This is a genomic window from Marmoricola sp. URHA0025 HA25 (assembly GCF_054059435.1).
This window is the reverse complement of record NZ_JBSSCD010000001.1, coordinates 2,585,574-2,642,052: the sequence shown is the minus strand read 5'-3', so window position 1 is coordinate 2,642,052 and position 56,479 is coordinate 2,585,574. Positions and strand designations below refer to the sequence as shown.

General features: G+C 71.6%; 53 protein-coding genes and 1 pseudogene (1 of these 54 running past the window's edge). 33 read left to right on the top strand and 21 right to left on the bottom strand.

Annotated features, from left to right (window positions below; genetic code table 11):
- Positions 1–269: 269 nt before the first annotated feature.
- The 3 genes from ACVW00_RS12960 to ACVW00_RS12950 all read left to right on the top strand — a co-directional run bounded on the left by ACVW00_RS12960 (position 270) and on the right by ACVW00_RS12950 (position 3,553).
- Positions 270–614: a VOC family protein gene (locus tag ACVW00_RS12960; RefSeq protein WP_457111313.1), complete on the top strand. Its 345-nt coding sequence runs from the start codon at positions 270–272 to the stop codon at positions 612–614.
- 366 nt (positions 615–980) lie between these two features.
- Positions 981–1,733, top strand: a complete 753-nt coding sequence (gene dapB, locus ACVW00_RS12955; protein WP_457111312.1) for a 4-hydroxy-tetrahydrodipicolinate reductase — start codon at positions 981–983, stop codon at positions 1,731–1,733.
- A 191-nt stretch (positions 1,734–1,924) separates the two neighbouring features.
- Positions 1,925–3,553, top strand: a complete 1,629-nt coding sequence (locus tag ACVW00_RS12950) for a M4 family metallopeptidase (RefSeq protein WP_457111311.1) — start codon at positions 1,925–1,927, stop codon at positions 3,551–3,553.
- Here ACVW00_RS12950 and ACVW00_RS12945 read toward each other — a convergent pair whose 3' ends face one another.
- Positions 3,554–4,093, bottom strand: coding sequence for an N-acetyltransferase family protein (locus tag ACVW00_RS12945; protein ID WP_457111310.1), 540 nt, complete (start codon positions 4,091–4,093; stop codon positions 3,554–3,556).
- Between the two features lie 84 nt (positions 4,094–4,177).
- On the opposite strand from ACVW00_RS12945, the gene ACVW00_RS12940 reads away from it, so the two are divergent.
- The 8 genes from ACVW00_RS12940 (at position 4,178) to ACVW00_RS12905 (ending at position 10,800) form a co-directional block, all read left to right on the top strand.
- Positions 4,178–5,407, top strand: coding sequence for an AGE family epimerase/isomerase (locus ACVW00_RS12940; RefSeq protein ID WP_457111309.1), 1,230 nt, complete (start codon positions 4,178–4,180; stop codon positions 5,405–5,407).
- Between the two features lie 65 nt (positions 5,408–5,472).
- Entirely contained in the window at positions 5,473–6,399 is a 927-nt protein-coding gene (gene paaA / locus ACVW00_RS12935) for a 1,2-phenylacetyl-CoA epoxidase subunit PaaA (protein WP_457111308.1), read from the top strand.
- Positions 6,399–6,689, top strand: a complete 291-nt coding sequence (gene paaB, locus ACVW00_RS12930) for a 1,2-phenylacetyl-CoA epoxidase subunit PaaB (RefSeq protein ID WP_457111307.1) — start codon at positions 6,399–6,401, stop codon at positions 6,687–6,689. Before paaA ends, paaB begins: the two co-directional genes overlap by 1 nt.
- Complete coding sequence (gene paaC, locus ACVW00_RS12925; RefSeq protein ID WP_457111306.1) at positions 6,673–7,446, top strand: 1,2-phenylacetyl-CoA epoxidase subunit PaaC; 774 nt, start codon at positions 6,673–6,675, stop codon at positions 7,444–7,446. Before paaB ends, paaC begins: the two co-directional genes overlap by 17 nt.
- A complete protein-coding gene (paaD, locus tag ACVW00_RS12920) occupies positions 7,443–7,940 on the top strand; it encodes a 1,2-phenylacetyl-CoA epoxidase subunit PaaD (protein WP_457111305.1) in 498 nt (165 codons plus the stop codon). Before paaC ends, paaD begins: the two co-directional genes overlap by 4 nt.
- Before the next feature lie 4 nt (positions 7,941–7,944).
- Positions 7,945–8,988 (top strand): 2Fe-2S iron-sulfur cluster-binding protein, encoded by a 1,044-nt coding sequence (locus ACVW00_RS12915; protein ID WP_457111304.1) that lies wholly within the window; start codon positions 7,945–7,947, stop codon positions 8,986–8,988.
- A 109-nt stretch (positions 8,989–9,097) separates the two neighbouring features.
- Positions 9,098–10,198, top strand: coding sequence for an S-(hydroxymethyl)mycothiol dehydrogenase (locus tag ACVW00_RS12910; RefSeq protein WP_457111303.1), 1,101 nt, complete (start codon positions 9,098–9,100; stop codon positions 10,196–10,198).
- The gene (locus tag ACVW00_RS12905) at positions 10,195–10,800 is read left to right on the top strand and encodes an MBL fold metallo-hydrolase (RefSeq protein ID WP_457111302.1); all 606 of its coding nucleotides are present in this window, start codon (positions 10,195–10,197) and stop codon (positions 10,798–10,800) included. The genes ACVW00_RS12910 and ACVW00_RS12905 overlap by 4 nt, the downstream gene beginning before the upstream one ends.
- 14 nt (positions 10,801–10,814) lie before the next feature.
- Here ACVW00_RS12905 and ACVW00_RS12900 read toward each other — a convergent pair whose 3' ends face one another.
- Positions 10,815–12,281 carry an aminotransferase class I/II-fold pyridoxal phosphate-dependent enzyme gene (locus ACVW00_RS12900; RefSeq protein ID WP_457111301.1) on the bottom strand — a complete coding sequence of 489 codons (1,467 nt, stop codon included), beginning with the start codon at positions 12,279–12,281 and terminating at the stop codon, positions 10,815–10,817.
- 59 nt (positions 12,282–12,340) lie between these two features.
- Here ACVW00_RS12900 and ACVW00_RS12895 point away from each other — a divergent pair, with 59 nt between their 5' ends.
- Complete coding sequence (locus ACVW00_RS12895; protein ID WP_457111300.1) at positions 12,341–12,532, top strand: hypothetical protein; 192 nt, start codon at positions 12,341–12,343, stop codon at positions 12,530–12,532.
- Between the two features lie 245 nt (positions 12,533–12,777).
- Here the strand turns inward: ACVW00_RS12895 and ACVW00_RS12890 are convergent, their stop codons facing one another.
- Complete coding sequence (locus ACVW00_RS12890; RefSeq protein WP_457111299.1) at positions 12,778–13,050, bottom strand: hypothetical protein; 273 nt, start codon at positions 13,048–13,050, stop codon at positions 12,778–12,780.
- Positions 13,051–13,200: 150 nt separating this feature from the next.
- Entirely contained in the window at positions 13,201–15,585 is a 2,385-nt protein-coding gene (locus ACVW00_RS12885; RefSeq protein ID WP_457111298.1) for a LuxR C-terminal-related transcriptional regulator, read from the bottom strand.
- 121 nt (positions 15,586–15,706) lie between these two features.
- Here ACVW00_RS12885 and ACVW00_RS12880 point away from each other — a divergent pair, with 121 nt between their 5' ends.
- The gene (locus tag ACVW00_RS12880; RefSeq protein ID WP_457111297.1) at positions 15,707–16,279 is read left to right on the top strand and encodes a TIGR03086 family metal-binding protein; all 573 of its coding nucleotides are present in this window, start codon (positions 15,707–15,709) and stop codon (positions 16,277–16,279) included.
- Between the two features lie 113 nt (positions 16,280–16,392).
- Here ACVW00_RS12880 and ACVW00_RS12875 read toward each other — a convergent pair whose 3' ends face one another.
- Positions 16,393–17,298, bottom strand: a complete 906-nt coding sequence (locus tag ACVW00_RS12875) for a haloalkane dehalogenase (RefSeq protein ID WP_457111296.1) — start codon at positions 17,296–17,298, stop codon at positions 16,393–16,395.
- 49 nt (positions 17,299–17,347) lie between these two features.
- The gene (locus tag ACVW00_RS12870; RefSeq protein WP_457111295.1) at positions 17,348–18,184 is read right to left on the bottom strand and encodes a hypothetical protein; all 837 of its coding nucleotides are present in this window, start codon (positions 18,182–18,184) and stop codon (positions 17,348–17,350) included.
- Positions 18,185–18,292: 108 nt separating this feature from the next.
- Here ACVW00_RS12870 and ACVW00_RS12865 point away from each other — a divergent pair, with 108 nt between their 5' ends.
- Both ACVW00_RS12865 and ACVW00_RS12860 read left to right on the top strand, forming a co-directional pair.
- Entirely contained in the window at positions 18,293–19,087 is a 795-nt protein-coding gene (locus ACVW00_RS12865) for a thymidylate synthase (RefSeq protein WP_457111294.1), read from the top strand.
- Positions 19,077–19,574, top strand: coding sequence for a dihydrofolate reductase (locus tag ACVW00_RS12860; RefSeq protein WP_457111293.1), 498 nt, complete (start codon positions 19,077–19,079; stop codon positions 19,572–19,574). Before ACVW00_RS12865 ends, ACVW00_RS12860 begins: the two co-directional genes overlap by 11 nt.
- A 2-nt stretch (positions 19,575–19,576) precedes the next feature.
- Here ACVW00_RS12860 and ACVW00_RS12855 read toward each other — a convergent pair whose 3' ends face one another.
- Entirely contained in the window at positions 19,577–20,248 is a 672-nt protein-coding gene (locus tag ACVW00_RS12855; protein ID WP_457111292.1) for a hypothetical protein, read from the bottom strand.
- A gap of 102 nt (positions 20,249–20,350) precedes the next feature.
- Between ACVW00_RS12855 and dapA the strand changes: the two genes are divergently transcribed.
- The 4 genes from dapA to ACVW00_RS12835 all read left to right on the top strand — a co-directional run bounded on the left by dapA (position 20,351) and on the right by ACVW00_RS12835 (position 25,594).
- Positions 20,351–21,244, top strand: coding sequence for a 4-hydroxy-tetrahydrodipicolinate synthase (dapA, locus tag ACVW00_RS12850; RefSeq protein WP_457111291.1), 894 nt, complete (start codon positions 20,351–20,353; stop codon positions 21,242–21,244).
- Positions 21,245–21,317: 73 nt separating this feature from the next.
- Complete coding sequence (locus ACVW00_RS12845) at positions 21,318–23,009, top strand: ribonuclease J (protein WP_457111290.1); 1,692 nt, start codon at positions 21,318–21,320, stop codon at positions 23,007–23,009.
- 1 nt (position 23,010) lies between these two features.
- A complete protein-coding gene (locus ACVW00_RS12840; protein WP_457111289.1) occupies positions 23,011–23,688 on the top strand; it encodes a hypothetical protein in 678 nt (225 codons plus the stop codon).
- 112 nt (positions 23,689–23,800) lie between these two features.
- Positions 23,801–25,594 (top strand): sensor histidine kinase, encoded by a 1,794-nt coding sequence (locus tag ACVW00_RS12835; protein WP_457111288.1) that lies wholly within the window; start codon positions 23,801–23,803, stop codon positions 25,592–25,594.
- On the opposite strand, the gene cydD is transcribed toward ACVW00_RS12835, so the two are convergent.
- The 4 genes and pseudogenes from cydD to ACVW00_RS12815 all read right to left on the bottom strand — a co-directional run.
- Positions 25,544–29,014, bottom strand: a complete 3,471-nt coding sequence (cydD, locus tag ACVW00_RS12830) for a thiol reductant ABC exporter subunit CydD (protein WP_457111287.1) — start codon at positions 29,012–29,014, stop codon at positions 25,544–25,546. The two genes, ACVW00_RS12835 and cydD, sit on opposite strands and share 51 nt — an antisense overlap.
- A 10-nt stretch (positions 29,015–29,024) precedes the next feature.
- Positions 29,025–30,053, bottom strand: a complete 1,029-nt coding sequence (gene cydB, locus ACVW00_RS12825) for a cytochrome d ubiquinol oxidase subunit II (RefSeq protein WP_457111286.1) — start codon at positions 30,051–30,053, stop codon at positions 29,025–29,027.
- A gap of 9 nt (positions 30,054–30,062) precedes the next feature.
- Positions 30,063–30,491, bottom strand: a complete 429-nt coding sequence (locus ACVW00_RS12820) for a cytochrome ubiquinol oxidase subunit I (RefSeq protein WP_457113110.1) — start codon at positions 30,489–30,491, stop codon at positions 30,063–30,065.
- Between the two features lie 133 nt (positions 30,492–30,624).
- Positions 30,625–31,512: pseudogene (locus tag ACVW00_RS12815) on the bottom strand (cytochrome ubiquinol oxidase subunit I); the annotation flags it as partial.
- A 111-nt stretch (positions 31,513–31,623) separates the two neighbouring features.
- On the opposite strand from ACVW00_RS12815, the gene ACVW00_RS12810 reads away from it, so the two are divergent.
- Complete coding sequence (locus tag ACVW00_RS12810) at positions 31,624–32,145, top strand: mycothiol transferase (RefSeq protein ID WP_457111285.1); 522 nt, start codon at positions 31,624–31,626, stop codon at positions 32,143–32,145.
- A gap of 40 nt (positions 32,146–32,185) precedes the next feature.
- On the opposite strand, the gene ACVW00_RS12805 is transcribed toward ACVW00_RS12810, so the two are convergent.
- Entirely contained in the window at positions 32,186–33,172 is a 987-nt protein-coding gene (locus tag ACVW00_RS12805; protein ID WP_457111284.1) for a TolB family protein, read from the bottom strand.
- Positions 33,173–33,372: 200 nt separating this feature from the next.
- Between ACVW00_RS12805 and ACVW00_RS12800 the strand changes: the two genes are divergently transcribed.
- The 4 genes from ACVW00_RS12800 (at position 33,373) to ACVW00_RS12785 (ending at position 38,949) form a co-directional block, all read left to right on the top strand.
- The gene (locus tag ACVW00_RS12800) at positions 33,373–33,768 is read left to right on the top strand and encodes a BlaI/MecI/CopY family transcriptional regulator (RefSeq protein ID WP_457111283.1); all 396 of its coding nucleotides are present in this window, start codon (positions 33,373–33,375) and stop codon (positions 33,766–33,768) included.
- Complete coding sequence (locus tag ACVW00_RS12795) at positions 33,765–34,637, top strand: M56 family metallopeptidase (RefSeq protein WP_457111282.1); 873 nt, start codon at positions 33,765–33,767, stop codon at positions 34,635–34,637. The genes ACVW00_RS12800 and ACVW00_RS12795 overlap by 4 nt, the downstream gene beginning before the upstream one ends.
- A gap of 86 nt (positions 34,638–34,723) precedes the next feature.
- Positions 34,724–37,234 carry a DNA translocase FtsK 4TM domain-containing protein gene (locus ACVW00_RS12790; protein ID WP_457111281.1) on the top strand — a complete coding sequence of 837 codons (2,511 nt, stop codon included), beginning with the start codon at positions 34,724–34,726 and terminating at the stop codon, positions 37,232–37,234.
- Positions 37,231–38,949 carry a RodZ domain-containing protein gene (locus ACVW00_RS12785; protein WP_457111280.1) on the top strand — a complete coding sequence of 573 codons (1,719 nt, stop codon included), beginning with the start codon at positions 37,231–37,233 and terminating at the stop codon, positions 38,947–38,949. The genes ACVW00_RS12790 and ACVW00_RS12785 overlap by 4 nt, the downstream gene beginning before the upstream one ends.
- 3 nt (positions 38,950–38,952) lie before the next feature.
- On the opposite strand, the gene ACVW00_RS12780 is transcribed toward ACVW00_RS12785, so the two are convergent.
- The 4 genes from ACVW00_RS12780 to ACVW00_RS12765 form a co-directional block, all read right to left on the bottom strand.
- Positions 38,953–39,993 carry a DNA polymerase IV gene (locus tag ACVW00_RS12780; RefSeq protein ID WP_457111279.1) on the bottom strand — a complete coding sequence of 347 codons (1,041 nt, stop codon included), beginning with the start codon at positions 39,991–39,993 and terminating at the stop codon, positions 38,953–38,955.
- A gap of 22 nt (positions 39,994–40,015) precedes the next feature.
- Positions 40,016–40,381, bottom strand: a complete 366-nt coding sequence (locus ACVW00_RS12775; RefSeq protein WP_457111278.1) for a YciI family protein — start codon at positions 40,379–40,381, stop codon at positions 40,016–40,018.
- A 100-nt stretch (positions 40,382–40,481) separates the two neighbouring features.
- The gene (locus ACVW00_RS12770) at positions 40,482–41,141 is read right to left on the bottom strand and encodes a response regulator (protein ID WP_457111277.1); all 660 of its coding nucleotides are present in this window, start codon (positions 41,139–41,141) and stop codon (positions 40,482–40,484) included.
- Positions 41,138–42,778: a sensor histidine kinase gene (locus ACVW00_RS12765; RefSeq protein WP_457111276.1), complete on the bottom strand. Its 1,641-nt coding sequence runs from the start codon at positions 42,776–42,778 to the stop codon at positions 41,138–41,140. Before ACVW00_RS12765 ends, ACVW00_RS12770 begins: the two co-directional genes overlap by 4 nt.
- A gap of 133 nt (positions 42,779–42,911) precedes the next feature.
- Between ACVW00_RS12765 and ACVW00_RS12760 the strand changes: the two genes are divergently transcribed.
- The 5 genes from ACVW00_RS12760 (at position 42,912) to pgsA (ending at position 47,895) form a co-directional block, all read left to right on the top strand.
- Entirely contained in the window at positions 42,912–43,727 is an 816-nt protein-coding gene (locus ACVW00_RS12760) for an ABC transporter ATP-binding protein (RefSeq protein ID WP_457111275.1), read from the top strand.
- Positions 43,717–44,601 carry an ABC transporter permease gene (locus tag ACVW00_RS12755; RefSeq protein WP_457111274.1) on the top strand — a complete coding sequence of 295 codons (885 nt, stop codon included), beginning with the start codon at positions 43,717–43,719 and terminating at the stop codon, positions 44,599–44,601. The genes ACVW00_RS12760 and ACVW00_RS12755 overlap by 11 nt, the downstream gene beginning before the upstream one ends.
- 59 nt (positions 44,602–44,660) lie before the next feature.
- Positions 44,661–45,713, top strand: a complete 1,053-nt coding sequence (locus ACVW00_RS12750) for an ABC transporter substrate-binding protein (protein ID WP_457111273.1) — start codon at positions 44,661–44,663, stop codon at positions 45,711–45,713.
- Between the two features lie 68 nt (positions 45,714–45,781).
- A complete protein-coding gene (rimO, locus tag ACVW00_RS12745; protein ID WP_457111272.1) occupies positions 45,782–47,257 on the top strand; it encodes a 30S ribosomal protein S12 methylthiotransferase RimO in 1,476 nt (491 codons plus the stop codon).
- A gap of 14 nt (positions 47,258–47,271) precedes the next feature.
- On the top strand, positions 47,272–47,895 hold the full coding sequence (pgsA, locus tag ACVW00_RS12740) for a CDP-diacylglycerol--glycerol-3-phosphate 3-phosphatidyltransferase (RefSeq protein WP_457111271.1): 624 nt from the start codon (positions 47,272–47,274) through the stop codon (positions 47,893–47,895).
- 13 nt (positions 47,896–47,908) lie between these two features.
- Here the strand turns inward: pgsA and ACVW00_RS12735 are convergent, their stop codons facing one another.
- Together ACVW00_RS12735 and ACVW00_RS12730 are read right to left on the bottom strand one after the other, a co-directional pair.
- Positions 47,909–48,592 (bottom strand): hypothetical protein, encoded by a 684-nt coding sequence (locus ACVW00_RS12735; protein ID WP_457111270.1) that lies wholly within the window; start codon positions 48,590–48,592, stop codon positions 47,909–47,911.
- A gap of 114 nt (positions 48,593–48,706) precedes the next feature.
- Complete coding sequence (locus ACVW00_RS12730; RefSeq protein WP_457111269.1) at positions 48,707–50,539, bottom strand: glycoside hydrolase family 15 protein; 1,833 nt, start codon at positions 50,537–50,539, stop codon at positions 48,707–48,709.
- Between the two features lie 25 nt (positions 50,540–50,564).
- Here ACVW00_RS12730 and ACVW00_RS12725 point away from each other — a divergent pair, with 25 nt between their 5' ends.
- Positions 50,565–51,026: a CinA family protein gene (locus ACVW00_RS12725; RefSeq protein WP_457111268.1), complete on the top strand. Its 462-nt coding sequence runs from the start codon at positions 50,565–50,567 to the stop codon at positions 51,024–51,026.
- Positions 51,027–51,203: 177 nt separating this feature from the next.
- Positions 51,204–51,917 carry a hypothetical protein gene (locus ACVW00_RS12720; RefSeq protein ID WP_457111267.1) on the top strand — a complete coding sequence of 238 codons (714 nt, stop codon included), beginning with the start codon at positions 51,204–51,206 and terminating at the stop codon, positions 51,915–51,917.
- Positions 51,918–52,188: 271 nt separating this feature from the next.
- Here ACVW00_RS12720 and glpK read toward each other — a convergent pair whose 3' ends face one another.
- Both glpK and ACVW00_RS12710 read right to left on the bottom strand, forming a co-directional pair.
- Positions 52,189–53,673, bottom strand: a complete 1,485-nt coding sequence (gene glpK / locus ACVW00_RS12715) for a glycerol kinase GlpK (protein ID WP_457111266.1) — start codon at positions 53,671–53,673, stop codon at positions 52,189–52,191.
- The gene (locus tag ACVW00_RS12710) at positions 53,670–54,503 is read right to left on the bottom strand and encodes a DUF1028 domain-containing protein (RefSeq protein WP_457111265.1); all 834 of its coding nucleotides are present in this window, start codon (positions 54,501–54,503) and stop codon (positions 53,670–53,672) included. The genes glpK and ACVW00_RS12710 overlap by 4 nt, the downstream gene beginning before the upstream one ends.
- A 68-nt stretch (positions 54,504–54,571) precedes the next feature.
- Here ACVW00_RS12710 and ACVW00_RS12705 point away from each other — a divergent pair, with 68 nt between their 5' ends.
- Entirely contained in the window at positions 54,572–55,600 is a 1,029-nt protein-coding gene (locus tag ACVW00_RS12705; RefSeq protein WP_457111264.1) for a 6-phosphofructokinase, read from the top strand.
- Between the two features lie 6 nt (positions 55,601–55,606).
- Here the strand turns inward: ACVW00_RS12705 and ACVW00_RS12700 are convergent, their stop codons facing one another.
- Positions 55,607–56,398, bottom strand: coding sequence for an endonuclease/exonuclease/phosphatase family protein (locus tag ACVW00_RS12700; RefSeq protein ID WP_457111263.1), 792 nt, complete (start codon positions 56,396–56,398; stop codon positions 55,607–55,609).
- 30 nt (positions 56,399–56,428) lie between these two features.
- Between ACVW00_RS12700 and ACVW00_RS12695 the strand changes: the two genes are divergently transcribed.
- Positions 56,429–56,479: the start of a nucleotidyltransferase family protein gene (locus ACVW00_RS12695; RefSeq protein ID WP_457111262.1), read on the top strand. It continues 510 nt past the right edge of the window; the window shows 51 of its 561 coding nt (coding positions 1–51); its start codon is at positions 56,429–56,431; the stop codon falls past the right edge of the window.

The window sequence follows — 56,479 nt, the reverse complement described above, 5'->3', positions numbered from 1 at the left end:
ATGTGTTCGTGCGTTCGCCTGGATCCTTGCGTCACCGGACCCCCGCGAGCGCGCAGCAACGAACCCCAGCCAGTGCTAGTGCGGTGCCGCATTTCCCTGGCTTACGAGGTGCGTCACATCGTCGCGTGCACGCGCACTCTCGTGCTGATGTGCGGACGAGCCGACGACCTTGACTGAGGTGAGGGCTCTGGGATTCCATCGGTCTCTAGTCGCGAGGAGACGGAGCGGACATGAGCTTGCGGGACGCAAGGGTCGAACCAGCAGTGCCGGTGTCTGACATGACCCAGGCAAGAGAGTTCTACGAGACCAAGCTCGGGCTCTCAGACGGCCGGCCGATCTTCGACGGCGGGATCACCTACCAATGCGGAGAGGGACGTGAGATCCACTATCCCTCGCCCGCCAGCGCCGGTAAGTCAGGCAGCACGGTCGCAGCCTGGGAGGTCGCTGACGTGGAGAGGACAGTGGACGAGCTGACCGCCAACGGCGTCACCTTCGAGCACTACGACACAGACCGGCTCAAGACGAACGAGAAGGGGATCGCCGAGTTGGGCGACGAACGGGTGGCATGGTTCAAGGACCCGGACGGGAACACTCACGGCATCGTCCAGCTCTGACGCCCAGGGGAGACCCCAGCCCTCACACGCGGCGGTGCGGTCGCTTGATCTCATCACCTAACCGCGCCTCCCTACGAGAATGCCCGCCGAAGCCGAAGCCGAAGCCGGCGCTTGGCCCGCAACGCACTCTCATTTGCCGCGATCCGCCTGTGCCCGGATGCGGACGATGGGCGCACCGTCCTCCAAACCCTCACCGAGCCCGAGGCCGCCCGCCTGCGTCGGCGCCCTTCACACGTCTAACGCTCGGAGACGAGGCGCGCCGGTGGTGCGGCTGGCCTTCCACGCATTCATGAGGACTGCTCGGCGCAGTCTTCGGGCCGATCGGCTGCGCATAGTGGTCCCGACCCACGCACTACGCTGACCCGCGTGAACGCTCTCAAGGTCGGTGTGCTCGGCGCCCGTGGCAAGGTCGGTCGCGTCGTCTGCGAGGCGGTCGCCGCCTCGGACGAGTTCGAGCTGGTCGCCGAGATCGACGAGGGCGACGACCTCGAGACGCTGGTCGCGACGGCGGCCGACGCGGTCGTCGACTTCACCCATCCGGACGCGGTGATGGGCAACCTGCAGTTCTGCATCGAGCACGGCATCGATGCGGTGGTCGGCACCACCGGGTTCGACGAGGCCCGTCTCGAGCAGGTGCGCGGCTGGCTCCACGGTCAGCCCGAGAACGGCGTGCTGATCGCCCCGAACTTCTCCATCGGCGCGATCCTGATGATGCGCTTCGCGACAGAGGCTGCGCGCTTCTTCGAGTCCGTCGAGATCATCGAGCTGCACCACCCGGACAAGGCAGATGCGCCGTCCGGCACGGCTCGTCGCACGGCGCAGCTCGTGGCGGCTGCGCGCCGCGACGCCGGGATGGGCGACCCCCCGGACGCGACCAGCAGCGGCCTCGACGGTGCGCGCGGGGCAGAGGTGGAGGGCATCCACGTCCATGGCTTGCGCGTGCGGGGCCTGGTCGCCCACCAGGAGGTCGTCCTGGGAGGACTGGGGGAGACGCTCACCATCCGCCACGACTCGATGGACCGGACCTCCTTCACGCCCGGCGTGCTCCTGGGCCTGCGCCGGATCGGTGGGGCTCCGGGCCTGACCGTCGGGCTGGAGTCCTTCCTGGATCTCGACTGAGCTCGATCACCGGGCGCTGAGCTCGATCACCGGGCGCTGAGCACGATCACTGGGACCTGAGTCGACCACCGGGTCGTGAGCGTGCTGCACTTTCGTGCGGCGCAGCGATCGGGTCTTCCCAACAGCGCGCTCAAGGGACAAGGTGACCTCAGAGGATCCCCTCCCAGTCCTCCATCTCGGAAGGAACCCGCATGCGCACCCGTGCACCCATCCCGTTCAAGACCGGCCTCGCCGCGGCGGCCGCTGCCGCCGCTCTTGCCGGAGTCACCGCCCTCACCCCCTCGGCATCGGCGAGCAGCGCAGTCCCCGGCGACAGGAACTCCGTCGTCGCCGCGGCGATCGCGTCGGCGAAGTCCCACCTCGCAGCCACCGCCTTCGGCGCCGACCAGGCGTTCACGGCGGTCGGCACCGTCCTGGACGCCAACGGCGCCTCCCACGTCCGGCTGCACCGCACCTACCACGGCCTCGAGGTGGTCGGCGGTGACCTGGTCGTCCACCAGACGAAGGCAGAGGCGTGGAAGGGGGCGAGCGAGACCCTCGACAACCCGCTGAGCCTGAGCACGTCGCCGTCGGTCAGCGCCGCAGCGGCCAAGGCAGCGGCCGTCGCCCTGAGCGCCGTCACCCGGACGATCAGGGGTGACCACGCCGAGACCGCGACGCTCGTCGTCGACGCCACCGGCGCCACGCCTCGGCTGACCTGGCGTGTCATCAGCGGCGGAGTCCAGGCGGACGGTACGCCGAGCCGGCTGGCGTCGTACGTCGACGCCCGCACCGGCGCGGTCCTCCGCACCGAGCAGCAGATCGAGACCGCCGACGGCTCCGGGCAGTCGCTCTACGGAGGCCTCGTGCCGCTGCAGCTGACGCTGTCCGGGTCGACGTACCAGCTCAAGGACCCGACCCGCGGCAACACCTACACCACCGACATGGGCAACGCCTCGGACGGGACGCTGTGCCAGCTGCTCGGCTGGGGCTGCCAGACCGGGACGCTGTTCACCAGCCCGGACAACAGCTTCGGCAACGGCGCGACCACCTCGCGGGAGTCTGCTGCCGTGGACGCGCAGTACGGCACGAACATGACGTGGGACTTCTACAAGAACACCTTCGGCCGCAACGGCATCTTCGGCAACGGCACCGGCTCGTACAACCGGGTCCACTACGGCTCGAACTACGTCAACGCCTTCTGGGACGGCACCAAGATGACCTACGGCGACGGTGACGGCACCAGCTACGGGCCGCTGACCTCGCTCGACGTGGCCGGCCACGAGATGTCGCACGGCGTCACCGAGCACACCGCTGGGCTGACCTACAGCGGTGAGTCCGGCGGCCTCAACGAGGCGACCTCAGACATCTTCGGCACGATGGTGGAGTTCTACGCCAACAACTCCCACGACCCGGGTGACTACCTGATCGGGGAGCAGTTCGACCTCAAGAAGCACCTCGGCTTCCGCAGGATGGACAACCCGGCCGCGGACGGCAGCTCGGCGAACTGCTGGACGAGCAGCACCGGGAACCTCGACGTGCACTACTCCTCGGGGGTGGGCAACCACTTCTTCTACCTCCTGTCCGAGGGCTCCGGCGCCAAGAGCATCAACGGCGTCTCGTACAACAGCCCGACCTGCAACGGCTCGACCGTGACGGGGATCGGCCATGACGCAGCCGCCGCGATCTGGTACCGCGCGCTCACCGTCTACATGACGTCGAGCACGAACTACTCCGGTGCCCGCACCGCCACGCTCAACGCGGCCCGTGACCTCTACGGCGCGGGCAGCACGCAGTACAACGCGGTCGCCGCGGCGTGGAGCGCGGTGAGCGTGGCCTGATCAGGCCAGGGCGGTGTGCAGCCGCACCTGCTTGACCTGGACGGAGCCGTCGCCGGTCAGGTCCAGGGTGCGGTGCGCACCGTCCGGGGCCCAGCCGGCGGCGGTCAGGAACCCTCGGGTCTCGTCGTCCTCGGACGGCAGCCAGGTCACCGCCCGGGTGAACCGGTCGGCCTTGAGGGTGTCCACCGTCGCCTGCATGAGCCGGGACCCGTGGCCGGCGCGCCGCTTGTGCGGGTCCACGGTGAGGTCGGTGACCTCCCCGTCCGCGACCGGGTCGCAGTCGGGGTCGGCCGCGGGCCCGGTCACCGCGAACCCGGTCACCAGGTTGCGCTCGAGCGCGACCAGCACGCGGAAGCGGGCATCCGGTGGCCGGTTCAGGGACTCGCGCCATCCGGCAGCGACCTCCTCGACCGCCATCGACTCGAGCAGGTCGGCCGGGAGCAGCGCGGCGTACGACGTCCGCCAGGCGCGCACCTGCACGGCGGCGATCGCAGGTGCGTCGTCGGCCCAGGCGACCCGGCAGGAGACATCGGCGTTCACCGGCCCATCCAAGCAGGGCGGCTCGCCGGACCGGAGAGCGCCCGGGTGTTCCCCTCTGCGGCAACGACCGAGATCATGGAGGCGATGACGCAACCACGGCTCGGCAGCAGCGGGCACGCGCGCTGGCTCGAGGCCGAAGGAGACCGGCTGCTGCGCTTCGGCAGCGCCGCCCGCCATCCCGACGGCGGGTTCGCCTGGCTGGACGACGCCGGCCGGCCCGAGCTCGACCGGCCCGTCGAGCTGTGGATCACCTGCCGGATGACGCACGTCTACGCACTCGCCCACCTGATGGGGAAGCCGGGCGCCGGCGCGCTTGCCGACCACGGTGTGGCCGCGCTGGCGGGCCGGATGCACGACGACGAGCACGGCGGCTGGTACGCCAAGGTGGATGCCGGCGGACCGGCGACCACCGAGAAGACCGCCTACGAGCACGCGTTCGTGGTGCTCGCCGGAGCGAGCGCCACGGCGGCGGGGCGTCCCGGTGGGCGGCACCTGCTGGAGCAGGCGCTCGAGATCCTGCTCACCCGGTTCTGGGACGAGCAGCACGGCATGGTGGTCGAGCAGTGGGACGAGGCGTTCGCGGTCCTGGACGGCTACCGCGGCGTGAACGCCAACATGCACACGGTGGAGGCGCTCCTCTCGGCGGCCGACGTCCTGGCCGACGACGAGCTGCGGGCGAAGGCGCTGCGCATCCTGACCCGCGTCGTCCACGGCCTCGCGCGCGGGAACCACTGGCGGATCCCGGAGCACTTCGACGAGACCTGGACGCCGCGACCGGACTACAACCGCGACGAACCGGCGCACCCCTTCCGGCCGTACGGCGCGACCATCGGCCATGCCCTGGAGTGGTCGCGCCTCGCGCTGCACCTCCGAGCGGCGCTCGGACCCGACGCTCCCGAGTGGCTGCTCGAGGACTCGATCTCCCTCTTCGACGCCGCGGTGCGCGACGGCTGGGCGGTCGACGGGGCAGACGGCTTCGTCTACACCGTCGACTGGGAGGGCCGCCCGGTGGTCCACGAGCGGATGCACTGGGTCGTCGCGGAGGCCACCGCGACGGCCGCTGCCCTGCACGCCGCGACCGGTGAGCCGGCGTACGCACGGTGGTACGACGTGTGGTGGGACCACGTCGCGGCGTACTTCCTGGACACCGCGCACGGGTCGTGGCACCACGAGCTGGCGCCGGACAATCGGCCGAGCAGCGGGACCTGGTCGGGCAAGCCGGACATCTACCACGCGTTCCAGACGACGCTGCTGCCACGCCTCCCGCTTGCGCCCACGCTCGCGACGGCCCTGCGCCACGGCCTGCTGGCCTGAACGCGTTACACCTGGACCGTCGTGCGACGTGTCGTCTGTAACATCGCTGGGCTACCCTCGGGGGCGTGACCACCTTCGAGGAGCTGATCGGGGCCAACGAGCGCGTCGAGCCGCGTGACGCGATGCCCGACGCCTATCGCGCGACCCTGGTCCGCCAGATCGCCCAGCACGCGCACAGCGAGATCATCGGCATGCAGCCGGAGGGGAACTGGCTGACCCGCGCGCCCAGCCTGCGCCGCAAGGCGATCCTGCTGGCGAAGGTGCAGGACGAGGCCGGCCACGGCCTCTACCTGTACGCCGCTGCCGAGACCCTGGGCGTCTCCCGCGACGAACTGCTCGACGCTCTGCACGGCGGTCGGCAGAAGTACTCCTCGATCTTCAACTACCCGACCCTGACCTGGGCCGACATCGGCGCGATCGGCTGGCTGGTCGACGGGGCCGCGATCGTCAACCAGGTGCCGCTCTGCCGCTGCTCCTACGGCCCCTACGCCCGGGCGATGGTCCGGATCTGCAAGGAGGAGTCTTTCCACCAGCGCCAGGGCTTCGAGCTGCTGCAGACGCTGAGCCGCGGCACCGACGCCCAGCACGCCATGGCCCAGGACGCCGTCGACCGCTGGTGGTGGCCGTCGCTGATGATGTTCGGACCGCCCGACGACGCCTCGACCCACAGCGCCCAGTCGTCGGCCTGGGGCATCAAGAGGTTCTCCAACGACACCCTGCGGCAGCGGTTCGTCGACATGACCGTCCCGCAGGCAGAGGTGCTCGGGCTGACCTTGCCCGATCCAGACCTGCGCTGGAACGCCGAGCGGGAGGGCTGGGACTTCGGCGAGATCGACTTCACCGAGCTCTACGAGGTGGTCAAGGGCAACGGGCCCTGCAACGCCCAGCGGCTCGCCACCCGGGTGCGGGCGCACGAGGACGGCGCCTGGGTGCGCGAGGCGGCGACGGCGTACGCCGAGAAGCACGCGCGCCGGGCCGAGGAGGTCGCGTGATGGACTCGACACGCTCGGCCGGCGACCTCTGGGAGGTCTTCGTCCGCCCCCGGCGCGGTCTGGCACACGTGCACGCCGGTTCGATCCACGCCACCGACGCCGAGATGGCGCTGCGCAACGCGCGCGACGTCTACACCCGCCGCCAGGAGGGCGTCTCGATCTGGGTGGTGCCCTCCGCGTCCGTGACGGCCACGAGCCCCGACGAGCAGGACAGCTTCTTCGACCCGGCGGCCGACAAGGCCTACCGGCACCCGACGTTCTACGAGGTACCCGATGACCTCCACATCTGAGGCCACCGGCGCCGCCCTCCACGACTACGTCCTGGCGCTGGCCGACGACGCGCTGATCGCCTCGCACCGGCTCACCGAGTGGATCGCCCACGCGCCGCAGATCGAGGAGGACGTCGCGCTCGGCAACATCGCCCTGGACCTCCTCGGCCAGGCCCGCCTGCTGCTCGAGTACGCCGGTTCGCTGTCCGATCCACCGGCCACCGAGGACGAGCTGGCCTACTTCCGCGACGAGCGGGCGTTCCGCAACGTGTCCCTCGTGGAGCGGCCGAACGGCGACTTCGCGGTGACGATGGCGCGGCTGCTGCTGTTCTCGGCGTACCAGTGCGAGCTCTACTCACGGCTGCAGCACTCGACCGACCCGATCCTCGCGGCGGTGGCGGGGAAGGCGGTCAAGGAGGTCGACTACCACCGCGACCACGCGCGGCAGTGGGTGCTCCGGCTCGGCGACGGCACGCCCGAGTCGCACACCAGGATGCAGGCGGCGGTCGACGAGGAGTGGCCCTGGGTGGCGGAGCTCTTCGACGACAGCTGGCTCCCGCCACACCTGCTCAGCAGCGGCGCCGCCGTGGACCCGGCGCAGCTGGAGGGTCCCGCGCTGGGCCGCGTGCGCGAGACGCTCGCCGAGGCGACCCTCGACGAGCCGGCGACGAGGCCGGCCGTCAGCACCGGTCGCAGCGGTCGGCACACGGAGGCGATGGGCTTCCTGCTCGCCGAGATGCAGCACCTCGCCCGGTCGCACCCGGGGGCGACATGGTGACCACGACGACCGGGCGGCTCCTCGCCGACGAGGCGCGGGCCTGCGTGGCGGCCGTGCTCGACCCCGAGCTGCCGATGGTCACCATCGAGGACCTCGGCGTGCTGCGCGACGTCCGGGTCGAGGACGACGTCGTGCAGGTGACGATCACCCCCACCTATGCCGGATGCCCGGCCATGGACGCGATCCGGGCCGACATCGAGCAGGCGGTCCACGACGCACTGCCTGGCCGCTGCGTGGTCGTGCACACCGTGCTCGCGCCCGCCTGGTCCACCGACGACCTCACCGACGAGGGCCGGCGCAAGCTCGCGGAGGGCGGCATCGCACCACCTCGGGCGGCGTCGACGACCGGGGTGCCGCTCACCCTCACCGTCCGGTGCCCGCAGTGCGGCTCGCCGGGCACCCGGGAGCTCAGCCGGTTCGGCTCGACCGCCTGCAAGGCGCTGTGGGTCTGCAACGACTGCGCCGAGCCCTTCGACCGGTTCAAGGAGCACTGAGCACGTGGCCCGGCCCGAGTTCCATCCGCTGCTCGTCACTGCGATCCATCCGCTGACCGACGACTCCGTCGCGCTCAGCCTTGCCGTGCCGGACGCCCTGCGCGCGGCGTACACCTTCAGCCCGGGGCAGCACGTCGCCATCCGGGTGCCGGGCGACGAGATCCGGCGGTCGTACTCCTTGTGCGTCCCGTCGACCTCGCCGGTCCTCCGCATCGGCGTGAAGCGCCTGCCGGGCGGGATGTTCAGCCAGAAGGTGCTCGAGGAGCTGCACGTCGGCGACGAGCTCGAGGTGATGACGCCGATGGGGCGGTTCGGCACCGCGCTCTCCGGGCTGCGGCGGCCGGTGTTCGTCGCCGCGGGCTCCGGCATCACTCCGGTGCTGTCGATGATGGCGACCGCGCTCGCCGACCCGGAGGTCGAGCAGGTGAGCGTGGTCGACTGCAACCGCACCCAGCGCGACGTGATGTTCCTCGACGAGCTCGCCGACCTCAAGGACCTGCATCCGACGCGGCTCCAGCTGGTGCACGTGCTCACCCGCGAGCTCCAGGAGAGCGAGCTCCTCTCGGGGCGTCTCGACGCAGAGCGGTTCCGGGCGATCCGGTCGGCGCTGGTGGGGGAGGCCGACGGCTGGTTCCTCTGCGGGCCGTTCGACCTGGTCACCGCGTTGCACGAGGCACTCGTCGCGGACGGGGTGGACCCGGGCACCATCCACACCGAGCTCTTCCACGCGGAGGCGCCGACCCAGGTCGCTGTCGCGGACTCCCCGGCAACCGGCACCGAGGTGACGGCGACGCTCGGCGGGCTGCGGACCGGCTTCACCGTCCAGCCCGGCGAGCACGTGCTCGACGCCCTGTTGCGGGTGCGCGGCGACGCGCCGTACGCCTGCAAGGGTGGCGTCTGCGGCACCTGTCGCGCCCATCTCTCCGAGGGCTCGGTCTCCATGGACGCCAACTGGGCCCTCGAGCCGGACGAGGTCGAGCGTGGCTACGTGCTGACGTGTCAGTCCCGCCCGCTCACCGACCGGCTCGTGCTCGACTACGACGGCTGAGTGCGCGCTCTCCTGCGCCGAGAGGTGGTCCGCGGAGTCGCGCGGGTGTCATAGTCCTGGTTCCCTCGAGAGTGCCGCACCACCGCGGCGACCCGACCAAGGAGAGCTCATGCAGCAGGTGAAGGCGGTCGTTGCCCTGGAGCGCGGCCGGCCGGTCGAGATCGTGACGATCAACGTGCCGGACCCGGGTGCGGGTGAGGCGGTCGTCCGGGTGCAGACCTGCGGGGTGTGCCACACCGACCTGCACTATCGCGAAGGTGGCATCAACGACGACTTCCCCTTCTTGCTCGGCCACGAGGCGGCGGGTGTGGTCGAGGCGGTCGGCCCCGGCGTGACCGACGTGGCGCCCGGGGACTTCGTGGTCCTCAACTGGCGGGCGGTCTGCGGCGAGTGCCGTGCGTGTCGGCGGGGGAACCCGCACTACTGCTTCAACACCCACAACGCGACCCAGAGGATGACGCTGGAGGACGGCACCGAGCTCTCGCCCGCGCTGGGCATCGGCGCGTTCGCGGAGAAGACGCTGGTCGCGGCCGGCCAGTGCACCAAGGTGGATCCTTCCGCGCGTGCGGCCGCCGTCGGCCTGCTGGGCTGCGGGGTGATGGCGGGCATCGGTGCGGCGATCAACACGGGCGCGGTGACCCGCGGCAAGTCCGTCGCGATCATCGGCTGCGGCGGTGTGGGCGTAGCGGCGGTGGCCGGCTCGGCGCTGGTGGGTGCCAACCCGATCATCGCCGTGGACATCGACGCCCAGAAGCTCGAGGCCGCCAAGAGGATGGGCGCCACCCACACGGTCGACTCCTCGCAGCTCGACCCGGTCGCGGAGATCAAGCGGATCTGCGGTGAGTTCTACGACGGTGCCGACGGCGCGGACGTCGTCGTCGAGGCGGTCGGCCGGCCGGAGACCTGGAAGCAGGCCTTCTACGCCCGCGACCTCGCCGGCACGGTGGTCATGGTCGGCGTCCCGACGCCGGACATGAAGGTGCCCGATCTTCCGCTGATCGACGTGTTCGGCCGCGGTGGTGCACTGAAGTCGAGCTGGTACGGCGACTGCCTCCCCAGCCGGGACTTCCCGATGCTGGTCGACCTCTACCAGCAGGGCCGGCTCGACCTGGACGCGTTCGTCTCCGAGGAGATCGGCATCGGCGACGTCGAGGCCGCCTTCGAGAAGATGCACCACGGCGGCGTACTGCGCAGCGTGGTGGTCCTGTGAGCGTTCGCGTCGACCACGGGACGGCCTCGGGGACGTTCAGCCTCGACGGCCAGACCTTCGACGTCGACAACAACGTGTGGGTCGTCGGCGACGACGACGAGTGCCTCGTCATCGACGCCCCGCACGACGTCGACGCGATCATGGCGGTCGTCGGCCGCCGAAGGGTGCGCGCAATCGTCTGCACCCACGCGCACGACGACCACGTCCGGGTCGCTCCGGCGCTGAGGGAGCGCGTGGTGGCCCCGATCCTGCTGCACCCGGCCGACCGGCCACTCTGGGAGCTCACCCATGCCGACCACCTCTGGGACGTCGACCTGTCCGACGGTCAGGAGCTGACCGTGGGCGGGACCTCGGTGCGCGTCCTGCACACTCCGGGCCACGCGCCGGGCGCCGTCTGCCTGCATGCGCCGGAGCTGGGCTGCGTGTTCACCGGGGACACGCTCTTCAACGGCGGACCCGGAGCGACCGGTCGGTCGTACTCCGACGGCGACCTCATCGTGGAGTCGATCCGGTCGAAGCTGCTCACGCTGCCCGACGACACCGTCGTCCACACCGGCCACGGCGACGACACCACCATCGGCGCCGAACGCCTGCGGATGTGACCCGCGTGCGTGCGTCAGGGCTCGTGCACGACCACGCGGACGGTCTTGAACTCCTGATCCGCAGGGTCCGGGAGCAGCGCACCCGCCTTGTGGGCGCTGGTGAGGTAGTCGATCGTCTCCTGGCTGATCCGCTCGCCGGGCGCCAGGACCGGTACGCCGGGCGGGTACGGGCTGACCAGCTCCGCCGCGATGCGGCCCGCCGCCTCGCTCACGGGGACGGACTCGACCTCGGCGAAGAACGCCTCGCGGGGCAGCATCACCGTCTCCAGCTCGAGCCCTCCTGGCGACGGGAACTCGACCTTCGGTGGGGCCTCCAGGTCGGCGGCGTCGGTGGTCAGTGCCGTGAGCACCGCGACGAGTGAGTCGATGCGCTCGTCGGTGTCGGCGTGGGTGAGCCGCGCGCTGATCCGGTGCGTGTCCGACGCGCCGAAGTTCACGTGGTACTTCGCCCGGGCCAGCTCGGCCGCCTGGTAGCCGGTGATCCCGAGACCGGTGACGTCGAAGGCCAATGACAGCGGGTCGTTGTCGAACGCGAGCCCCTCCTCGACGATCTCCGAGCCGAGCACGGTGATGCCCTCGAGCTCGCCCACCGCCTCTCGCACCCGCTCTGCTCTCCGGATCGCGGCTCCGAGCAGCTCGGTGCCCTGCTCGACCATCTGACGGCGCCAGCCGTCCAGGGTCGCGTAGGACAGGCTCGTCGGACTGGTGGTCCCGAGCAGGTCCTCGCGCTGCTTGAGGCGCACCGGGTCGACGAGGTCGCCCTGGAGGTGGAAGACCGAGCTCTGCTCGATGGCGGCGCCCATCTTGTGAACGCTGGTGACCACGACGTCGGCCCCGGCGTCCATCCCCCAGGCGGGCAGGTCGTCGTGGAAGGGCAGGTGCGCGCCCCATGCCTCGTCGACGATCAGTGGAACGCCGAAGGAGTGGCAGACCTCGGCAACGCCGGCGATGTCGGCGCAGCTGCCCCAGTCGGTCGGCGTGATCAGCAACATCCCCTTGGCGTCCGGGTTGGCCTGGAGCTGGCGGCGTACGTCGTCCGGCTCGGGCGGGTGGGCCAGGTGCCGGTCGTGGTCGAACTTCGGGCTCACCCAGATCGGCCGGGTGCCGTTGATGACGACCGCGGAGATCACCGACTTGTGGGCGTTGCGGGAGATCAGCAGCGTCTCGCCCGGACCAGCCACCGCGAGCATGGCGGCCTTGACCGAGAGCGAGCTGCCGGCGGTGGAGAAGAACGCCTTCTCCGCGCGCACCGCCTCGGCCATGAGCTCCTGGGCCTTCTCCAGGACGCCCTGGGACATCCGTCGATCGTCGAGCCCGTTCAACGTCAGCACGTCGGAGGCGTAGACGCCCTCACCGAGGATCGACAGCACCCTTGGGTCGGCACCGAGACCCTGCCGGTGACCCGGAGGTCCGAAGGTGATGTCGCCGCGCGAGCGGTACGCCTGCAACGCCTCGATGACGGGCACGCGCGACTGGTCCATGGCAACGAGGTACCCGCGAGAGTCGTTTTCAGCCGCTGCCCTCGGGTAGCGGAGGGCTCATGAGTGAGGACCCGACAACAGGATCCGGTGACGGCGGAGCACTCGGGACGCCGACCAGCACGCCCGACGAAGAGCCACCCTCTGCCGACCAGGACGCCAACGTCGCGGTGAGCGGCGGGGGAGTGGTCGACGAGGACGACACGAGCGGGCCGAAGCAGACCGCCGAGGAGACCGGGCCGTCGCGGTCGTGAGACGCGGCTGGTCGCACGCGGCGATCCTCGTGCCTTCGGCCGATCAGTCAGCCCGGTGCCAGCCGGCCGGGAATCCCGGAGCCTGACCGCGCACGGCACGGCGACACCACTCGGCGACGGGAAGGAGCGATCGACACGTTCCCGAGCAGCTGGGCCGGGGGGCAGCGCCCGTGCGGCTCAGGACGCAGACGCCGAGAGACCCCCTGCGCTGACGCCGGGGGTCTCTCGGGACCTGTGGTGGCCGGTCAGGCGTTGAAGCTGCCGAGGTACTGGCCCAGCGAAGGCCTGCCCAGGTGGCCGGCCTCCTGCATGATGCCCGGCGTCTCAGGGTCGGTGGCGAACGCCGTCCAGCCGTCCTCGTCCCAGTCGAAGACCGCCCACACGCGGTCCTCCTCGATCGGGTCGCGGTAGACCGTGGCCCCCTGCGAGCCGTGCGAGCCACGCTTGTCGGCTCCCTTCGTGCCGAACACCTCGAGGAAGTGGTCGAGGTCCTTCACCTTCGTCGTCGCGAGCATCATGTCGTCGTCCTCCCGTGGTGGACCTGTGGGGCCCGGTGTCCCCGGCCTGGTGGCCGGTTGACCCGAAGCCTCCGGCAATCCGGGCCCGAGCACATGGGGAGATTCCCCCATTTGGGGTCCCCAGGTGGGCACGGCGGGTGCCCAGGGGGCTCACGCGTGCTCTGCGGCGACGACCTCGTGGTCGAAGGCCCACCGGGTGGCGGCGGCCCGGTTGGTGACACCGAGCTTGATGTAGATGTGCTGGATGTGGTTGTCGGCGGTCTTGGCCGAGATGAACAGGCGCTCGGAGATCTCGCGAGTGCTCTCTCCGCCGGCGATCAGGCGCAGCACCTGAGTCTCCCGGGCGGTCAGCCCGGCCGCCCCGGCGGCGTCCTGGCCGGCGGCGGTCAGGGCACGGCGGGCGAGGTCAATCTGGTGCAGGGCGTACGCCGCCGTGTCGCGAACGTCCATCGCGGCGCCGGCGGCCTCGAACCGCTCTGCCGCCTCCTGCCCGAGCTGCTCGTCGAGCCGTCCGCGGAGATCGGCGAGGCCCGGCACGTGGTGCGCGCTCCCCGCCTCGCCGGCCATCGCGCCGAGGAGCGTCCGGGCGACCCCCGCACGGTCGAGCCGCGCGAACAGCGCGGGCAGGCTCGCCAGTGAGATCACCAGCTGCGATGCGGCGCCGGAGCGCACGAAGGCCCCGATGGACACGTCGAAGAGGCTCAGTGCCGTCTCCAGCTGGCCGTCGGAGGTGTGCAGCAGCGCGGCGTCGCGGGCCACGAATCCCTCGAAGAACCTGACGTCGTGCTCGCCGAGGTAGGTCACGGCCTCGTCCCAGGTGCTGAGAGCCCGCTCCGGGTCGGCCTTCGAGTAGGCCAGCCCGACGATCCAGAGCGAGTAGGTGACCCAGTAGGGGTTTCCGAGCTCGCGTGCGGCCGCCAGCGCCGGCTCGGCGAGCTCCAGCGCCTCCTCGACGCGTCCGGCCGACTGCAGGCCGTCGACGTACGCCGCGATGCCGTAGGCCCGCGCGGTGCCGGGCAACGCCGCAACCTGGCTGGTCAGCTCGACGTAGCGGTCGAGGTTGCCGCTGTAGGCCTGGCCCAGGGCCTCGATGAACGTGGCGTAGCCGGGCTCGCACGACTGGTAGCCGGGCCGGCCCTCCAGCTCGGTGGCCCGGTGGGCGTTCGCGGTCGCCGTCTCGGCACGGCCGACGAAGCAGGCGTACCCCGCGGCGGCGTACAGGCGTGGCAGCCACCGGACGCCGGCACGCTGCGCGGCGGGGACGGCCGCTTCGGCCCATCCCGTGGTCTCGAAGAGCTCGACGGAGAACCCCATCAGGGCCGCGTGCGCGGCGATCGCCGTGGCGGTCTCGACCTGAGCGCGTTCCAGGCTCCACCGGTACGCCGATCGCAGGTTGGCCAGCTCGACCTGCACCCAGTCGACCTGCGTCCGCCACTGGGGGCCGTTCCAGAGCTCCCACCGCCGCACAGCCTCGCCCGCGAGGTGGGACGCGTGGCGGTCGCGGGTCTCCGCGCCCTCCCCGGTGTCCGCCAGCTGCTCGTCGGCGAACCCCCGGATGGTCTCGAAGAGGCTGTACCGGGTCGTTGCGGAGCCGAGGTGGGCGATGACGAGGGACTTGCGCACCAGCGAGTCCAGGATCCGCAGCACCTCGATGTCGTCCTCCGCCTCGGCGACAGCGCACAGGGCCGCCAGGTCGAAGCCACCTGAGAACACCGAAGCGGTCCGGAGGATCGCGCGCTCGGCGTCGTCGAGGAGGTCGTAGGACCAGGCCACGGTGTGGCGCAGCGTCGTCTGCCGATCGGGGCCGAGCTCGGGTCCTGTCAGCAGCCGAAAGCGGTCGCCGAGCCGGTCGGACACCTCGACCGCGCTCATCGCTGCCATCCGGGCCGCGGCCAGCTCGATCCCGAGCGGCAGCCCGTCGAGGGTCGCGCAGATCCCGATCACGGCGTTCGCAGTCTGCTCGTCGAAGATGCCGAACCCGGTCCGCACCGCACGAGCCCGTTCGACGAAGAGGGTGACCGCGTCGGAGGTCACTCCGTCGACGGCGAGCGGCGCGACGGTCAGGACTGCCTCGCCCGGCACGCGCAGGTGCTCCCGCGAGGTCGCCAGGACACGGGGGAGGTCGGAGCGCTCGAGGATCTCGCCGATCGCCGCTGCGGCGGCCGTGAGCACGTGCTCGCAGTTGTCGACCACGACCAGCACGCGCCGACCGGCCAGGGCCTCGGCCACCGTGTCCATGACGCGCGCGCCGCCCTGCGCGGTGATCCCCAGGGCGGAGGCGATCGCGTCCGGGACCGCCTCGCCATCGCCGACGGGCGCCAGCTCGACCAGCCACACACCGTCCGGGAACTCCTCGGCGAGCTTCGCGCCGACCGCGAGCGCGAGCCGCGTCTTGCCGACGCCTCCGACGCCGGTCAGGGTGACGAGGGGTCGCGTGCGGACCAGCGCGGCCACCTCGGGCAACTCCCGGGAGCGCCCCACGAGAGTGGCGGCCGTGGAACGTGGCAGGTTGCCGTGGCCGGACGGGGCACTCACCGCGTTAGTCTGGCACCGACGTCGCCACACGCGCAGGATCGGCGCTGCCGATCCTGACGACGGGGCTCGGGATGGCCGCGCTGCCTGGTCGGATCTGCCGACCGGCGAGGGAAGGTGCGCGATGGATCACCTGATGCTCCTGGAGTACGCCGAGGGCCAGCTGGCCGACGTGATCGACGGGCTCGGCGAGGCGGAGATGGAGGTCGTCACCAACTGCCCGCCGTGGACGGTACGCCGCCTCGCCAGCCACGTCCTCAAGAACCAGCTGTTCTGGGCGGGCACCGTGACCGGCCAGCAACTGATGACGCTCGAGGAGTCGATGGGCGCCGTCCCGTACGACGGTGACCTCGGCCCGATCGCCGACGAGGTCATCCCCCGGGCGCTCGAGCTGTGGCGCAGCGACGGGGTAATGACGGCGCAGCACGACACGCCCTTCGGCGTCCTCCCCGGCACGGTCGTCGTGGACTTCGCGATCATCGACGCCGCCGCGCACGCCTGGGACCTGTCCGCGAGCCTGGGCCGCGCGATCGACTTCCCGGCGGACACGCTCGCGGCGATGGCCGACGTCGTGGCGCTCACGTGCACCGAGCACACGGTCGAGCTCGGCCTCGTCAAGCCGCCGACGGAGCCGCCCGGCGACGCGACCGGCACCGAGCTCCTGATGGCGACCGCGGGCCGGACCATCGCACGCTGACAGCTCGCGCCGTGAGACCTGCTCGCGAGCAGGCCCGAGACTGCCGGGGGCGAGTCCGCTCTCCCGATGCCGACCGGGGTGCTCCGAATCCGGCGACTGTGGGGTCGAGGCCCTCAACGAGCCATGAAGTCCGCGATGGCCCGACCGAGCTCGTCGCCCGCGTCCTCCTGCAGGAAGTGGCCGGCGTCGCGGATGGTCGGGTGGCTCAGGTCCCGGGCGCCCGCGACGAGCTTCTCCAGGATCGGTGCCATCGCGCCGGTGATCGGGTCGCTGTCGCTGAACGCGACCAGGAACGGCTTCTCGCTCGCCGACAGCACCGCCCAGGCCGCACGGTTGGCCTCGCCGGCCGGATCGTCGGGGCGGGTCGGCACGAGTCCGGGCATGGCCCGGGCGCCGGCCTTGGCGCGCTCCTCGGGGAACGGCGCGTCGTAGGCCTCACGGATCTCGTCCGCCATCGGGCGCACACAGCCGGCGGCCACCAGACGACCGATGTCGAGCACGTCGGCGCTCTCGACCGCGCCGCGGAAGAGCCACCACAGCTCGGGCATGTCGAAGTCGCCGGTCGGCAGCCCGGTGTTCGCTGCGACCACCCGGCTGAACCGGTCGGGGTGCTCGGCGTACAGGCGCAGCCCGATCAGTCCGCCCCAGTCCTGGCCGACCAGGGTGACGTCGCGCAGGTCGAGGTGGTCGAAGGCCAGCTCCCGGGTCCACTCGACGAGCCGGGCGTAGGAGTAGTCGGCCTGGTGGACGGGCTTGTCGGAGCGGCCGAAGCCGACCAGGTCGGGCGCCACGCACCGGATGCCGCGCTCGGTGAGGACCCGGATCACGTGCCGGTAGAGGAACGACCACGAGGGCTCACCGTGCAGCAGCAGCGCCACCGGTCCGTCGGCAGGCCCGGCGTCGACGAAGGCCATGCGCAGCGTGCCGCCGTCGGGGTCGGCGACGTCGGCGTACGCCGGCTCCCAGGGGAAGTCCGGCACCTGCGCGAAGGCAGCCTCGTCGGTTCGGTAGACCTCCATGCCGGCCAGTCTCGCAGGGGCGGCACGACCCGGCCTGCGGCGAGAGCCGTCACCCCTGGGAGCGCGCCTCGTCGGCTTCCTCGTGGTCGGTGACCTCGTCGAGCAGCTCGAGGCGCGCTTCGGCACCGCACAGCACGACGCCCGCGGTGACGCTGACCGCGAACGCGAACACGGCCGGCGGCCACCACCCAGACCTCACCTCGTCGCCGAAGGTGGCCAGCCCGACGACCGCCGGGATCACGGTGGAGAGCAGTACGACCGGCGACGTCGTCGCCGTCACCGAGGCGCGCTTCATCGCCGCGGAGTAGAGCACGAAGCCGAGGGCGCCGAAGAGACCGATGCTCAGGGCCGGGGCGATCGTGTGCACGTCGAGCGTCGGGTCGACCAGCGCCCGGGTGGCGACCGGCGAGCCGCCGTACGCCGTGCCCGCCAGGATGCCGAGCACCACCCCGCTCAGCTCGCCGCCCCAGCGCCAGACCACGAGGCCGAGCAGCGCGTTGGTGCCCAGCAGCGCGTAGAGCACGATCGTCGTCGTGGTGGAGAACTCCGAGCTGCCCACGTCGCCTGCGGAGACCGCGAGGAGGGTCAGCCCGCCGGCCATGGCGGCGACCGCCCCCCAGTGCCTGCCGGCCAGCGGCTCGCCCATCACGAAGGCGGCGACCAGCGCCGTGACCACGAGGGACGCGCCGACGCCGACCTGCGCGAGGTAGAGGGGCAGCTCGCCGATGGCGACCAGGTGCAGCACCCACCCGACCAGGTAGCCGAGCAGCACCGCGGCCATCGGCGGCGAGAACAGCCCGCGGCGCCGGATCACCGCTGCCTGGGCGACCGACACGCAGCCGAAGATCGCCGCGGCCACGAGCGCGGCGGTGAGTCCCAGGAGCACCCTCGGAGTCTGACACGCACGCCGAACGGGGCCCGGTCAGGGAGCGGTCTCGGCATCTCCCCGCGGTGTCGTCGCCGGCGGCGGTGGTTCCGGGGTTAGGTTCTCCCCATGCAGAGCTACCTCGACCTCGTCCGCCGGATCCTCGACGAGGGCGTGGAGAAGTCCGATCGCACCGGCACCGGCACGCTCAGCGTCTTCGGCCACCAGCTGCGCTTCGACCTCGCCCGGGGATTCCCGCTGGTGACGACCAAGAAGGTGCACACCCGGTCGGTGTTCGCCGAGCTGCTGTGGTTCCTGCGCGGCGACACCAACGTGAAGTGGCTGCAGGACCGCGGCGTCACCATCTGGGACGAGTGGGCCGACGAGAACGGCGACCTCGGCCCGGTCTACGGCTACCAGTGGCGCTCCTGGCCGGCGCCGGACGGCCGGCACATCGACCAGCTCGGCCAGGTCGTCGAGCAGATCCGTCGCGACCCCGACTCCCGGCGGCACATCGTGTCGGCCTGGAACGTCGCCGACATCCCGGACATGGCGCTCGCACCGTGCCACACCATGTTCCAGTTCTACGTCGCGGACGGCCGGCTGTCGTGCCAGCTCTACCAGCGGTCGGCCGACGTGTTCCTCGGGGTGCCGTTCAACATCGCGTCGTACGCGCTGCTCACCCACATGGTCGCCCAGGTGACCGGGCTCGAGGTGGGCGACTTCGTGCACACCCTCGGCGACGCCCACCTCTACACCAACCACCTCGAGCAGGCCCGGCTCCAGCTCTCCCGCGAGCCACGGCCGCTGCCGACCCTCGTGCTCGACCCCTCGGTCACCGAGCTGGACGCCTTCGACCTCGAGCACATCGCGATCGAGGGCTACGACCCGCACCCCGCGATCAAGGCACCCATTGCCGTCTGAGGCGCGTGCCGCGATCACCCTGGTCGCGGCCGTCGCGGACAACGGCGTGATCGGCAACGCCGGCGACATCCCGTGGCGGATCCCCGCGGACTTCGCACACTTCAAGGCGCTCACGCTCGGGCACGTGCTGGTGATGGGGCGCGCGACCTACGACTCGATCGGCCGGCCGCTCCCGGGACGTACGACGATCGTGTTGACCCGCGACCCGGGCTGGACCGCGGACGGCGTACTCGTCGCGCCGAGCCTGGACAGCGCACTCGAACGCGCGGCCGACCTGCCCGGCGAGGTCTACGTCGCCGGGGGAGCGGCGGTCTACGCCGAGGCGATCGAGCGGGCGCACGCGCAGGTGCTCACCGAGGTGCACCTGCGCCCGGAGGGTGACACCCGCTATCCGGCGTTCGACCGCAGTGACTGGGTCGAGACCCGGCGCGAGCAGCACCTCGGGGCCGAGGTCCCGCACGAGTTCGTCTGGCTCGAGCGAGCCTAGGGTCAGCGAGCGGCAGCGGCGACCAGCCGCAGCATCCGTACGACGAGGTCGCGCACGGCGGTCTCGGACAGCGCCTTGTGCTGGATCACCCACACGCTGAGGGTCCGCGACCCGACGTGCACCGCACCGGCGCCCTGCACCTCGTTGCCGCCGAAGACGGTGCCGGTGACCACGAACGCGCCGGAGCCGATCCCGGAGAGGTCCTGGGGCTCGCCCTCGACCGCCGACGTTGCGTCGGTCTTCGCGGCCTCCATGCCCGCGTAGGCGGTGTCCTTGACGGTGACCGACGGAGCCTTGGCATCCACGTGGTCGAACTCGCAGCCGCCGCCGGGCAGTCCGGCGCCGCGCACCCCGGAGCCGATCACGGTCCCGACCTGGCTGGCGGTGAGCTTGCCGCACACGCCACCGCCGGCCGTGAACGGCTCGTCGTCGCCCACGCTGTCGCCGTCGCCGGCGGTCGGTGAACCGGTCGGGGTCGGGGAGGGGCTCGCGGTGGCGTGCGGCTTCTTCGTCGGGGTGGGGGTCGGCGTGACCGGAGCAGCCGTGGTCGGGCTCGACCCGACGGTGGAGCCGAGGGCGCCCTGGTCGGAGTCACCGCTGCTGCCGCCGCAGGCGGCGGCGAGGGTCAGGATGCCGGCGAGCGCCGTCGCGGACGCGATGCGGGTGAGGCTCATGGGGGTGAAGGTACCGTGCGCACCGCGCACCGGTGGGGACATCCGGACCGCGTGGGCAATGGCAGCGAAACCCTGCCGAGGCGGCGCACTAGCCTAGGTCCCATGAGCCTGCCTGACGCGCCGTTCGGTCGCCTGTTGACCGCCATGGTGACTCCCTTCGCCGAGGACGGATCCGTCGACCTCGACGGAGTCGCCCGGGTGGCCGACCACCTGGTCAGCACCGGCAACCAGGGCCTCGTCGTCTCCGGGACGACCGGCGAGTCGCCGACGACCACGGTGGAGGAGGACGGCCAGATCCTGGCCGCGGTCAAGGACGCTGTCGGCGACCGAGCCACGGTGGTGGCGGGTGTGGGCACCAACTCCACGGGCCACTCCATGGAGCTCGCTCGTCAGGCGGCGAAGATCGGCGTCGACGGGATGCTGCTGGTCACGCCGTACTACAACAAGCCGTCGCAGGCCGGGGTGCTCGAGCACTTCCGGCGGGTGGTCGAGGCCGGCGAGCTGCCGACGATGCTGTACGACGTCCCGGGCCGCACGGGCACGACCATCGCGCTGGAGACCTACGCGCGCGCGGCGGAGTGGGACCGGGTCATCGCCGTCAAGGACGCGGTGGGCGACCTGCCGCGGGCGGCGAGGCTGGTCGACCTCGGCTACGCGGTCTACTCGGGCGACGACCCCGCCACGCTCGGTTTCCTGTCGCACGGTGGCTGCGGGCTGGTCTCCGTCGTCGGCCACGTCGCGAGCCCCCAGCTGGCCCAGATGATCGACGCCTTCCTCGCCGGTGACCACGCGGCGGCGCTGGCGACGTACACCAGGCTCCTGCCGGCGTTCGACGCCGTGATGGGCGTCGCCAACTACGGCGCCACCACCGCCAAGGCGGCGCTGCAGCTGGCCGGGGTGCTCGACAACAGACGGGTCCGCGGCCCGCTCCTCGAGCTCGACGACCAAGAAGTCGCAGCGCTGCGCGACGGCCTGACGGTGGCGGGTCTCCTGTGAGCGAGCGCAGCGAGCTCACCGTTCAGCACTGTGAGTCCGGCTCGTGCCTGGCCGATGCGAAGCGAGGCCTGGCATGAGTCATCCGCATCCGGAGCTGACGATCCCCGGCCCGCTTCCCAAGGGTGGCCTGCGCGTCACGGCGCTGGGCGGGCTCGGCGAGGTCGGCCGCAACATGACCGTCTTCGAGTACGACGGCCGGCTGCTGGTCGTCGACTGCGGTGTCCTGTTCCCCGAGGAGACCCATCCGGGCGTCGACCTGATCCTCCCCGACTTCGACGCCATCCGTGACCGCCTCGACACCATCGACGCGGTCGTGCTGACCCACGGCCACGAGGACCACATCGGCGCGGTGCCGTACCTGCTGCGGGAGCGGGAGGACATCCCGCTGGTCGGCTCGCAGCTGACCCTGGCGCTGGTCGGGTCCAAGCTGCGAGAGCACCGGCTGAAGAACACCGTCCAGCACGTCGTCGCCGAGGGTGACCGGGTGAGCTTCGGGCCCTTCGAGCTCGAGTTCGTCGCGGTCAACCACTCGATCCCCGACGCGCTCGCGGTCGCGATCCGGACCGGTGCCGGGCTGGTGCTGCACACCGGCGACTTCAAGATGGACCAGCTGCCGCTCGACGGCCGGATCACCGACCTGCGCGCCTTCGCCCGCCTGGGCGAGGAGGGCGTCGACCTGTTCCTCACCGACTCGACCAACGCAGAGGTGCCCGGCTTCACGACGTCGGAGAAGGACATCGCCCCGGTCCTGGACAGGGTGTTCCACCAGAGCGGCCAGCGCATCATCGTGGCCTGCTTCGCCTCCCACGTCCACCGGGTCCAGCAGATCATGGACGCCGCCGCCGACCACGGCCGCAAGGTCGCCTACGTCGGCCGCTCGATGGTCCGCAACATGGCGATCGCCCGGGACCTCGGCTACCTGACCGTGCCGCCCGGTCTGCTGGTCGACGCGAAGGCGCTGGCTGACATGCCCTCGGAGAAGGTCGTGCTGATCTCGACCGGCTCGCAGGGCGAGCCGCTCTCGGCGCTCAGCCGGATCGCGCAGCGCAACCACAGCTTCGTGAGCCTCGAGGAGGGCGACACCGTCATCCTCGCGAGCAGCCTCATCCCCGGCAACGAGAACGCGGTGTTCCGGGTGATCAACGGGCTGATCCGGGGCGGCGCCAACGTGGTCCACAAGGGCAACGCCCTGGTCCACGTGAGCGGCCACGCGAGCGCGGGCGAGCTGCTCTACTGCTACAACATCATCAAGCCGCGCAACGTGATGCCCGTGCACGGCGAGTTCCGGCACATGAAGGCCAACGCCGACCTGGCGATCGCGTCCGGGGTGCCGGCCGACCGGGTCGTGCTGGCCGAGGACGGCATCGTCATCGACCTCGTCGACGGCAAGGCAGATCTCGTCGGCAAGGTCGACTGCGGCTACGTGTTCGTCGACGGCCAGTCGGTCGGCGACATCACCGAGAGCAGCCTGAAGGATCGCCGGATCCTCGGTGAGGAGGGCTTCGTCTCGGTCATCGTCGTGGTCGACTCCCAGACCGGCAAGGTGCTCAGCGGGCCGGAGATCCATGCGCGAGGGTTCGCCGAGGACGACAGCGCCTTCGACGCCATCCGGCAGCCGATCATCGACGCGCTCGCGAAGGCGTTCAGCGAGGGCGTCGACGACACCCACCAGCTGCAGCAGACGATCCGGCGGGTCGTCGGCCGCTGGGTGAGCAACACCCACCGTCGTCGCCCGATGATCATCCCGGTCGTCCTGGAGGCGTGAGGTGGAGCCGGTCCCGGGGCCGCCGGCGGAGGCGGACTTCGTCAGCTACCAGCAGTGGGGCGCGGACTTCTTCGCGGAGGCGGTCAGCGGGGACCGGATCCTCGGCGCGGTCGACAACATCGCCGGCCAGCCGATCGACTTCGGCCCGATCGGCGTCGGCCCCGGCAAGATCGCCAAGGTCCGCGCGTACGGCGCGATCGGCTCCGCCACGGCCAGCCGGATCGCCGGGGACGAGATCAGCTATCGGGTAGAGCTGCCGGTCGACCTCACCTTCGAGCTGGACCTGCAGGTCGAGACGCACACGTTCCACGCGGAGCTGCTGGTCCCGCTCACCTTGACCGCGCGGGCGGTCAGCGGGATCCGCGTCTACATCGAGGTGGTCCCGCCCACCAGCTCAGAGGTGCAGGTGCAGGTGCGGGCCGAGGGCCTGCGCGCGTCGATCATGCAGCGGGTCGCGAACGTCGAGGGCGAGCTGCGCCGCTTCGTCGCCCGGTACGTCGCCCGCGAGGTCGCCAAGCCGCACATCGCGGCCGCCCGGCTCATCGACGTCGCCGGCGCGATCGACCGCGCCTGGGCGACGATCTCGCCCGACTCGACCCGCTCTGCGGTCACCGAGGACCTGAACGAGGCGCTGGAGTCGGAGATCAGGGAGAACGAGGACACGTTCCTGGAGATGTAGCACCGCCCGGTTCGCAACATTTGAGACTTTCGCGTTCTCTGGCATGTTGACCGCGGCGGGCCCTAGTCTGGACCCAGCGCGCAGGGGGATTGCGCCCGGGGAGTGAAGGACCATGACTGCGAAGGACGCACCGCGCCCGGACGGCGTGCGGAAGCTCTACGAGCTCATGCGCCGGGTCAACTCCTCCGGTGACACCCTCGACGTGCTCGAGGAGATCGCCCGGGGGGTGGTCGAGGTGCTCGGGTTCGGCATCGCCGCGATCGCGCGGCTCGAGGGCGACACCCTCGTGATGACGACCGTGGCCGGCCCCGACGACGTGCGCGACCAGATCATCGGCCGGCGCACTCCGGTCTCGGTGATCCTCAACGAGTTCGCCCAGGCAGACGAGTGGGGGATCCTGCGCTACGTGCCGCACGGCCGGCTCCCCGACGAGGTCATGGGCGCGGCGTGGATCCCCGACTTCGCGCCCGGCGACGAGGAGGACGCCTGGCACCCGCTGGACGCGCTCTACGCCCCGCTCTACAGCGCCACCGGCGAGCTGCTCGGCAACATGTCGGTCGACCTGCCGCCGGACAACCGGATCCCGGGTCGCCGTGACCGGGAGCTCCTCGAGATGTTCGTCGTGCAGGCGGGCCTGGCGATGTCCAACGCCCAGCAGCGCGAGCGCCTGGCCGAGCAGGTGCGGCTCGGCGAGACCCTGCAGCGCGTCACCGCGGCCGACCGGCTGCTCGGGCTCGACCTGACCCTGCACGAGGCGGCCGAGGCGATCGCGAGCGGCCTGCGGGCCACCCAGGTCTGGGTGCACTGCTTCCCCGACGGCGAGGCGGGTGGCACCGAGTACTCCGCGGGCTACCCCGACCGGGCGCCGACGCACCGGCACGACAGCGTGCGCCGCGACCTGGCGCGGGCGGCCCACGAGCTCGGCCGGCCCCTGGTGGTCGCCCGCGAGACCGCGGAGCCCAGCCTGTGGGGTGCGCAGAACATCCTCGACCTGTACGGCGCGGCCAGCCTGGCCGCCGTACCGGTGGCCGCGGGGCGTGAGCTGCTCGGCAACCTGGTGGTCCTGCGCGGCACGGACGTGGCCGAGCTGACCGAGGCCGAGGTCGACGCGGTCGACCAGATCAGCCGCGAGCTCGGCCGGATGGTGCTCAACACCCGGCTCTACGAGACCGAGCGGCGACTCGTCGCCGAGCTGCAGGAGATCGACCGCTACAAGGGCGAGCTGATCGCCACCATCTCGCACGAGCTGAAGACGCCGCTCACCTCGATCATCGGGCACACCGAGCTCCTCGAGGAGATCGACACCACGGGTGACTCGATCCAGGCGATCTCCCGCAACGCCCAGCGGCTCAACCGGCTGATCGAGAACCTGCTGAACTACTCGCGCATCCAGGACCGGCGCGAGCACGTGCGCCGGGCGGTCGACCTCACCACGGTCTGCGAGAACAGCCTCGACCTCCTCGCGCTGCAGGCCGAGCAGGGCGGGCTGCCGTTCAAGCTGGTCTGCCCGCCGGAGCCGGTGGTCGTCTACGGCGACCCCGACGAGCTGGCCCGGGTCATCGACAACATCCTGAGCAACGCGGTGAAGTACACCCCGCCCGGCGGCAGGATCGACGTCGCGGTCAGCCGCGACGGCGCCTGGGCCGAGGTGGCCTGCACCGACAACGGCCTGGGCATCTCCGAGGTCGACCAGACGCACCTGTTCTCCGCGTTCCACCGGTCGAGCAATCCCGAGGCGCTGTCGATCCCGGGCACCGGCCTGGGCCTGGCGATCTCGCGGCGGATCGTCGAGATGCACGGCGGCGACATCGTGGTGGAGTCCACGCTCGGCGAGGGCAGCACCTTCCGCGTGCGGCTACCCGTGGGTGAGCGGGCGCTCGCCGAATGGCCGGTCCAGGAGCGCTGACGGCTCGCTGCTCGTCGCACCGAGGTCGACGACGGCGTCCATCTCGGCCAGGCCGACGTGCTCATGGGTGATCCAGACCAGGGAGCGCCCGAGCCGGGCGGCCAGGACGGTGTCGGTGACGGCCCGGGCGGTCGCGGTGTCGAGGTGCGCCGTGGGCTCGTCGAGCACCAGCACCTCCGCGTCCGCGAGCAGCGCGCGACAGATCCCGATGCGGGCGCGCTCGCCGCCGGAGACACCGGTCCCTCCGTCGCCGAGCGAGGTGTCGAGTCCGTGACGCAGCCTGGCGTACCAGTCACCGAGCCCGGCCGCGGACACGGCGGCGAGGAGGGCAGCGTCGTCGGCCTCCGGTGCGGCCAGCCGCAGGTTCTCGCGGAGCGACGAGGCGAAGACGTACGGGTCGTCGTCGACCAGGCCGACGTGCCGGCGAAGCTGGTGGGAGCCGATCCGCTGGGCGTCGAGACCCCCGAGCCGGTAGGTGCCCCGGATCGGGGCGAGGTGGCGGACCAGGGTCGCGGCCACCGTCGACTTGCCGGAGCCCGAGGGCCCCACGACGCCCAGCGCACGGCCCTGCGGTACGTCGACGTCGAGGTCGCTGACGACCACGCGGTCCGTCCAGCCGAGGGCAACCTGCTCGAGGCGCACGTCGAACGGGTCGGTCGGCGCCACGGGCACGACGGGCTCGGTGACGGCAGGGGGAAGCTCCTCGAGGGCAGCAAGCCGCGCACGCGCGGCACGGGTGCGCACCGCCGTCGAGGCGCTGTCCGGCAGGGTGGCGAGCACGTCGTGCATCGCGAGCGGCAGCAGCACCAGCATCGCCGTCATCGGACCTGACACCGCGCCGACGGCGAGGGCGGGGGCCGCCAGCCACGCGGTGCCGGCGACGGCCAGGCCGGTGAGCACCAGCAGCAGCGCCCTCGCCGCGGCCTGCGAGCGGGCACTGCGCCGGGCCGCAGTCACGAGCCGGCCACCGATCTGCCCGGTGCGCGCGACGGCGTCGTCGTCGACTCCCCAGAGCACCAGCTGACGGGCTGACTGGAGGGTGGCGACGATCTCGGCGGAGAGCGTGGCCCGCTCGGCGACGAACGACGACTCCGCCTGCCGTGAGCCCCGCCACGCGAGTGCGAACGCGGCGGCGCCGCCCCCGAACGCCAGGCCGGCGACGGGCTGCGCGGCGGCCGGGTGCACCAGCAGCGCGACGAGCGTGGCCAGCACGGCCGTGCCGGCTGCGGCGAGCACGGGCTGCCGGACCCGAAGCTGCTCGTCGAGCTGGGCGTCCACGTCGTCGACGACCGCGCTCAGCAGGTCGCCGCGGTGGCGGCCGAGGCGGGCCGGCGAGAGCGGTACCAGGACGTCGTACACGTGGGCACGGGTCTCGGCGAGCAGTCGAAGCGCGGCATCGTGCGAGACCAGCCGCTCGGCGTACCGCAGCGCGGGTCGCGCGAGACCGAACGTGCGGACGCCGACGATCGCGACCATGAGCATCAGGACCGGCGGGTGCTGCGCGGACCTGGCGATCAGCCACCCGGCCGTCGCGGTCAGGGCGACCCCGGACACCGACGCACTCGTCGCGAGGGCGGCACCGAGGGCGAGCCGTCGCCTCCCGCTCGAGCGCCCGGTCGTCGGGTCCGTCGAGACGCTCTGGTCGACCTCCGTGCGCTGCTCGCCAGCGGGCTGCGTGGTGACCTCGAGGTGCGGCTCGACCGACGTGTCCGGAACGTCCGGTGCGGACAGGGCGATCACGTGGTCGGCCGCGCCGACGACCGCGGGGCGATGGGCCACGACGACGACGGTGGCGTGCTGGGCGAGCCGCGTGAGCGTCGCCAGCATCACCTGCTCCGTCTCGGCGTCGAGGTGGGCCGTGGGCTCGTCCAGGACGACGTAGGGCCGGTCGGCGACCAGCACCCGTGCCAGCGCCAGGCGGGCCCGCTGTCCCGCGGAGAGGCCGGCGCCGTCCTCGCCGAGGGGTGTCTCGATGCCCAGCGGCAGGCCGGCGACCACCTCCTGGAGCGCGACGTCCGCCAGCGAGCGCCAGAGCTCCCTGTCCTCGGCGCCGGGGCGGCCGATGCGCAGGTTGTCCGCGATGGTGCCGGCGGTCAGCCAGGGTGTCTGCGGCACCTGCGCGACGAGGTGGCGCCACTCAGCGGGATCCACCGGCTCACCTGCGAGCGTGATGTCGCCGTGATCGGCCGGCAGCTCGCCGAGCAGCGCCTGGAGCAGCGTGGACTTGCCCGACCCGGAGGGCCCGACGATCGCGGTCAGGCCCGGTGCCGGGATCGTCGCGTCGGGCAGCACCAGTGCCGGCCGGGTGCCGTCGGGGTAGCCCACGACGAGGTCGCGGATGTGCAGGGGCACCGGGTCGACGCGGGTCTCGAGACGGGTCGCGCCCTCCCTCGCGAGCTCGGGTGTGCGCCGACCCTCCTCGACCTGCGCGCCTGATCCTGGCCCTGGCGTGCCCGGGCTCGGGGCGCCTGCCTCCTCGAGCAGGTCCTGGACCGCGACCAGGGTCGCGACACCCTCTGACGCGGAGTGGAACTCTGCCCCGACCCGCCGCAACGGCCAGTAGGCCTCGGGGGCGAGCAGCAGCACGACGAGTGCCGTGCGCAGGTCGAGCCCGCCGGTGGCCAGGCGCAGGCCGACGCTGACGGCGACGAGTGCGACCGACAGGGTGGCGATCAGCTCGAGGGCACCGCTCGACGCGAACGCCAGCTTGAGCGTGTCGAGCGTGGTCCTGCGGTACCGGTCGGTGACTGCCCGGATCCTGCTCGACTGTGCCTCTGCCCGGTTGTGCGTGACCAGCGTGGGCAGTCCACGGACGACGTCGACGAAGTGGCCGGCCAGGCGGGAGAGCGCGCGATACTGCCGATCGGCCCGGTCCCGGGTCGCCATCCCGATGAGGACGGCGAAGACCGGCACGAGCGGAAGGGTGGTCAGGACGATCACCCCGGCCCAGAGGTCCTGGCTGAAGATCAGTCCGACGGTCAGGGGCGGCAGGACCGCGGCCACCACGAGCGTCGGCACGAAGCGGGTGAGGTAGGGCTCCACCGCGGCGACGCCGCGGGTCGCGAGCAGGCCGAGCTCGCCGCTCCGGTGCCGGGACAGGCCGACTGCTCCGAGGTCGATGGCGGCGCGGAGCACCTGCGTGCGCAGGCTCCTGGACACCTGACCTGCCGCGCGGGCGGCGGCGGCATCGGCGTACGCGCCGACCGCGGCACGGGCGAACGCCGTACCGACGACCGACAGGGCCGCGGCGTGCCAGCCGCCCCCGTCGGCAGAGCTCAGCAGCTGCGCCACGAGGGCCGCGACGGCGAAGGCCTGCGCGGTGACCAGAGCGCCGCCCAGCACCCCGCCGAGGACCACCCCGGCCAGGGCGGACCTGGCCGGGGCGAGCAACGGCAGCACCCGTGGGTCGACCGGCTTCATCGCGGCGCCGTCAGCGGGCGCTGACCGGCACCTGGGCCGGGTCGATCGCCGGGATGTGGTGGGTGGCGATCCGCTTGCGGAACACCCAGTACGTCCAGCCCTGGTAGACCAGGACGACGGGCGTGAAGATCACCGCGACCCAGGTCATCACCGTCAGCGTGTAGCCGGTCGCGGACGCGTTGGACGTGGTCAGCGAGAAGCCGCTGCTGGTGGTCGAGGGCATCACGTCCGGGAACAGCGCGAAGAACAGACCGGCAACCGCGAGCGCGATCGTGACGAAGGTGCCGACGAAGGCCCAGCCCTCACGCCCCTTCCAGGCGGCGTAGATCCCGCTGACCAGGGCGAGAGCGGCGAGCACGAACGCGACGGCGGAGGACGCCGACCCCGTCTTGGCCTGCGTCCACACCAGGAACGCGACAGCCACGACGGCGGCGGCCAGCCCGAGCTGCACGGAGAGCGCCCGGGCGCGGTGCCGGATGTCACCGTCGGTCTTCAGGGCGATGAACATCGCGCCGTGGGTCGCGAACAGCAGCAGCGTGACGACGCCACCGAGCAGGCCGTAGGGGTTCAGCAGGGTGAACAGGTTGCCGGTGAACTCCTTGTGCGCGTCGATCGGTACGCCGGCGACGATGTTGGCGAACGCAACGCCCCAGAGCAGCGCAGGGACGAACGAGCCGATGGTCAGGCTCAGGTCCCAATTGCGGCGCCACGCGTCGTCGTCCTGCTTCGCCCGGTACTCGAAGGCGAGGTTGCGCACGATCAGCGCGAGCAGGATCAGCAGCAGCGGCAGGTAGAACCCGCTGAACAGGGTGGCGTACCACTCGGGGAAGGCGGCGAACGTCGCACCTCCTGCGACCAGGACCCAGACCTCGTTGCCGTCCCAGACCGGGCCGACGGTGTTGTAGAGGACCCGGCGCTCGGTGTCGTCCTTGGCGATGACCGGCAGCAGCATGCCGACGCCGAAGTCGAATCCCTCCAGGGTGAAGTAGCCGATCCAGAGGACGGCGATGAGTGCGAACCAGACGGTCGTGAGCTCCATGGTCTGCTCCTAGTAGGCGAACGCGAGCGGGCGGTCGTCGTCGGCGTCGGCGGGGTCGGGTGGCTCCTCGTAGGCCGGGGCGCCGAGCTTGATGTAGCGCCACATCAGCCCGAACTCGACGACGGCGAGCACGGCGTACAGGAGGGTGAGGGCGATGATCGAGACCCAGGCCTCGAAGACCGAGACGCCCGGCGAGACCGCCTGCTGGGTGGTCATCAGTCCGAAGACGGCCCAGGGCTGGCGGCCCATCTCGGTGAACAACCACCCCCAGGAGTTGGCGAGCACCATCGCGATCGGCAACACGATCGCGAGCCGTGGCCACCAGACGCCCAGGGGTCTGCCGCCGTTGCGGGTGATCAGCAGGATCAGCGCGGCACCGGCCGCGGCGAAGACGCCCAGCCCGATCATGAAGCGGAAGGACCAGTACGTGACCGGGATGATCGGCGTGTAGTCGCCGGGGCTGTAGTACTTGGCCCCCGGGTTCCTTGCCGTACCTGGCCTTGTACTGGTCGCGGAGCTGGTTGATGCCGTCGACCTTGCCGTTGGTGGAGCCCGTGGCGAGGAAGGACAGCAGGTGCGGCACAGTGACCGAGAACTTCTCCTGCTTCCCGTCGGGCGTGCCCCAGGTGAAGATCGAGAACGACGCGGGCTTCGACGTGTCGTAGAGCGCCTCCGCGGCAGCCATCTTCATCGGCTGCACCTCGGTCATGATCTTGCCCTGGATGTCGCCGCTGATCGCGACGCCGAGACCCGCGAACAGGGTGATGGCGGCGCCGATCCTGACGGCCTTCAGGTAGAGCGGTGCGTCGCTCTCGTTGCTGACCGCACGACGCTCCTTGAGGTGCAGGTACGCCGCGACGCCGAGCACGAAGGCGCCTCCGGTCATGTACGCCGACATCACCACGTGCGGGAACGTCACCAGCTGGACCTTGTTGAACATCACCGCCCAGAAGTCGGTGAGCTCGGCGCGGCCGGTCTTGGCGTCGTACTTGTAGCCGACCGGGTGCTGCATCCAGGAGTTCGCGGCGAGGATGAAGTAGGAGGAGAACAGGGTGCCGATGTGCACCGCCCAGATCGTCGCCGCGTGGACGTTCCTCGGCAGCTTCCCCCACCCGAAGATCCACAGTCCCAGGAACGTCGACTCGAGGAAGAACGCGAGCAGCCCCTCGATCGCCAGCGGTGCTCCGAAGATGTCGCCGACGAAGCGTGAGTAGTCCGACCAGTTCATGCCGAACTGGAACTCCTGGACGATTCCGGTGACCACGCCGATCGCGAAGTTGATCAGGAACAGCTTCCCGAAGAACTTGGTCAGCCGGAGGTACTCCTCCCTCCCTGTGCGCACCCAGGCGGTCTGGAAGGCCGCGACGATCGCGCTGGTGCCGATGGTGATCGGCACGAAGAGGAAGTGGTAGACCGTGATGATTCCGAACTGCCAGCGGGCGATGTCCGTGACATCCATGGGGGGTGCTCCCGTCGAGACAATGATCTCCTACACAACGTAGTAGATAGTACTCGACGCCCGCGGTGCCGCGGAGGGGACAAGGTCCCCGGCGTGCGGGACAGTGGTCACATGGACATCGGAGAGCTCTTGAGTGATGCGCTCGGTCGCGTGCGGGACGACGTCCCCGGAGTGGTCGGCGGCCTCGACGCCGACCAGCTGGCCTGGCGCCCCGACGAGGGATCGAACTCGATCGCCTGGCTGGTGTGGCACCTCACGCGCGTCGAGGACGACCACATCGCCGAGGTCGCCGGCACCGAGCAGGTGTGGACCGCCGACGGCTGGTACGACCGGTTCGGGCTGCCGTTCCCGCCGGAGGTGCACGGCTGGGGCCAGAGCGCCGACGAGGTCGCCCGCGTGCGGGTCGAGCGCGACCTCCTCGTCGGCTACCACGACGCCACGGCCGCTCGCGCGGTCGAGTACGTCGGCAGCCTCTCGGCGCACGACCTGGACCGGATCGTCGACGAGCGCTGGGACCCGCCGGTGACCCTCGGCGTCCGGCTGGTCAGCGTGGTCAACGACGCGACCCAGCACCTCGGCCAGGCGGCGTACCTGCGGGGACTGCTCGACCGCGGGCACGCCGCCGGAGGCTGAGGACTCCGTCTCCAGGGACCAGGGATCCCTCGAGCCGGCTCTACCGCGCGAGCGGGTGGCTGCCCCAGTCGGGCGCTTCGCTGGACTCGGACGCGTCTCCATGGGTGACCTGGACCAGGCCGCTGCCGTCCGGCCGGACGGAGTAGACGTTGCGGCCCAGCGCGTCGTCGCCGTTGCCGAAGACGACCCGGGTGCCGTCGGGTGACCACCGTGGGTCGAAGCAGCCGCCTGCGTTCGGGTCGCTGTTCAATCCGCCGCACCCGAAGGCCGGGTGGGCCGGGATCTCGCGCAGCCCGGTGCCGTCGGCGTGCACGATCCACATCGAGCTGTGCACGTCGGGTGTCACGTGCCGCGAGAACACGATGTCGTTGCCCTGCGGGGACCAACCGGCGGAGCAGCACGTCACGCCGGCCGGAGCGATCCGGCGCTCGTGGCTGCCGTCACTTGCCACGACGAACAGGCCGAGGTTGTTGCCGTCTCCGTCGCTGCGGATGAACAGCAGGCTCTTGCCGTTCGGCGAGTACGCGGCCGGCGTGTCGTCCCCGAACGGGTTCGACGTCACCATGCGCAGGTCCTGTCCGTCGGAGATGCGGATGGTGTAGATCCCGTTGCGGCTCGGGTCGTCGTCGCTCCAGCTCTCGCAGGCCAGCCGTTCGGCGTCGGGCGTCCAGAGGTAGCACGCCGTGGTCAGGGTCGGGTCGGGCCCGGGGATCTCCCGGTAGTCGCCGGTGTCTGGATCGATGATCGTCGCGCCGTCGGCGCCGGAGAGCGGTGTCCCGCAGGTGGCGATCAGGCTGCTGTCCGGCGACCAGTGCGGACACTCGGTCGCGAACGGCACCACCTGGTGCTCGTTGGTGCCGTCCGGGTTGACGGTGTACAGCACGGTGTCGTCCAGGGACGGGTCGTACCGGGCGAAGAGGATCTCTCCGCTCGGACGACTCGGGTTCGCAGTCGCCGCGAGCGGGATGAGTGCCGGGAGCGCTGCCGTGAAGGCGACTCCGAGGGCGAGCAGGATCCGTGTCTTCATTTGCTCTCCTTGGTCCGGATGCGCTTCATGGCGAAACACATGCATCGACCCTTCGTACGGTGCTCCTCCGGCGGCGCGCGGGAATCCGTGCCAGCCCTGAACTTCGGGCCGGGCGGTCGCGGACGACCGGCCAGGTCCGCGAGCCGGCGACGTCGGGCGGCTCGCCGACTCCTGCCTACTACGTCAGGTAGTATCTGGGCGTGGCCCGCTCCAACCTCGGTGATCTCGAGCGCAGCGTCCTGGAGACGCTGTGGGGCGCCGGCGACGGCTGGCTGACCGTGCGCGAGGTGCACGAGGTGCTCGCGAAGGATCGCGACCTCGCCTACACGACCGTGATGACCGTGCTCGACCGGATGGCCCGCAAGCAGATCGTAGAGCGCGAGCGCGAGGGCCGCGCATGGCGGTACCGGCCGACGCAGAGCCGCGGCGCGATGACCGCCGAGGTGATGCGACAGGCGCTGGGGGAGTTCGCCGAGGAGACCAACAAGCGCGACCGGGAGGCTGCGCTGGTCGCCTTCGTCGGCGAGGCGAGCGCCGCTGACCGCCGGGCCCTGCGCGACGCGCTCGCCGAGCTGGAGCGCCGCTCCAAGTCATGACGACGGCGGTGCTGGCGGCGCTGGCGATCGTGCTCGCCGGCCCGGTGCCGTGGGCCCTCACGCACCTCCCCGGCCTCCGGCGCACGCCGCGTGCGGCGATGGTGCTCTGGCAGTCGGTCGCGCTCGCCGGAGTTCTGGCCGCTCTGGGTGCCGGGCTGTCGCTGGTGACCTCGCGGCTCGACGACGACAGCTCGGTCCTCGCGTACGCCGTCACGGCTCTCCCGCTCGCCCTCACCGGCCTGGTGCTCGCCCGGCTGCTGCTCTCCGGCCACCGCGTCGGCACCGACCTGCGCGGCCTGCGCCGGCGGCACCGGCAGCTGGTCGACCTGCTGGCCGAGGACCGCGGCGGCGTCCGTGTGCTCGAGCACGCGGCGCCCACGGCGTACTGCCTGCCCGGGCTGCGCTCGCGGGTGGTGGTGAGCACCGGGACGGTGCAGTCGCTCGCTCCCGGCGAGCTCGCCGCTGTGCTCGCGCACGAGCGCGCCCACGTGCGGGCGCGGCACGACCTCGTGCTCGAGGCCTTCACGGTGCTCCAGCGGGCCTTCCCTGCCGTGGTCACGTCGAAGCAGGCGCTCGAGGAGGTCCGGCTGCTGGTCGAGGTGCTGGCGGACCGTGCCGCTCGCCGACGGCACGGAGCGAAGCCGCTCGTCAGCGCCTTCCAGGCGCTGGCCGCAGGAGGCGCAACCGCAGCACCGGAGTCGGCGCTCGCTGCTTCGGGCACGGGCCTGCGGGCTCGCCTGGATCTGCTGCTCGACGAGGCCCGGCATCCGGTCCAGGCGGTGGTGGTGCTGCTGATCGCCGCAGGCGTGCTCGTCCTCCCGACGCTGCTCGTCGTGCTGCCGTGGCTCCACGGCCTCGCCGGCGGCTGACCGGCTTCGCAGAGCCCCGCGACACGAAACCGCCGCGCGGCGTGTGACGCATGGGACCTGTGGGGAAATCCCGTACATTGCGGAGCATGGCGACCCGTACGTCTTCCCCGCCGGCGTCGCGTAGCAGGAGCACGTCTCGCAAGGGCGGCTCGAGCTCGCGGTCCCGGTCGTCGGGAAGCTCCACGACGAGCAGGCGCAAGCCTGCCCGCAAGCCGACGAAGGCCAAGCGCCCGGCACCGCGCGCGGTGCGCAACGGGCCGGGACCGGTCTCGCGGACCTTCGGGGCGCTCGGCCGCGGCGTCTCCGGGGTGTGGTTGGGCGTCGCCGGGGGAGTGGGCGCGGGAGCGCGTCGGATCGGCCAGGGCGCCCGCGACCTCGAGCCGGAGCACCGCCGTGACGGCGCCGGGCTGTTCCTCGTCGCCCTCGCGGTCGTCGTGGCCGCGTCCGTGTGGTGGCAGCTGCCGGGGTCGATCTTCGCCGGCACCCGCGCCGTCGTGGCCGGCTCGGTCGGCCTGCTCGCGTGGTTCGTCCCGCTGATGCTGTGCTACGTCGCGTGGCGCAACCTGCGCGACCCCGACGCCAACGGCCCCGCCGGAAGGCAGATCGTCGGCTGGGCCGCGCTGCTCTTCGGCACGCTCGGCATCATCCACATCGCCAACGGCTCGCCGAAGCCCGAGCTCGGCGACACCACCAAGCTCCAGCAGGCGGGTGGCGCACTCGGGTTCGTCGTCGCCAAGCTGCTCACCGACCTGCTGCACACCGGGTACGTCGTGGTGCCGTTGCTGGTGCTGCTCGCGCTGTTCGGCGTGCTCGTGGTCACCGCCACGCCGGTCTACCAGGTGCCGGCCCGGCTCCGGCACGCGCGCGACCGCCTCCTCGGGCGCCACGTCGAGGAGGAGCCCGTCGAGGAGACCACCGCCACGAAGCGGCGCCGTCGCCGGGCGCTCGACGACCTCGACCCCGAGATGGGCGACCCGGCGTACGACACGCCGCTCCTGGAGGGCCGTGAGCTCACCAAGCGGGGCAAGTCCGTGCCCGACCCGGAGCCGGAGGAGGAGAAGGCAGAGCTCGAGCCGCCCCCGCACACGCCATTGCCGGCCCGCGTCGAGCAGCTGAGCCTGTCCGGCGACATCGCCTACTCGCTGCCGGAGAACGACATCCTCAAGCCGGGCAGTGCGCACAAGGCGCGCACGAAGGCCTCCGACGAGATCGTCGAGCGCCTCATGCAGGTCTTCGAGGAGTTCGAGATCGACGCGCAGGTGACCGGCTACACCCGCGGCCCGACCGTCACGCGGTACGTCGTCGAGCTCGGTCCCGCGGTGAAGGTCGAGAAGATCACCAACATCGCGAAGAACATCTCCTACGCCGTCGCCTCGGCAGACGTGCGGATCCTGTCGCCGATCCCGGGCAAGTCCGCGGTCGGCATCGAGATCCCGAACGTCGACAAGGAGATCGTCTCGCTGGGTGACGTGCTGCGGTCCAACACCGCGCGCGGTGACCACCACCCGATGGTGGCCGGGCTCGGCAAGGACGTCGAGGGCGGGTTCGTGGTCGCCAACCTCGCCAAGATGCCGCACCTGCTGGTCGCCGGCGCCACCGGATCGGGAAAGTCGAGCTTCATCAACTCGATGATCACCTCGGTGCTGATGCGGGCGACGCCCGACGAGGTGCGGATGATCCTGGTCGACCCGAAGCGGGTCGAGCTCAACGCCTACGAGGGCATCCCGCACCTGATCACGCCGATCATCACCAACCCGAAGAAGGCCGCCGAGGCGCTGCAGTGGGTCGTGCGCGAGATGGACATGCGCTACGACGACCTCGCCAACTTCGGCTTCCGGCACATCGACGACTTCAACAAGGCGGTGCGGGCCGGCAAGGTCAAGGTGCCACCCGGCAGCGAGCGTCAGCTGTCTGCGTACCCCTACCTGCTGGTGGTCGTCGACGAGCTCGCCGACCTGATGATGATCGCCCCGCGCGACGTCGAGGACTCGATCGTCCGGATCACCCAGCTGGCCCGAGCGGCCGGCATCCACCTGGTGCTCGCCACCCAGCGACCGTCGGTCGACGTGGTCACCGGCCTGATCAAGGCCAACGTGCCGTCGCGGCTGGCGTTCGCCACCTCCAGCCTCGCCGACAGCCGGGTCATCCTCGACCAGCCGGGCGCGGAGAAGCTGGTCGGCCAGGGAGACGGGCTGTTCCTGCCGATGGGGGCGTCGAAGGCGGCCCGGATCCAGGGCAGCTGGGTGACCGAGGCGGAGATCCACCAGGTCGTGCAGCGGTGCAAGGACCAGCTCGAGCCGTCGTACCGCGAGGACGTCACCGCGCCCCAGCAGTCCAGGCGCGAGCTCGACGACGACATCGGCGACGACCTCGACCTGGTGATCCAGGCCGTCGAGCTGGTCGTGTCGACCCAGTTCGGCTCCACCTCGATGCTGCAGCGCAAGCTGCGCGTCGGCTTCGCCAAGGCGGGGCGATTGATGGACATCCTCGAGAGCCGGGGCGTGGTCGGCCCCAGCGAGGGTTCCAAGGCTCGGGACGTGCTGGTCAAGCCAGACGACATCGACGCGGTCGTCGCGACCCTCCAGGGGGAGCTGTGACGTCAAGGACCACTTCAGGCGCCCATGCGGAGGAGCGCACCGGCATCGACGAGGCCGTCGTCGTGATCCGCCGCAACGTGTGGCTCAGCGGCGTCGTCGCCGGCCTGGCCGCGGTGATCGGCCTGGGCTACCTCCTTCGTGGGCACGGACTGCTCGACACGCTGGCCGGGCTGGTGCTGCTCCTCGTGGCGGCTCTGCACGTGGTCGTGCTCGCGTCCGCGCGCGTCCCGGTGCTCGTCGCGGACGAGCACGGCATCCGGCTGCGGGTGGGCCTCACCTGGCGCGGACTGCCGTGGGGATCGCTGCGCCAGGTCGTCGTCGAGCACGCCGACAACCCGCTGCGCGAGGGCCGGCTGGTCGTCGTACCGCGCGACCCGCGATCGTCCATGGACTACCTGACCGTGCTCGGCAGGCTCAACCTGCGCTGGAACGAGCTCTGGTACGGCGCCGCGCTCAGCGTGCCGCTCGGTCTCACCACGACCACCGACAGCACCGACCTCGGCGGTGACCTCTCCGCCCTGGCCGACGGCCGCACCGACGTGGTGCACCTCCGCGGGCGCCAGCTCGCGCAGCTCGACGAGGTGGTGGCTCCGCCAAGACCCGAGGTCGAGCCGGAGGCCGCTTTCGAGCTGCCCCCACCACCTGAGGACGACCTCGACGACGAGCTTTCCGGGGACGGTCAGGGGGGACTCGAGGGCGCCGTCATGCCCGGCGAGGTCCACGGCGACGTCGAGACGACCGACGAGATCGTGCTGCCGGAGCCCGTCGACCCGGTGCGGCCACTGAGCCTGCCGGCGAGGGTCGAGGTCCGGCTGGACGATCCGGCGATCGGCCGCGAGTCGGGGCACGTCGTGCCCGCCCAGCGCCTGCCTGACCTGGAGGCTCCGCAGCCGCACCTCGACGAGCAGGAGGTCCCGGACCTCGTCCACGCCGAGGCCTGGGAGGACGTACCCGTCGAGATCGAGGTCGACGACCTCACCGTGCACGCCCCGCACGAGCCGGTCATCGGCGCGAAGATCGTGCACGCCCGCGAGATGCTCGACATGAGCATCGAGGAGCTCAGCGAGCGCACCCGGATCCGCCCGCACGTCCTGGAGGCCATCGAGGTCGACGACTTCGGACCCTGCGGCGGTGACTTCTACGCACGCGGCCACCTGACCACGATCAGCCGCGTCCTGGGCCTGACGCTCGAGCCGCTGATGAAGGAGTACGACGACCGGTACGCCGGCGGCCCCATCAACGCTCGTCGCGTCTTCGAAGCGGAGCTGGCCACCGGGATGAGCAGTGGGATGCGCGCCACCCGGGGCGGTCCGCAGTGGACGATGCTGATCGGCGCGGTGCTCTGCCTCGCGCTCGTGTGGGGCGTCGCCCGGCTCCTCTCCGGCGATCCCAGCCAGGTCGCGGTGCCTCCGGCCGGCGGCGGTGAGTCGGCCGGCCTGGCCGCCCATCAGCAGCCGATCACCTCACCGCTGATGAAGACCACCCCGATGACCGTGACCGCCGCCCACGCGGGTGCGCACGTCGCGGTCAAGGACCGCACCGGACGTGTGCTCTGGTCAGGCGACCTCCCGATGACCCACCACCGCAAGATCGTCGGACTGGCACCGTTCAAGGTCGAGACCGACAACGGCGGCGCGATCGAGGTGACCGTCGACGGCGACGCGATGGGCACCGTCGGCGTCGCGGGCAAGGCCGGCTCGAAGCGCTTCGGCTGATGCTCAGTAGCCGCCGGGAGGCGGCACCATCTCCGCACGCACACCGAGCAGCCTGATCGGCCGGTCGTCCCCGAGGCCCCGGAGCAGGTCGAGCGCCGTGCGCGCGACCTCGTCGGCATCGGTCGTCGGCTCGTCGAGCTTGCGGCTTCGCTGGACGGTGAAGAACGGAGCGAACCGCACCTTGAGGTGCACGCGTGCGCACGGCCGGCCCTCGCGCCCGATGTCCTCGACGACCTGGACGGACAGGTCCCCGAGCGCGGCCGCGATCTCCTCGGGTGACGTGAGGTCGCGCTGGTAGGTGGTCTCCCGGCCGTGCGCCCGCGGCACCCAGGGCGTGTCGTCGACGGTCGCGCGACCGCCTCCGCGCCCGAGCCGGCCGTAGTGCGGGCCCATGGTCGGCCCGAACTCCGCCACCAGCAGATCGGGATCGGCCGCGGCGAGCTCGGCCACCGTGCCGATCCCGTGCCGTGCGAGCCGTGCGGCGACCCGTGATCCGACGCCCCAGAGCGCGGTCGTGGGGCGTTCGCCCATCACCGGCAGCCAGGTCTCGCGAGTGAGCATCGAGACGCCGCGCGGCTTGCCGAAGTCGGTGGCGATCTTGGCGCGGGTGGTGGTGTCGCCGATGCCGACCGAGCAGTGCAGCCCCGTGGCGGCGAGCACGTCGGCCCGGATCTGCCGGGCGAGCCCCTCCGGGTCGTCGGTCTCGACGCCCACGAACGCCTCGTCCCACCCGAGGACCTCGACGGTCGCGCCGGGCACCGACTTCAGGGTGGCCATCACCTCGGCCGACGCGGCCTCGTACACCGGCCGGTCGACGGGGAGGAAGACCGCGTCGGGACAGCGGCGTACGGCGGTCTTGAGGGGCATGCCGGAGCGGATGCCGTACTCGCGAGCCGCGTACGACGCCGTCGACACGACTGCGCGCTCGGTCGGGTCGCCGCGGCCGCCGACGACCACCGGCAGACCGGCGAGCTCCGGGCGCCTGAGCACCTCGACGGCGGCGAGGAACTCGTCGAGGTCGACGTGGAGCACCCAGGAGGTCACAGGCCCAGCGTGGCCCACGCGCTCAGTCGGTGCGAGGCTGCGGCTTGAACCGGCGGACCTCCTGCGGCCAGCCGCACGCCTCGGCGACCTTGCCCGCCCAGAGCTTCGCGGCCTCGTCGTCGGCGACGTCCACCAGCGCGAAGCCGCCGAGGTACTCCTTGGTCTCGACGTACGGCCCGTCCGAGATCGCCACCACGCCACTGGTGGGGTCCGCGCTGTAGATGAGGGCTCCCTCGTCGGGCTCCTCCAGCCCGCCGGAGAAGACGTAGACCCCGGCGGCCTTCATCTCGTTCATCACGGCCATCGCGAGCGGTCCGCGCCCGCGGAACCACTCCTCGGTGTGGTCGCCGACCCACTGCTGGTTGAAGTAGATGAGGTACTCGGGCATGAGCGCTCCTTCTCGTGGTGCAGACCCCGGTGGCCCGCTCCCACCTGTGCCACGAACGGCGACAGGCGAATACGACAGGGTGGTCCGGGGAAGTCAAGCATCAGCCGCGCCAGGTGTAGCGGTGCTCCGGCCGGCCGGTCGAGCCGTAGCGCAGGCGCAGGTCGACCCGGCCGGCGGACACCAGGTCGGCGAGGTACCGCTGGGCGGTGGCCCTGGAGACGCCGGTCGCGTCGGCGACCTGCTGCGCGGTGAGCGCGTCGTCCGCCGCCTGGAGGGCGTCCCGGACGGCCTCGGCCGTCACTGCCGAGCGACCCTTCGGCATCGCCCCGGCGGGCGAGTCGCCCTCGCGCAGGACGGCAAGTGCGCGGTCGACGGCCCGCTGGTCCGCCTGCCCGGACTCCAGCGTTGCCCAGAAACGGCGGAAGGCCGCGAGCCTCCCGACGAGGACCGCCGGCCCGAACGGCTTCAGCACGACGTTGACGGCCCCGCGGGCGACCGCGCGCCGGATCACCCCGGCATCGGTCTCCGCGCTGATCAGCATGACGGCGGCGTCAAGGCGCCCGATCAGCGAGGTGCCGCGCTCGTCGGGGAGGTACTCGTCGAGCAGCACGAGGTCGGGGTGCTCGGCAGCAGCGATCGCCAGGGCATCCGCGGCGGTGTGCGCCACGCCGAGGACCTCCATCCCCTCGACTCCTGCCACGAGGTCGGCGTGCAACCGAGCCACCCGGAAGTCGTCCTCGACGACGAGCACCCGGATCACGGGGTCATCTCCTTCGCCGTCGCGCCGATCACGCCCCGCAGCCTCGCTTCGAACACCGCGCCGTGCGACGCCGGGGGAGGACCGCCGGGGTCGATCAGCACGATGTCGCCGCCGCCGGAGCGGGCGGTGTGCCGCGCCAGGGAGAGCCCGAGCCCGTGTCCGGCGGCCTCGTCCGGCCTGCTGGTCCATCCGTGGTCGAAGACCGATTCGGCCGCGTCGGCAGGTACGCCGTCCCCGGTGTCGCGCACGTGGACGACCAGGTCCTCCTCGTCGGACAGGAGCGTCACCTCGACGCGGGCCGGCTCCCGGACGCCGGTCGCGGCGGCGCGCACCGCGTTGTCGAGGAGGTTGGCGACCACCGTCACGGTGTCGAGCGGCCGGACGAGGCGTCCGGCGACGAAGCTCTCGGGGGTCACCTCGAAGGTCACGCCCGACTCCGACGCGGCGGCTGCCTTGGCGGCCAGGACGCCGGCGAGGTAGGGGTCGTCGACGCCGGCCACCCAGGTCGTCGTACCGGAGAGCTCCTCGAGGTATGCGAGCGCCTCGGAGACGTGGCCCCGGTGCAGCAGCCCGGCGAGCGCGTGCAGGCGGTTGGTGTGCTCGTGCGCCTGCGCCCGCAGCGCATCGGTGAGCGCTCGCGTCGCCTCGAGCTCGCGGGCCAGCGTGTCCAGGTCGCTCCGGTCGCGCAGGATCAGCACCTCGCCGAGGTCGCGGCCGTCGCGCTGCACCGGGAGACGGGTGGCGAGGACGGCTCGGTCCGCGACGATCCGGAGCGCGCCGCGGGGTGCCGGCCGGCGGGTCATCAGCTCGACCACGGCCGGGTCGACGGCCGCCGGGTCCAGGGCCTCGCCGCGGCGCGGCACCGAGCCGAGCAGCCGGACGGCCTGGGGGTTCGTGACGGTGACCCGTCCGGAGTTGTCGACCGCGAGGATGCCGTCGGTGACGCCGTGCAGCACCGCCTCGTGCTCGCGGACCAGGTCGGCCATCTGCTCGGGCTCGAGGCCGAGCGTCGTGCGCCGGAGCCGGCGGCCCATGCTGATCGCCCCGATGATCCCGAGGGCGAGCGGGACCAGCGCGATCAGGCCGAGCGTGACCGCCAGCGCCCGGGTCTTCTGGTCGATCGCCGCGATCTCGATCCCGACGCTCACCTCGCCGACGACGGCCCCGCTGTCGTCCCGCAGTGGCACCTTGCCGCGTGCGGACCGGCCCAGGGTGCCGCGCTCCACGGTGACGACGTCGTGGCCGGAGAGCGCTTCCTCCGGACTCGTCGACACGCGCTCGCCGATGCGCGCGCGGGTCGGGTGGCTGAACCGGATGCCGCGGTCGTCGGTGACGACCACGTAGAGCGCGCCAGTGGCCCGGCGTACCGCCTCGGCCTCCTGCTCGACCGGACCCTCGGGCGCCGGGCTCGACCCCGTGACGGCGGCCGGAAGCCCCGGGAGTTGCGCGACCGAACGGGCGATCGCGAGCGCCCGCTGCTCGTACTGCTCGGTCAGATCGCGACGCAGGACGACGACTGCAGCGGCGGTCCCGAGCAGCACCACGAGGCTCAGCAGCAGCGCGGTGAGCACCGCGATCCGGGAGCCGAGCCGGAGCCGCGGTCGCCGCGTCGCGGGGACGCGATGAGGGCGTGGCACCCGCTCACGGTAGCCCGGCGACCGCCTTTCCAGACAGGCTGAGCAGAATGCGCAGAACGCAGGTTGTGCGCACTGCCGACGCAATGCGCGCAAGGGTAGTGACCCACGTCATAGCCACCTAGCGTCCCGGCCCATGACCCCACTCACCCCACCGGCGATCTCGCTGCGGGGAGCGACCAAGAGGTTCGCGACCCGCAGTGGTGCGCCGTTCACCGCCCTCACCGACGTCACCCTCGACGTCGCTGCCGGCGAGTTCGTCACGATCGTCGGACCGACCGGCTGCGGCAAGTCCACGACGCTGTCTCTGGTCTCGGGCCTGGAGCCCGCATCGGCGGGCACCGTCGAGGTGCACGGCCGGCCCGTCACCGGGATCCCCGAGGGCATCGGCTACATGTTCCAGACCGACGCGGTGCTGCCCTGGAAGAACGTCCTGGACAACGTCGCCCTCGGCCTGCGCTACCACAAGGTCGCCCGGTCCGAGGCGCACGCGAAGGCGCGCGACTGGATCAACCGGGTCGGCCTCGGCGGCTTCGAGGACCGCTACCCGCACCAGCTGTCCGGCGGCATGCGCAAGCGCGTGGCGATGGCGCAGTCGCTCATCGGCGAGCCCTCGATCCTGCTGCTCGACGAGCCCTTCGGCGCCCTTGACGTGCAGACCCGCGAGCACATGCAGGACGAGCTCCTCGAGCTCTGGTCGGGCACCGGCGCCGCGGTCGTCTTCATCACCCACGACCTGACCGAGGCGATCAGCCTGGCGGACCGGGTCGTGGTGATGACCGCCGGTCCGGGCACCGTCAAGGAAGCCGTGCCGATCGACCTGCCCCGCCCGCGCAAGGTCGAGGAGATCCGCCTCACCAACGACTTCATGGAGATCTACCGGCGCGTGTGGGACTCGCTGCGCGAAGAGGTCGAGATCACCCGAGCAAGAGGAGCAGCCAATGTCGCATGACCTGCTGGTGGCGGGCGAGGCCCGGCCGATCGATCCGAAGGCCGCACGCGGCCGCCTCGATCTCGGCAGACGTCGCGGGGGAAGTCGCTCACCGTGGGTGGTGACCGGCGTCCGGGTGCTCCTCGTGGCCGTCTGGCTCGGCAGCTGGGAGCTGGCGGCACGGACGGTCATCGACCCGTTCTTCTACTCCAAGCCGACGGCCATCTGGGACAAGCTGGTGACCTGGTTCCAGGACGGGACCTCGCACGGGTCCATCTGGTCGAACATGGGGGTCACCCTCGAGGAGGCGGTGCTCGGCTTCCTGATCGGCACCGTTGCCGGCGTCGTGCTCGGAGTCGTCCTCGGGCGCAGCCAGTTCCTCGCCGACGTACTGGCGCCCTTCATCAAGGGAGCCAACGCGATCCCGCGCATCGTGCTCGCCTCGCTGTTCGTGATCTGGTTCGGCCTCGGGATGTCCTCGAAGGTGGCGACCGCGTTCGTGCTCGTCTTCTTCGCCGTGTTCTTCAACGCGTTCCAGGGCGCCCGCGAGGTGGACAAGGTCCTCGTCGACAACGCCCGCATCCTCGGCGCCTCCCGGTGGGACCTGATGCGCTCCATCATCCTGCCGAGCGCGACCTCCTGGATCCTCGCGAGCATGCACGTCGCCTTCGGGTTCGCGCTGATCGGTGCGGTCGTCGGCGAGGTGGTCGGCGCCGACAAGGGCATGGGCCTGCTGATCAACCAGGCCCAGGGCAACTTCGACGCCGCCGGGATCTACGCCGGGATGGTCGTCGTCACCGTGCTCGCGCTCGGGGCGGAGTGGCTGATCACCCAGCTGGAGAAGCGACTGACGGCCTGGCGGCCGCCGTCGAACAGCCAGGCCGCCGGCATCTGATACCCAGCACGTCTCTCACCCCACCAGCGGGCACATCTGCCCACGAACAGGAGAAACCAATGTTGCGCACCACCACCGGACGGATCGCCGCGAGCGCCGTCGCCCTCACCCTGGCCGCCTCCATGGCCGCCTGCGGTCGGAGCAGCTCCGCCAGCTCCGACGACGACGCCAAGGGGACGCCGAAGGTCAGCATCATGGTCGGCGGCATCGACAAGGTGATCTACCTCCCGGCGATGCTCACCGAGCGCCTGGGCTACTTCAAGGACGCCGGTGTCGACGTCAGCCTCAAGACCGAGCCGTCCGGCGCGACCGCGGAGAACGTCCTGGTCGCCGGCAAGGTCGACGGCGTGGTCGGCTTCTACGACCACACTGTCACCCTCCAGGCCCAGGGCAAGTGCATCGAGAGCGTCGTGCAGTTCGCGAAGGTGCCCGGTGAGGCCGAGGTGGTCTCGACGAAGGCGGCCGGCGCGATCGGCGCGCCGACGGACTTCAAGGGCAAGAAGCTCGGCGTGACCTCCCCGGGCTCGTCGACGGACTACCTGACCCAGTACCTCGCGACCAAGCACGGCGTCGACACGAAGGACTACACGACCGTGACCGCGGGCGCCGGGTCGACGTTCCTGGCCGCGATCGACAACGGCGGCATCGACGCCGGCATGACCACCGACCCCACCATCGCCCAGGTGGTCAGCCAGGGGAAGGGCAAGGTGCTGCTGGACATGCGCACCGAGGAGGGCACCAAGGCGGCCCTCGGCGGGCTCTACCCGGCAGCCTCCATGTACATGGACTGCGACTACGTGAAGAACAATCCCGACACCGTGCAGAAGGTCGTGGACGCGTTCGTGAAGACGCTCGGGTGGATCCACACCCACAGTGCCGCTGACATCGCCGCGAAGATGCCGGCCGACTACGCCGGCGGCAACCCGGCTCTCTACGAGCAGGCGATCAAGGACTCCTCGCCGATGTTCACCACCGACGGCGTGATGCCGGAGGGCGGCCCGCAGACCGTGCTCGACGTGCTCGGCACGTTCAGCGACACGGTGAAGGCGAAGAAGGACGACATCGACCTGTCGAAGACCTACACCACCAAGTTCGCCCAGGCCGCGAGCTGATCCCCACCGTCCGGGCCCGTCTCGCGCATTTCGCGCGCGGCGGGCCCGGCCGTCATACTCGCTGCGTCATGACTTCAAGCCCCACGGCCACTCCTCGTCACACCGTCGCGATGGTGACGCTCGGCTGCGCCCGCAACGAGGTCGACTCCGAGGAGCTCGCCGGCCAGCTCGAGGCGGGCGGCTTCCTGCTCGTGGACGACCCCGCCGACGCCGAGACCGTCGTGGTCAACACCTGCGGCTTCGTCGAGGCCGCGAAGAAGGACTCCGTCGACACGCTCCTCGCGGCTGCCGACCTCAAGGACGACGGCACCACCCGCTCGGTCGTCGCGGTCGGATGCCTCGCCGAGCGGTACGGCGCCGAGCTCGCCACCTCGCTGCCCGAGGCCGACGCGGTGCTCGGGTTCGACGACTACCCCGACATCGCCGACCGGCTGCGGTCGATCCTCGCCGGCGAGAAGCACGCCGCGCACACCCCGAGCGACCGGCGGCTGCTGCTCCCGATCAGCCCCGTCGAGCGCGGCGGCGTCGACGTGACGATCCCCGGCCACTCCGTGCCGGTGGTTGAGCCTGTCGAAACCCTCGGCGCCGGCGGCCCTGCCACCGGCCCGCGATCGGTGCGACGTCGGCTGGACGGCGGCCCGATGGCGCCGCTCAAGCTCGCGTCCGGCTGCGACCGGCGCTGCACCTTCTGCGCGATCCCGAGCTTTCGCGGCTCCTTCGTCTCGAGGCGGCCCGGAGACGTGCTCTCCGAGGCGCGGTGGCTCGCGGAGCAGGGCGTCCGTGAGCTGTTCCTGGTCTCGGAGAACTCCACCTCCTACGGCAAGGACCTCGGCGACATCCGGCTCCTCGAGACCCTGCTGCCCGAGCTCGCCGGCATCGACGGAGTCACCCGTGTCCGGGTCTCCTACCTGCAGCCGGCCGAGACCCGGCCCGGCCTGGTCACCGCGATCGCGCAGACACCCGGCGTGGCGGCGTACTTCGACCTGTCCTTCCAGCACGCGTCCGCGCAACTGCTGCGCAGGATGCGCCGGTTCGGTGACCCGGACTCGTTCCTGGCGCTCCTGGCCGACGTGCGCAGCCAGGCGCCCGCCGCGGGGGTCCGGTCGAACTTCATCGTGGGCTTCCCCGGCGAGACCGAGACGGACTTCGAGACCTTGTGCGACTTCGTCGCCGAGGCCGGGCTCGACGCAATCGGGGTGTTCGGCTACTCCGACGAGGACGGCACCGAGGCCGCGTCGTACGCCGGGAAGCTGGCCGACGAGGTCATCGCCGAGCGCGTCGAGCGGCTCACCGGGCTGGCCGAGGAGGTGACCGCCCGCCGGGCAGAGGACCGGCTCGGGGAGCGGGTCGAGGTGCTCCTGGAGACCGTCGACGGCGAGCTGGTCGAGGGGCGAGCAGCCTGTCAGGGTCCGGAGGTGGACGGGTCCACGACGCTGACCACGCTGCCGGCCGGTGCCCGGGTGGGTGACATGATCGAAGCCGTCGTCATCGCCACGGAGGGTGTCGACCTGGTCGCGGACCCGATCCGGGGCCTGGCCGGCTGACCGAGAGGGAGCAGATGAGCGCGGAGCAGGACCCGTCGTCACCGCCCAGCAACTGGAACGTGCCGAACGCCCTCACCGCGCTGCGGATCGCGATGGTCCCGGTCTTCGGCTGGGCGCTCCTGCACGACGGTGGCGACAGCCACGGATGGCGCTGGCTCGCCTACGGTCTCTTCGTGGTCGCGATGGTGACCGACAAGATCGACGGTGACATCGCCCGGCGGCACAACCTGGTCACGAACTTCGGCAAGATCGCCGACCCGATCGCGGACAAGGCGATCACCGGCATGGCGTTCATCGGGCTCTCGGTGGTGGGGGAGCTCTGGTGGTGGGTGACGATCCTCGTGCTGGTGCGCGAGTGGTCGGTGACGTTCGCCCGGCTCTCGATCGCCCGTCAGGTGGTGATGGCGGCCCGGCAGAGCGGCAAGGTGAAGACGATGGCGCAGGCCCTCGCGCTCGGCGGCTTCGTCGCGCCGTTCAAGCACCTCTCAGGAGGCTGGGACGTGCCCGGTGACGTGGTGTGGTGGATCGCCGCGGTCCTGATGGGGATCGCGGTGGCGCTCACGGTGAGCTCCGGGCTGGAGTTCGCCCGCGACGTGGTCCGACAGCGGCGCACGGTCGAGGACCGGCAGCCCACCTGACCGACGGGGCAGGTCAGCGCTTGAAGCGCTCCTCGCGCTCGCGCCGCGCGCGTTCGGCGATCGCCCGGTAGTGCACGACGACGCGGTGCAGCTCCCGCGGGTCGACCTCCTTCGGGCCGAGCTCGACGATTCGTCCGTCGACGGCCTCGAGCCGGAGCCGCCAGCTGGGCTGCTCCGGGTCGCCGATCAGGTCGACCAGGTGCATCGGGTCCGCGAGGTTCACCACGTCGAGCTGTCCGCCGCGGTGGATGCGCAGCACCGAGCCCTTGAGCTCGACCGTCGTGATCGGCGCGGCCATGAGTGCGCCGCGGAAGATCACGGCAACGATCGCGCTCGCGGCCAGCCCGGCGATGGCGACCGGGGACTGGGACGTGATGGTGAGCACCAGTGAGGTCACGACGCCGGCCAGTGCCAGCACCAGCAGGGTGCCGGCAACGACGCGGGGCTTGGCGGTCTCCGACCAGTGCGCGGTCTCGGGGATCGGCGGGCCGGAGCGTACGGGTACGACGTACTCGAGCTCGTCGTGCTCGGGCTCGGCCTGCGCCGGGACCTGGTGCGGCGTGGCAGTGCCGCGGTCCGGACCGATCCAGGACGGCGTCGCGAACTGCGACCGGGCCTGGGCACGCTGCTGCTCGGCCCACTCCCGGGCCGCGCGTTCTTCGCGCTCGGCAATGGTGCCGCTGTCCGACTCGTCCATGGTTCCTCCCCAAATGTGTGGAGTTGCTACGGTTCCAGTGTCGTACTTGTGGCGAATTGGTGGACTGGACCGGTCAGGGAACTGACTGGACCGGTCGCCGGAACCGTCACCATGTCAACGCGCGAGACGACCCCCAGTCACGCCGGCGAGCGCCCGCGCCGCCTGGACGAGCGTGAGGTGGGAGTAGGCCTGCGGGAAGTTGCCGGCCATCCGCCCGGTGTCGACGTCGTACTCCTCGCTGAGCAGGCCGACGTCGTTGGCGAGGCCGACGAGGCGCTCCATGAGCTGGAGACCCTCGTCCACGCGCCCGGCGCGGGCGTAGGCGGCGACCAGCCAGAACGAGCAGGCGAGGAACGGGTGCTCGTCGCCGGCGAGGCCGTCGACCCCGGTGCTGGTCCGGTAGCGGAGCACCAGGCCCGCACGCATGAGGTCCTGCTCGACCGCGTCGATCGTGGCCAGCATCAGCGGGTCGTCTCCGGCGACGAACCCGACGGCCGGGAGCACCAGGAGCGAGGCGTCCACCTGGGTGGTGTCGTAGTGCTGGGTGAAGCACCCCCTCCGGGCGTCGACCCCCTTCGCCATCACCTGCTCGCGGACGTCGTCCCTGAGGGCTCGCCACTGCTCGACCGGTCCGTCGAGGCCGTGTCGCTCGACTGCGGTGACCATGCGGTCGAACGCGGCCCAGACCATGACCTTGCTGTGGGTGAAGTGCCTCTTGGGGCCGCGGATCTCCCAGATGCCGTGGTCCGGCTGCTGCCACGTCTGCGCCAGCTGCTCGACGAGCTTGCGCTGAAGGCTCCAGCCGTCGGGGGTCTCCTCGAGACCGACGTCGCGCGCGGTCGCGAGTGCGCAGATCACCTCACCGATCACGTCGGTCTGGCGCTGGTCGACCGCGGCGTTCCCGATCCGGACCGGTCGCGACCCGGCGTAGCCGGCGAGGTGGTCCAGCTCGTGCTCCGGCAGGTGCCGGCCGCCGTCGACCGTGTACATCACCTGGAGGTCCTCCGGGTCACCAGCCACCGTCCGCAGCAGCCAGTCGCGCCAGGGGGCCGCACGGTCCGGCCGCTTGGTCCCGATCACCGCCTCGACCGTGAGGGCGGCGTCGCGCAGCCAGGAGTAGCGGTAGTCCCAGTTGCGCTCGCCACCGAACTGTTCGGGAAGGGACGTGGTCGGCGCGGCCACGATGCCACCGGTGTCCTCGTGGGTCATGGCGTGCAGCACGAGCAGGCTGCGGATCACCGGGGCGCGGAACGGCCCGTCGTACTCGGTCTCGACGGCCCACCTGCGCTCGATCTCCATCGTCCGCTCCAGCCGGCTGTCGACGTCGAGCGGCTCGGGGACGTCGCGGTGCGACGGGACCCACGTGAGCGTGAAGTCGAAGCGGTCTCCGGCGGACACGTCGAACTCGTCCTCGTGCTGGCCCTCGACCACGACTCGGGGCAGCCGTGATCCGGCGAGCACGACCTTGTCGGGGCCGGCGACCGCGATGATCACCTGCCGGCCGAACGCCGTGGCGCGGTGCACCCACGGCCGGATCCGGCCGTAGTCGAAGCGGATCACCAGCTCGTGGCGCAGCCGGACGGTGCCGCGGATCCCCTCCACGCGGCGGACGATGTCGGCCCGGCGGTCGCGGATCGGCATGAAGTCGGTGACCCTCACCTGGCCGCTCGGCGTCGTCCAGGTCGTCTCGAGCACGTTGGTGTCCTCGACGTACCGGCGCTCGGAGGTCGCGCCGGCTTCGGGGACGGTCAGCGACCAGTGGCTGTCGTCGGGGTCGCCGAGGAGACGCGTGAAGCACGAGGGGGAGTCGAACCGTGGCAGGCAGAGCCAGTCGATCGAGCCGTGGCGGCTCACGAGTGCGATCGTGTGGCCGTCGTCGATCACCGCGTAGTCCTCGATGGCCGCGGCACGTCCCTCGTGGTCCGGATGTGGGGTCGCCGTCGCCATGTCCGCAGACACTAACCTCTGACCTGTGGAACCAGCCGAGCTCGCCGCCGAGCTGCACCGGGAGCTGACCCGCCGCGGTGCCACCGTGGCCTGCGCAGAGTCGCTGACCGGCGGCGGCCTGGCCGACCTGCTCAGCGGTACGCCGGGTGCGTCGGTCAGCTACGTCGGCGGTGTGGTCGCCTACGCCACGAGGATCAAGCACGACCTGCTCGGCGTCACCGCCGACCGCGTGGTCTCCGCCGAGTGCGCGTCCCAGATGGCCGCCGGCGTGCGGAAGCTGATGGGCGCCGACTGGGCGGTCTCGACCACCGGCGTGGCCGGGCCGGACACGCAGGAGGACCAGCCGGTGGGCACGGTCTTCGTGGGGATCTCCGGACCGCGTGGCGAGCAGGTGCGGCGGCTGGCGCTCGAGGGCGACCGCGGCCGGATCCGCGCGCTCGCCGGTGGCCAGGCCGTGCAGGCCCTGCTGGACGAGCTGGGCCGATGAGCACCGCCCCGCCTCCTCGAGGTCGCCGACCGGCTCTACGCCGGCCCGCTCCCGGACTTCACCCCCGATCGCGACGCAGCAGCCAAGGGCGCGGCGTCGGGCGAGCAGGCGGACAAGGGGCTCGCCGCCCGGATCAAGGCGCTGAGGAAGCCTTCGATCGCCGCGTGGGCGCTCAACGTGCTGATCCGGCGTGAAGCAGAGCAGATCGACCAGGTGCTGGCACTCGGTGAGTCGCTGCGCGCTGCGGCGGAGTCGATGTCGGGGGAGGACCTGCGGGCCCTGACCCGGCAGCGTCGGCAGCTCACGCACGCGCTGGCGGGCACGGCACGCGACCTCGCACACGAGCAGGACGTCCGGCTGACCGACACGGTCGTCGACCAGGTCGAGGGGATGCTCACGGCGGCGATGCTCGACCCGGTCGCCGCGCAGGTGGTGCGCTCCGGGTTGGTGCTCACCGCCTTCACCTCGACGGGGATCTCTGAGCTCGACGTCCAGGCCGTCTGCGCCGTGCCGGAGGCCGTCGGCAAGTCCCATCGCGCGACGACCACCGAGCGGCAGGCGCCCTCGTTGCACCTCGTGCCCGAGGACGACCGCGTGCGCCGTGAGGCCGCGCAGGACGAGGTCGACGAGGCGTCTCGGGCAGTCGACGAGGCGCGCGCAGAGCTGGACGAGGTCGAGGCGGGACTCAAGACGCTCCACGCCCGCCGCCTGCAGCTGCAGGGCGAGATCGACGAGCTGCGCCGCCGGCTCGCCGAGCTCGAGGACGACGTGGACGCCGTCGACGAGGACCTCGAGGAGGCCGAGGGCGCGCGCAGCGACGCGGCCGTCGTACTCGAGGAGGCGGAGGAGGAGCTCGCCGCCGCCCGGAAGGCCCTGGAGGCCCTCTCCTGAATTTCCGCCGAGGCGGCTCAGATGAAAGCCCAGGGATCGCCGAGGCGGCTCAGGTGAAAGCCCAGGGATCGCCGAGGCGGCTCAGGTGAAAGCCCAGGGATCGCCGAGGCGGCTCAGATGAAACTTCTGAGACCGTCCGGGCCGGGCGTTCGTTTTCATCCGAGCCGCCTCGACGCGATTTCGCCTTTCGTTTGCGCCGCCTCGGCGCGTCTTGGGTTTTCATCTGCGCCGCCTCGGCGGAAGATTTGGGGAGGGGTCCGGGGATTTCGGTTCAGGCCCAGTCCTTGGCGCGTTCCACGCCCTTCTGCCACAGCGCGTAGGCGGTCTGCGTGCGCTCCCTGGCGGCAGGGTCCGGGGTGAAGGTCCGGTCGAGCTGCCACGAGGAGCGGAGGTCCTCGGTGGAGTCCCAGGCACCGGTGCCGAGGCCGGCCATGAAGGCGGCGCCGAGGGCGGTGGTCTCGACGATCCGCGGCCGGTCGACCGGTACGCCGAGCAGGTCGGCCTGGAACTGGCAGAGCAGGTCGTTCGCCGCGGCACCGCCGTCGACCTTCATCGAGGCCAGCGCCGTCTCCGGGGTGACCGTGTCGATGACGTCGCGCACCTCGAACGCGATCGCCTCGAGCGTCGCGCGGACGAGGTGGGCGCGCGTCGTGCCGCGGGTCAGGCCGAGGATGGTGCCGCGGGCGCGCGGGTCCCAGTGCGGCGCGCCGAGCCCGGTGAGGGCCGGCACGAACACCACGCCGTCGGAGGAGTCGACGGTCGCCGCGATCGCCGCGGTCTCGGCCGCGGTGCCGACGATCTGCAGGCCGTCGCGCAGCCACTGGACCGCGGCTCCGGTCACGAAGATCGCGCCCTCGAGGGCGTAGGTGAGAACGCCGTCGGGGGAGCGCCAGGCCGCGGTCGACAACAGGCCCGCGTCGGAGCGGACCACCTGGCTGCCGGTGTTGGTCAGGATGAACGACCCGGTGCCGTAGGTGCACTTCGAGTCGCCCTCGTCGAAGCAGGTCTGCCCGAAGAGCGCGGACTGCTGGTCGCCGGCGATGCCCGCGATGGGCAGGTCCAGGTCGAGGAAGCTGCGCGGCTCGGTGCGCGCGAGCTCGCCCCAGTTGTCGACCACCTCGGGCAGCGCGTCGCGTGGCACGCCGAAGAGCCCGCACAGCTCCTCGGACCAGTCGCCCCGCTCGAGGTCGAACAGCAGCGTGCGGGACGCGTTCGAGACGTCGGTGATGTGCCAGGTGCCCCGGGTCATCCGGGCGACCAGGTAGGAGTCGACGGTGCCCACGGCGTACCGGCCGGACTCGACCAGCGCCCACGTGTTCGGCTCGTGCTCGGCGAGCCAGGCGAGCTTGGTGCCGGAGAAGTACGGGTCGAGCCGGAGGCCGGTGAGCTCTGCCACCCGCGGCTCGTGGCCCTCGGCCCTGAGGCGCTCGCAGATCTCGGCAGTACGCCGGTCCTGCCAGACGATCGCGCGCCGCGGCGAGCCGAGCGTCTCGCGGTCCCACAGCAGGACCGTCTCCCGCTGGTTCGTGATCCCGATGCCCGAGAGGGCGGCGGGGTCGCCGCCCCAGGCCTTCAGGCAGGCTCTCGCCGACTCGAGCGTGGCCTGCCAGATCTCCTCGGGCGAGTGCTCGACCCAGCCGGGCTGCGGGAAGTGCTGGGCGAACTCCTGGTAGCCCCTGGCAGCGATGGCGCCTTCGGGGGTGACCACGAGTGCCGTCACGCCGGTGGTCCCGGCGTCGATCGCGAGGATGCTCACCGGTCTCCTCCGCTCTCGCGCAGCAGGTCCAGCACCTTCTGGTCGATCCAGCTGCCGTCCTCGGCGACCCGCATCTCGTAGTTCTCGGTGCCGGCCCACGCCTGGAGGTCCGGGTGCCCCGCAGCCCGGGCGAGCTCCTCGAGCTCGGCGGCGAGCTCGGGTGTGACCGGAACCTTCTCGGCGTCGGTCGACGCGGTGAGGTAGAAGTCGTTGAGGTCCAACAGCCGGGCCAGCTCGGTCACCGGTTCCGGGTGGTCGTCGACCCGCAGGTCGGCGGCGACGTCGTCGAGGCCGGCGTAGCCCGCGCCGTCGGAGACGACGAGCAGGGCCGCGGACTGACGGCCCCGCCGGTCGCCACCGGCCGCGTCACCGGCGGCGAGCGCGGCCAGCAGGCGGCGGGCGAGCGGGGAGTCGGCGGTCTCGTCCCAGGCGCGCTTCATGGCGTCGACGACCTCGGGGCCGGCCAGCACGTTGCCCTGGATCGCCACACCCGGTGCGGAGACGCCGCCGGCCCAGTCGAGGCAGGCCGGTCCGGTGTGGCTGGCTGCGCCACCCTCGACGTCGACGATGCCGAGCTGGCGGTGGTCGCGCTTGTCGTCCTCCTCGATCATCCGCTGCAGGGCGACGCCGGCGGTCGCGCCCTCGTCGAGCAACGACAGGCCGATGCCCTTCCACGCGACGTTCGCGTCGGCCTGGGTGGCGAGTGCGCCGACGCCGGCGACCGCGGCCGGGACGACGTTTCCGACGGCGAGGAACTTCGAGGCGACGGCCACGCCCCACGCGGCCTCGCCGCGCGCGTCCGTCCCGTGTCCGACGATCGAGAAGGTCATGGCGCGACCCTAGCGAGTTTCAACTAGTGTGTGCCGGGTCACTTTAACGATCCAATTGAGGAGTGCAGATGCGCGTCGGAGTGCTCACCGGGGGCGGGGACTGCCCCGGCCTGAACGCCGTGATCCGGGCGGTCGTCCGCCGAGGGGTCAAGGAGTTCGGCTACGAGTTCGTCGGGTTCCGCGACGGCTGGCGGGGACCCCTCGAGGGCCTGACCATGCCGCTGGGGATCGCTGAGGTGCGCGGCATCCTGCCTCGCGGGGGCACCATCCTGGGCTCCTCGCGCACGAACCCGTTCAAGGTCGACGGCGGAGTCGAGCAGATCAAGGCCAACCTCGCCAAAGCCGGCGTCGATGCGCTGATCGCCATCGGTGGCGAGGACACCCTCGGTGTCGCAACCAAGCTGCACGACCTCGGCGTCAACGTGGTCGGCGTGCCGAAGACGATCGACAACGACCTCTCCGGCACCGACTTCACCTTCGGCTTCGACACCGCGGTCAACATCGCGATGGAGGCGATCGACCGGCTGCACACGACCGCCGAGTCGCACCACCGCGTGCTCGTCGTCGAGGTGATGGGCCGGCACGCCGGCTGGATCGCGCTGCACAGCGGCATCGCGGGCGGCGCGAACGTCGTGCTGATCCCGGAGCGCCCGTTCGACATCGAGCAGGTGTGCAAGCACGTCATGGAGCGGTTCGAGAGCAAGTACGCCGTGATCATGGTGGTCTCGGAGGGCGCGGTGCCGGTCGAGGGCGGCGACATGACGCTGGTGTCGGGGGAGAAGGACGCGTTCGGGCACGTCCGCCTCGGCGGCATCGGAGAGCGGCTCGCCAACGAGATCGAGAGCCGCACCGGCCACGAGGCGCGGGCGGTCGTCCTGGGTCACATCCAGCGTGGTGGCACGCCGACCGCGTTCGACCGATGGCTGGCCACGCGCTTCGGCCTGCACGCGGTCGCGGCGGTCCGCGACGGCGACTTCGGCACGATGATGGCGCTGCGCGGCACCGACATCGTCCGGGTGCCGTTGGTCGAGGGCACCGGCGAGCTCAAGCTCGTGCAGCCGGACCAGTACGCCGAGGCGGAGGTCTTCTTCGGCTGACCCGGGTCACGCCAGGTCGACGTACAGGGCGCGGTGGTCCGAGACGTTCAACCGCACTGCCTCGGACGCCGTCGCGCGGAGGCGGCCGTCCGCGAGCACGTGGTCGAGCTGCTCGTGGGGCTCCGGGGACGGGAAGGTCGCGTGCGTGGCCAGCGGCTGCAGGCCGGTGACCTGGCCGGCGGTCCTGGCGTCCATGTTCAGGTCGCCGGTCAGCAGCAGCGGCCGGCGGCGTCCGGCAAGCGCGCGCACGAGCAGGCGCAGCTGGTGCCGGTTCCAGCGGGGCACGAACGACAGGTGGGTGGTCGCGACCGTGAGCGGCCCCTCGGTCGCGGCGACGTCGGCCACGACGGCGACGCGCGGCTCGTCGTGCACCCACGTCGGGAGCAGCCGGCGTCCGAAGCGCATCGGCACGCGGGTCCTGATCGCCGGGAGCCTGACCACCTGCCAGGCGCTGAGGGGGTAGCGGCTCAGCAGGGCGATCCCGTACGCCGCGTCGTCGGGCTGCTCCTCGCCGGTGGCCGCGAACCACGTCGACCCAGGACTGCCGGAGAGCGCCGCGACGAACCGGTGCTCGCGAGCTCCCATCGCGTCGGCGGCGACCTGGGTGAGGTCGGCGTTGCGGGAGCGAGGCTGGTTGCGATCCACCTCCTGCAGCGCGAGCACGTCCGCGTCGAGGGTCGCCACCGCCGCGGCGAGCCGGTCGACGTGCACCTGGTCGTCGTCGGGGCTGCGCCCGTGCAGGATGTTGAAGGTCGCGACGCGCATCGTGCTGGCGGTTCCCGACCGTCCCTCCGGCATGCGCGGGGGCCCTCCGGGAACAAGGAAGCCATGGGAGAGGACCAGGCGAACCTGCGCGAGGCCCTCAAGCGCGTGGCGACG

Excerpts from the sequence above, each read along its gene's own strand:
- ACVW00_RS12705 (WP_457111264.1), top strand. The coding sequence starts at position 54,572 with ATGCGCGTCGGAGTGCTCACCGGGGGCGGGGACTGCCCCGGCCTGAAC.
- rimO (WP_457111272.1), top strand. The coding sequence starts at position 45,782 with ATGACTTCAAGCCCCACGGCCACTCCTCGTCACACCGTCGCGATGGTG.
- ACVW00_RS12880 (WP_457111297.1), top strand. The coding sequence starts at position 15,707 with ATGGATCACCTGATGCTCCTGGAGTACGCCGAGGGCCAGCTGGCCGAC.
- ACVW00_RS12910 (WP_457111303.1), top strand. The coding sequence starts at position 9,098 with ATGCAGCAGGTGAAGGCGGTCGTTGCCCTGGAGCGCGGCCGGCCGGTC.
- ACVW00_RS12940 (WP_457111309.1), top strand. The coding sequence starts at position 4,178 with ATGACGCAACCACGGCTCGGCAGCAGCGGGCACGCGCGCTGGCTCGAG.
- ACVW00_RS12865 (WP_457111294.1), top strand. The coding sequence starts at position 18,293 with ATGCAGAGCTACCTCGACCTCGTCCGCCGGATCCTCGACGAGGGCGTG.
- ACVW00_RS12735 (WP_457111270.1), bottom strand. The coding sequence starts at position 48,592 with ATGGACGAGTCGGACAGCGGCACCATTGCCGAGCGCGAAGAACGCGCG.
- ACVW00_RS12700 (WP_457111263.1), bottom strand. The coding sequence starts at position 56,398 with ATGCCGGAGGGACGGTCGGGAACCGCCAGCACGATGCGCGTCGCGACC.
- ACVW00_RS12950 (WP_457111311.1), top strand. The coding sequence starts at position 1,925 with ATGCGCACCCGTGCACCCATCCCGTTCAAGACCGGCCTCGCCGCGGCG.
- ACVW00_RS12790 (WP_457111281.1), top strand. The coding sequence starts at position 34,724 with ATGGCGACCCGTACGTCTTCCCCGCCGGCGTCGCGTAGCAGGAGCACG.
- ACVW00_RS12730 (WP_457111269.1), bottom strand. The coding sequence starts at position 50,539 with ATGGCGACGGCGACCCCACATCCGGACCACGAGGGACGTGCCGCGGCC.
- ACVW00_RS12900 (WP_457111301.1), bottom strand. The coding sequence starts at position 12,281 with ATGGACCAGTCGCGCGTGCCCGTCATCGAGGCGTTGCAGGCGTACCGC.
- ACVW00_RS12760 (WP_457111275.1), top strand. The coding sequence starts at position 42,912 with ATGACCCCACTCACCCCACCGGCGATCTCGCTGCGGGGAGCGACCAAG.
- cydB (WP_457111286.1), bottom strand. The coding sequence starts at position 30,053 with ATGGAGCTCACGACCGTCTGGTTCGCACTCATCGCCGTCCTCTGGATC.
- ACVW00_RS12775 (WP_457111278.1), bottom strand. The coding sequence starts at position 40,381 with ATGCCCGAGTACCTCATCTACTTCAACCAGCAGTGGGTCGGCGACCAC.
- dapA (WP_457111291.1), top strand. The coding sequence starts at position 20,351 with ATGAGCCTGCCTGACGCGCCGTTCGGTCGCCTGTTGACCGCCATGGTG.
- ACVW00_RS12875 (WP_457111296.1), bottom strand. The coding sequence starts at position 17,298 with ATGGAGGTCTACCGAACCGACGAGGCTGCCTTCGCGCAGGTGCCGGAC.
- cydD (WP_457111287.1), bottom strand. The coding sequence starts at position 29,014 with ATGAAGCCGGTCGACCCACGGGTGCTGCCGTTGCTCGCCCCGGCCAGG.
- ACVW00_RS12810 (WP_457111285.1), top strand. The coding sequence starts at position 31,624 with ATGGACATCGGAGAGCTCTTGAGTGATGCGCTCGGTCGCGTGCGGGAC.
- ACVW00_RS12805 (WP_457111284.1), bottom strand. The coding sequence starts at position 33,172 with ATGAAGACACGGATCCTGCTCGCCCTCGGAGTCGCCTTCACGGCAGCG.
- paaC (WP_457111306.1), top strand. The coding sequence starts at position 6,673 with ATGACCTCCACATCTGAGGCCACCGGCGCCGCCCTCCACGACTACGTC.
- paaB (WP_457111307.1), top strand. The coding sequence starts at position 6,399 with ATGGACTCGACACGCTCGGCCGGCGACCTCTGGGAGGTCTTCGTCCGC.
- ACVW00_RS12710 (WP_457111265.1), bottom strand. The coding sequence starts at position 54,503 with ATGACCTTCTCGATCGTCGGACACGGGACGGACGCGCGCGGCGAGGCC.
- ACVW00_RS12755 (WP_457111274.1), top strand. The coding sequence starts at position 43,717 with ATGTCGCATGACCTGCTGGTGGCGGGCGAGGCCCGGCCGATCGATCCG.
- ACVW00_RS12750 (WP_457111273.1), top strand. The coding sequence starts at position 44,661 with ATGTTGCGCACCACCACCGGACGGATCGCCGCGAGCGCCGTCGCCCTC.
- ACVW00_RS12895 (WP_457111300.1), top strand. The coding sequence starts at position 12,341 with ATGAGTGAGGACCCGACAACAGGATCCGGTGACGGCGGAGCACTCGGG.
- pgsA (WP_457111271.1), top strand. The coding sequence starts at position 47,272 with ATGAGCGCGGAGCAGGACCCGTCGTCACCGCCCAGCAACTGGAACGTG.
- ACVW00_RS12835 (WP_457111288.1), top strand. The coding sequence starts at position 23,801 with ATGACTGCGAAGGACGCACCGCGCCCGGACGGCGTGCGGAAGCTCTAC.
- ACVW00_RS12890 (WP_457111299.1), bottom strand. The coding sequence starts at position 13,050 with ATGATGCTCGCGACGACGAAGGTGAAGGACCTCGACCACTTCCTCGAG.
- ACVW00_RS12855 (WP_457111292.1), bottom strand. The coding sequence starts at position 20,248 with ATGAGCCTCACCCGCATCGCGTCCGCGACGGCGCTCGCCGGCATCCTG.
- ACVW00_RS12845 (WP_457111290.1), top strand. The coding sequence starts at position 21,318 with ATGAGTCATCCGCATCCGGAGCTGACGATCCCCGGCCCGCTTCCCAAG.
- ACVW00_RS12795 (WP_457111282.1), top strand. The coding sequence starts at position 33,765 with ATGACGACGGCGGTGCTGGCGGCGCTGGCGATCGTGCTCGCCGGCCCG.